Source organism: Psychrobacillus sp. NPDC058041 (assembly GCF_042885655.1).
GTDB lineage: Bacteria > Bacillota > Bacilli > Bacillales_A > Planococcaceae > Psychrobacillus.
This window is the reverse complement of sequence record NZ_JBHVRO010000018.1, coordinates 1-47,027: the sequence shown is the minus strand read 5'-3', so window position 1 is coordinate 47,027 and position 47,027 is coordinate 1. Positions and strand designations below refer to the sequence as shown.

Sequence of the window (47,027 nt, the reverse complement as noted above, 5' to 3'; positions counted from 1 at the left end):
CTGTTGCTCTAAATAACCATATGCCCTTAATTGGGTGTCTAATATTGGGTAATACTGCATATAACCTATTGGCGTATTTTTATATTCAACTATGTTAATCAAAGCAAAAAAAAGAAAGAAATTAATTGAAAAAGCTATGCTATTTTTATTATCATATTTCTTTTTTATATCGCATGTTATATATGTAAATATTAAATACTCAATAAATAATGTTATAAAAACTATTAAGTTATTGTTACTGAATAAGGAAACAAAGTAAAATAAAAAATTAATTACAAATAGTTCTTTGTAATTTGCTTGTGTTAACGTAAATTCTATACCACCTCTCCTCATATTATCTATTTCATTATAATGATGAAATAGATCCCACGTTGGTGGTGGAACCAATTGTGAACCTAAATAGGCATAACAAAGTCCAAAAGTAATTAATAGAAACATATATTGTCTATTATTAATTTTAATATTAGCAATGAAACCAATTTGATGAAATAAAACAATCAAGAGAATATATAAAATACAAATTAAATTTAATAACATTAGCTCTCCCCACAACCTAAAAATATTTTATTTACGCTTACTAGATACATATAATGCAAAAATATAAAGTTTACTATAATTGTAATTGCTAACTTTATATCCTTATATACACTACGGTTAGTGCTATATATAAAAAGTAGAAAGTGTAAAATATCTTGTGTAAATGAATAAATACAAAAAGCGAAGCGTAAAGAGAATGCCCTAACGAAGATACTCTTGATAGATTTCTGGTTTCGCAATTCAAGAATTATAATCAACGGTTCGCCAACGAATTGCCATATTGACTTTGATTAAGTACTAAAAAAAGAATAAAAGAGAATAAGAAAAGGTCAATATTTATATACACATAAATATTGACATTACCTCAAAATAACTCCTACAAGATTATTCAATCATTTTATATAACTTGTATATCTCTTTCTCATTACTTAAATTTCTCTTTTCAATATTTACTTTAAATTGCTTTAATAATTCAGGTTTATCCAAAATTTTCTTAATTCCATAATAAATACTCACATCATTGTTTTCTACTACAAGTCCGTCTATCCCATTTTTAACCTGCTGTTTTGCAGACTCATATTTGGTTACAATAATAGGTAATCCTAATATTTGTGCTTCAGTTACAGCCATTGGTTTACCTTCATATCTTGAAGGCATTACAAAAATATCGCATTTGATAATATAAGGATACGGGTTTAACCTTTTACCCAACAAGAAAATATTATTTTCTAGACAATTATCATATACTAACTTTTCTATTTTTTTCCTATCAGGACCGTCTCCAATTACATACCATTTAAATTTATAACCTTCATCAACAAGCTTTTTAACAGCTGAAATTATCCTATCAAAACCTTTAGTATTTATTGAAAGTCTACTTACTGTAATAATGTTAATACTATCAATATTAATATCAAAATCAGTTATTGTTTCACTAGATTTATTAATCAATTGAGCTTTTGTAATAATATTTTCCATATATATTATTTTATTCGTTAGTGATGGAAATGATCTTTTACAACTTTTTTGACAATCTTTGGATACACATACAATTTTTGAAGCTTTACTGAATGTCTCCAAATCTATTTCAGGAATAAATTCCGCACCTTCATAATCAGTATGGATCCATGCGATTTTTTTATTAGCATTGACATTATTTAATACATAGTCATTTCCCCAGTACTCAAAATATCCAATAGCTGCATCGTACTCTTTTTCAACCTTGTACGATTCCTTAGCAGATATTTTTGATAAAACCTGAATATTTAACCCGAACTTTTTTTTATATTTTAGTTCATAAAATAATGCTTTTATTAAATATCCTTTTAATAAATACTTAACTATAAATCTAAGCTTCTTTAAAAAATTATTTTTATTATTCTTACAAACCTCATTTAGTATATTAACTTCTTTAGGAATACTTTTTAAATAAACACCATTTTTTCTATATAAAACTAAATCGACATTGTACTTGCTGTAATCAATAGAATTTAGTATAGATATCAAACTTGTTGTGCTGCCTCCCAAAAATAATTCAGGATATGCAAACAATATATTTTTCTTCAAATATAAACTACCTTCCTTATTGTGTTATGAGAGGAAATTGATTATTTTTCTACCTTGTTTAACATAATTCTTTGATTTTGCAAATTCCAGTGCATTCATTCCAATATTAATTCTTTCTTGTTTATTTAATCTTTTTACTCGATGTAGTGTCTCACTAATATTTTGTGGATCATTATTTTCTAATAGTATAATATAATCTTTGTATTCATCCGGGATTCCAGGTAGCATGGTTGTTATTAGTGGAGTTCCAGAAAGCATATATTCAAGTGTCTTGGAGGGAAAAGAATATTTTACATATTCATCTTCAGCAGATCGAGCATTGATTAAAAAATCAGCTTCTCTTTGTATTTTTAAAATGTCTTTATTTGGGATAAACCCCTTATATCTTATATTGTTATTTATAGTACAAACTTTTTCCAACTCTTCTTCATAGTCACCATGACCATATATTTCAAGTATAATGTTATCATCTTTAATAAATTGAAAACCTTCCACTATATTCTTGATTCCATACCTTTTTTCTATGGAACCTGTGTATACTACTTTAATAACATTCAATTCTCCGTTTTGTTCATCTTTTGTATTTAAATTTATGTCTTTTTCGTCTATTATTCCTTCAATGACTAAATAAGGTTTATTAGGAGCGAAATCCTCAGCAAGATATTTTGTAAGGGCTATAACTTTAGAAACTCTTTTCATCAAATGTCTACTGAAAAATCGTTCTACTCCTCTTAATTTTTTTTTCATAAAGCTTTCTCTTCCATTTTGCACAGCAGGGGGATCCGTCCATATAACAATATAGTCAACCTTATAAATCTTTGATATAAAATAACCTATTATCATAAATGGAACATGTACCGAATATACAATTACGCCACTTTTATTTTTTTCTTTATGATATTTTTTTATACTGTAGTAAAGACCTGAAAAAAACCTTGTTACTATTTTAAAAATGCTAGAATTATGAAAGCAAATTTCTAAGATTTCAATTTTTTTGTCAAAAATATCTACTTTCCATTCTTTACTTTTAATTTTTTTTTGAGGAAAAAAAGGATAATCCGAAATTGGTCTTGCTGAAATATACGTGAAATTGAAAGTGTCGTATATTTCCACACCTTTAATTAAGTTCCAATTAAATTTATGGGTCTGGATAGCAGGTAACTTATCTATACTTAGAACTTCCTTCATTTCTTCATCTGGTATCGCAAAACCTAAGAACAGAAAATTCTGTTTCATAATTCCTTGTCCCAAACAATTCTATTAACGTAATCTGTATAAGACAATATAATCCTAAGTACTTTATCCGATACATTCGGCATACTGTAGTCTTCAACAAGTCTTAATGTGTTTTTTTCTTGTGCCTCTAAGACGTTTAATCCCTGTAATATTCTATCCTTTGTTAAACCCACCATCATAACCGATGCCTCTTCCATCGCCTCTGGTCTTTCATGTGCTTGTCTTATATTTAGTGCTCTAATCCCAAGAATTGAAGATTCTTCACTAATCGTCCCACTATCACTTAAAACTGCTTTTGATTTAACTTGAAGTTTTATATAATCATTAAACCCTAAAGGTTTCATTGTTTTAACTAATGAGTTAAACTCTACTCCTTTTGCATTTATCATATTTTGAGTTCTAGGGTGCGTGCTTACAATTACGGGCATATTATACTTCTTTGCAACAGCATTTAATCCACCAACCAAACTCCAAAAATTGGTTTCAGAATTGATGTTTTCTTCTCTGTGAGCAGATACTACAAAATATTTTTCTTCTTCTAGTCCCAATCTTTCTAATACGTCTGATTTTTCAATGTCATCTTTTCTTGAATTCAGAACTTCAAACATCGGACTCCCAGTTTTAATAATTCTGTCTGCTGGCAGACCTTCTCTTAACAAATATTCTCTTGCAATATCACTATAGGTTAAGTTAATGTCTGCAATATGATCGACAATCTTTCTATTCGTTTCTTCAGGTACTCTTTGGTCAAAACATCTATTCCCTGCTTCCATGTGAAAAATAGGAATATGTCTTCTTTTTGCTGCGATGGCACATAGGCAACTATTTGTATCTCCCAAAACTAATAAGGCTTCTGGTTTTATTTGTTCCATAATAGGATCTATTTTCATTAAGATATTTCCAATGGTTTCAACTGCTGTTCCTGTAGCTGAATTAAGAAAAAAATCAGGTTTTTTTAATTTAAAATCTTTAAAAAATACTTCATTTAACTCATAATCATAGTTCTGTCCCGTATGGACAAGTGTATGTTCAATTGCATTAGATTCTTCTAATTTATTTATTACTGCTGACAATCGAATAATCTCTGGTCTAGTACCAACCACTGTCATGACTTTTAATTTTTTCATTGTCATACACTCAAGTAATAAGTATCTGGATTTTCAGGATTAAAACACTCATTTACCCACATGATTGTTACTAGGTCGGCTTCACCAACATTTTCAATGGAATGTGTATAACCTGGAGGTATGTCCACGACTTCAAACTTCTCAGCACTCACTTTGTATTCAATAATTTTTTCAGAATCTATTTTTCTAAATCTAACAAGACCTTCCCCACTTACCACTAGAAACTTTTCATTCTTCGTATGATGCCAATGGTTTCCTTTTGTAATTCCTGGTTTAGACACATTAACTGAAACTTGTCCTCTATCCGCAGTTCGAACAAATTCCGTGAAAGATCCACGATCATCTACATTCATCTTTAGGTCATATGAAAATTTATCTTCTGGTAAAAAGCTTAAATAAGTACTGTAAAGCTTTTTGGTCAAGTAGTCTTCCATATTAGGTACATTTAATGTACCTCGAATCATTTTGAAGCTTTCGATTCGTTCCGCTAATTCACCAAGTTTAATGGAATGTGTTGTTTGTATTACGCAATAGTTATTTTGTTTTGTTGGAGAACCCTCTAGTGCATTCACAAACTCCTCTAAGACATCATCAATATAACAAAGAGTAAGTGCATTTTCTGCATTATTGACCTGAATGTCTATATTTCTAGCGATATTATAACAATACGTTGCTACTACTGAATTATAATTAGGTTTACTCCATTTTCCGAACAAATTCGGAAGCCTATATACATAGACATCTGAGCCAGTTTCTTTCGAGTAATTGAATAATAGGTCTTCCGCTGCTTTTTTACTTTCCCCATAAAGATTAGGTATTTCCGCCTGGATCGATGAAGTAATAAGAATAGGAGATTTATTATTATGCATTTTTAAAAATTCTACTAACTTTAAGGTAAAACCAAAATTACCTTCCATAAATTCTTCTTCATTTCTTGGCCTGTTAATACCTGCTAAATGAAATACAAAATCACATTTTTCGGCGAATGTCATTAGATCTTCTAATGAATTTTCTTTTGTAAACAGAAATAAATCTGTATACCCTCTATTTTTCAATTCTTCTACCAAGTTTTTTCCTACAAATCCAGAAGCCCCTGTTATGAGAATCTTCACTAATTTCATCCTTTCAATTCACTTTGAATATAAGGTAGTTGTAGAAGTTTATCTTTTATTTGTTCAATAGTTAAACGATAAGTATTATGAGAATTATATTCTTCAATAGATGAAAGCACTTTATCCCCAACTTCAAAATATTTATCATAATTTAAATCTCTATTATCTGCTGGGACTCTATAAAACCCCTCTAAATCTTCGGCAACTACAGTTTCTTCTCTAGTTAATAGCGTTTCAAAAAGTTTTTCTCCATGTCTCGTACCAATAATCTTTATTTCATTGTCAGCATGAAATAATTCTTTTATTGCTTGTGCTAAATCAGCAATTGTAGATGCAGGTGATTTTTGTACCATAATATCTCCTGCATTTGCATTTTCAAAAGCAAATATTACTAACTCCACTGCTTCTTCAAGACTCATTAAAAATCGTGTCATTTCTGGATCAGTTAAAGTTAAGGCTTTTCCTACTTTCAATTGTTCTACAAATAGTGGGATAACTGATCCACGAGAAGCCATAACATTACCGTATCTTGTTCCACAGATTAATGTTTTTTCAGGAGCAACAGTTTTTGCTTTAGCAACTACAACTTTCTCCATCATAGCTTTAGATATACCCATTGCATTTATTGGATATGCTGCTTTATCTGTTGAAAGACAAATGACCTTTTTCACTCCGAATTCAATCGATGCATTTAAAACATTTTCTGTACCAATTACATTTGTTTTAACTGCTTCCATCGGATAAAATTCACAAGATGGAACCTGCTTCAAAGCAGCAGCATGAAAAACATAGTCAACTTCATTCATTGCATATTTAACGCTTTCTAAATCTCTTACATCACCTATATAAAACTTTAATTTGTCATTATTATATAATTTACGCATATCATCCTGTTTTTTCTCATCGCGTGAAAATATGCGTATTTCTTTTATGTCAGTATTTAAGAAACGTTCCATTACAGCATTTCCAAATGAGCCTGTACCACCAGTAATAAGTAACGTTTTATCTTTGAACATAAAACTTCACATCTTTTCCCTATATTTTAGTTGCTAAATCAATTCGTAATATTTGTCTATATTAATATCTTTAGTATATTTAGCTTTATATAGCTTTTTAGCGTTACTAGACTCCATTTTAGTTAACGGGAAATCCATAAAATACCTATTAATACCATTCACAAAACCAACTATGTCGCCTTGTAAGATATTTACTCCACATTCATATTCAGCTAAGTCTTTTACGATATCAGTATCATGACGCATAATCGACAGAACAGGTTTTCCAGCTGCTAAGTATCCATACGTTTTGCTTGGTACTCCAAGTCCCTCAATGCCCTTTTCTAAACTTACCAAACATAAGCTGCTTATGGACAAAACATCCGAATAGTCTTGTCCTTTCAGAAATCCAAAAACTTTACAATTTGCTATACTATTTTGTTCTATAAAGTTTTTTACGTATTCAACTTTACTTCCGTGTCCTGAGAAAACAAAAAAAATATCTGGATGATCTTTGAAATTTAAGATACCTTGTAAAATGGTTTCCATATCCTGAACGGCTCCCATATTGCCAGAATATAAAACTATGAACTTATAATTCTCTTTAATTTCAATAAATTCATCATTAACTACTAGAGTTTGCTGAACCATTTTTTCATTTGAAAACCAATTCGGAATTACCTTTAGATTTATTGAACTCTTAGCTATGTTTTGATTCAATACATAATCTTTCATTTCATTTCCTAAAAGAACAATATTCGAAGCATTTGAATAGACACAGTTATTTATAAATTTCATTAGCTTGTGGATTATTCCATTCTCTTTTATACTTTTAATCTTTAAAGCATTATCTGGATAGACATCAAAAGCAACGAATATAAATTCTGTTCCATAGATCTTCTTTAATAAACAAGCGACTAGAGGCAAAATAGGTGGGTTTGAGTAAACAATGATCATGTTGAATTTTCTTAAGTAAAAAAGCTTCATAAGCATAGATAAAAAAAGTGAAAAAAAGTTAAATATACGACCAAATTTTGATTTATTATTGTATGCGGTGTATTTAACCCTTTTTATCGTAATTCCTTCCAAAATCTCATCAACTTGTTTTATTTTAAAATTATTAGAAATGTATTCTTGAGGATATCCGCAAACTACACTAACATCTAAACCCCTCTTTTTTAAACCAAGTGCAAGTTCAGTAATGAGAGTTGCGGAAGATACATGTTCAGGATAAAAGTATTGACACAAGATTCCTACACTTTTCTTTATAATTTCACCTCATTCTTGTCCACTGCTAGATAAATACGTTCAATCGTATCTTCGTTTTATAATATGCTTAGGTATGGTGCATTATTCAACCTAATGTAAATCTGGCCTCGAGAAGTTTAGAATATAAAAATAGCCGCCTTTGGAATTTTAAGTTCTAAAGATGGCTACATTAATGGATTTAATTAGATGATTTATTTAAACTAAAGCATATTAAAGATAGGAAAAGTAATAACCCTAATATTCGATTGATATATCCAAACTGAATTTACTTTTAATCAACTTTATTATATTTATCTTCCATATTACTTTTTGGTAATCTCTTAGATAATCCCCATTCTTTTATCCATAAAAAATTGCGATACATTTTTGCTTTTATCATATTGGTAGAAAATATCATTATTCTAGGGTTTTCAAATTCAAAAGAAGGTAAATCCGTTCGGTAGTTGCGTACTTTCAAATTCCGGGCTATTAGATACTCAGATAAGCTACCTATAGTACCAGAACTTTCTAACAGTCCATGTAAGTAAAATACGATGCTTTTTTTCAATTTCGTTAATTCATCTAGTGTGAACATAATCACTCTTTTGAGATCAACTTTTTTAACTATAAAATCCATATACGAAGCTTCGTTTTTCCCAATAAAATAGATTACGTAGGTAAATCCATTGTTTTTAATTTGAAACGGAAAAAATGCAATAATTCTGTTATGTTCCTTCACCGCATATATTTCTACTTTTTCTTGAAGTCCTATTGATTTCCACCAACTTTTTATAAAAGCGTATTCAATAAATGGATTATCATTTTTGTTTTCTTCCAAAATAGCATTCCATTCTTTCTCGAATACTTCTAAATGCTTAAGTGTTTTAATCTGAATGAGCTCCAAATAATCATCCTTTTGACTAGTTTCATTGCAATGCAGTTGCTTTTTCTTTTGAAAGAACACTTCCTTATATCACTTTTAATTATTCTTAAATATTCCCTTGATATTCATCAATTATTTAATCGCCTTCCGAATGGAAAATAACTTTTATGCACTGGTAAGATCGCTTCTGTAAAGGAATATCTGTTCTTTACTTTTCTTGAAATGTACAATCAAATTCAAAACCCGTACTATTATCCACAAAAAATTGCGATACATTTTTTTTATTCTATTGTTTTTGAAGGGTGTAATAATGAACGGTTTCTTTCAATCCTTCTACGAATCTATAAGAGGGGGTCCATTCAAGCGATGCAATTGCTTTTTCATTGGAAAGAATACTTCGTTGAATCTCTCCTTCTCTCAAAGATTCATATACTGGTTCTGTCATCATACCTGTTAAATTAGCTATCTCATCATATAGTCTTTGAATAGAAATTTCTTCACCAGAACTAATATTATAAATACCAGTGTGTTCAGACATTATTGCTTGTAAACAAGCCGTTGCTATATCTTTTACATAGATAAAATCTCTTGTTTGATTGCCATCATAAATAACTGGATTTTCTCCTTCTATTAACCTATGAATAAAACTTGTTATGACTCCATTTGGTTGTTTAGGTCCAAAAACGTTTGAAAAGCGCAATATAGTGCTTTTTACATCAAATAATTTTTCATAAAGCTGTGCATACTTTTCTGCTGAAAGTTTAGAGAGTGCATAAAAAGATAGTGGAGAAAGTTTGCTGTTTTCTAATACTGGAAATATATTTGGATTACCATAGACAGCTGCTGTCGAAGCTATCACACATTTTTTCACATCAAATTGTCTTGCGTATCGTAAAATATTTAAAGTACCAAATAAGTTTGCTTGGCAATCTTCTACAGGATTACTCATGGATTCGATAACTGATGATTGCGCTGCCAAATGAATGACAAAGTCAGGTTGTTCTAATTGAAAAATAGCCTCTAGATCCTCTTGCGTAATATCTATTTCATAGAAAAGAACGTTTTCTGGTAGATTACTTAACTTTCCAGTTGATAAATTATCTACTGCTATAACGGAAATTTGTTGTTTTAATAATGCTTCAACGACGTATGAACCGATAAAACCTGCTGCTCCTGTCACTAATACCTTCAAAGCGTATCCTCCGATTTAATAATAATCTGATACATAATAATTATTTTCACTGTAAAATCATTTGGGGGAGTTTCATTTCTTCCGTAAATAATCTTCTTTAAGTGATGTAACGACTCGTACATGTAACTTCTCTCAATTTCATTCATTTTGTATCGTTAACTGTACAATTTTCATCCACGATCTTTCATTAATCTTATGGAGATGAATCAAAATCTAAAAAATATAAACATTACTATTTATAAAATCATTTAACTCTTCTCTCTTCCTTACTAACTTAAATTCACTCCCTAATTTAGCTATCACTGGTGGCCTCTCTTTAATGAAGGGAGGATTAAGAACAATTGTGTAAGCTCCTACATTGTTAAAAACTAAAAAATCTCCAACTTTAGGTATTTCATCAACATGATCAATCATTAAATAATCTTTTTCCATACATGTATAGCCAACAACATTGTACTTTTTTAATTGATAATCATCACAATTTACTTTCAAAAGCTCCATTGAAGTATTCTTCTTACTAATGCTAGGTTTAATATTATGAACACTTCCATTAACTAGAACAAAATATTCATCACGATTCTTCTTTACATCAATTACTTGGCAGTAAAATTTAAAAGTATCTACTACTAAAGCTAAACCTGGTTCTACGATTAAAAATGGTTCGTTTTTAAAGTATATTTTTTCTTTATTTATAATAGAACAGATAGTTTCTGCATAATCATCGAATGATGGAACATTTTCAATATTCATTATTTTAGGTACATCACCAAAAAAGCCTCCACCGATATCAAGATATTCAAGTGTATTTTGAATGTATTTTTTCGAAATATTGCATAATTCTTGGGTAATTTTCTCAAATATTTTTAAGCTTCTAATTTGAGTAGAAAAATGTCCATGAAGTCCTACAACATCTATGTTACCTATTTGATTTAATTCATTTATTGCTTCCTCCAAATTTCCATTTTCTACACAAAAACCAAATCTACTTTGTTTAACTCCGCTTTGAAGCGGACTAATTCCATCAGTAGTCATATCAAAATTTACTCTTAGTCCAACTTTGTAATGTTTGCTAGCATTCTTTTGAATATATTCTTTTACTATCTCAATCTCATAAAACGAATCAAGGTTAATAATACTTCCATTTTCTAAAGCTAAAGCTATATCTTCGTACGATTTAAGAGGACCATTAAAAATAATCTTTCTTGGATTTATTCCTATCTTTAGAGCTAGCTCGTATTCCATTCTAGAAACAACTTCTGCGTAGGCTCCTAAATTAGACATTTCATTTAGTAATGAAGGTAAATAATTTGTTTTATATGAATAACCAATGATAAAGTTTTTATATCTACTACTAAATGCAGTAAGCATATTTTTATAATTCATTCTTAGTTTTTCCACATCGAATAAATAAAATGATTCACCGAATTCTTTTTTTAACTTAATAATATTTTCTAAGTTATCCACTTGGTCATACTTCTCAATCTCTTGAGTGTTTTGCACTGACAAATTAACCCCTTTTTTTAATAATCTCTCTTATATGTCCAACCTCAAAGCCTTTAACTTATCATTTGAATGTCAATATACTGACCTATATTTTTCATTTTAGATTTTAGCTCTTCAATGGAATAAAATTTTAGGAAGATAATTCCTATTGTTTTATCTAAGCCGTCAAATGCACTTAAATCATCGCCATGTTTTTTATTCATTACCATCTGAATAATATGTTCTTGAATTTCATCTGAATAGACGATGTCTTTTAATTTTCCATTTTCAAATGTATGCAAATAATACGTAGAATAAAATTGTTTTGATTGATTTTCTTTTACCTCAATTTTGTTATTCATTGCCGCTTCGACAGTCGCTTTTACAAAATCTATTCCTGTTCCTATCTCTAATAATTGAGAAATCATATTTCCCCCATTTCTTGCAGCCATCTCTATAATGTAAGGTTTTCCATTATTATCGAACAACACTTCTATATTTAAGACACCCATGTTTATGTTCAAAAGATCAATTACTTTTTGTAATTCCTTACGTGCAATCATTAGTTTTTCTTCTTCCATAATTACGGGATAACTATTACCAGTTGGGATAAACGAATTTTGTTCTATATTTCTATAACCATTTATAAAACCGTAATACTCAATATTTCCATTTTCTACTATTATATCTCCGCCGATCATACACTCATGTGCCATCTCAATATATTCTTCAATTATGACCATTTTTTGTTTTGATTTTGAAAGAGAATAATCAAATGCTTTATCAAATTCCTCTAAAGATTGAATCCGAGATACTCCTTTACTCCCAGCTGAGTCAGTCGGTTTTACCATTATTGGAAATTGTAATTCGCTAACATAAATCATTGCTTCATTTTTCGATTTAAAACTCCTCGCTTTTGGACAATTAATTCCATTATTCATTAAGAAATCTCTAAATAAATTTTTATTAGATAATATTAAAACAGATTCATATGGATTTGATGGTAAATTTAACTTGTTACCCACATACGCCGCTGTAACTGCAGCGGGTTCAGATGAATAAGCAACAATTCCATCTATATTCTTTTGTTTTGCAAGTTCCAATACAGCTTCCTTATCGGTTGTGCTCACACAATGATATTCATCACAATAATATTGACCAGGGTTATCTTCTAAGTAATCACATAAAATGGTATAATACCCCTGTTCTTTTGCGTATTTAATTGCGGTAACCTGCTGAGCAGATCCTCCGAGTAAAATAATCTTTTTCATTAATACACCTCTAGAATAATAAATTTTTATTAGACTTTTAGTTTGGAATAGGAACCTGTGATGTTGTCCAACTCATATTTTCTAAATACCATTGAATTGTATTTACAATTCCTTCATCAAAAGAATAGAAAGGGGACCATTGCAATTCTTTACTTATTTTAGAATTATTAATAGCGTATCTTCTATCATGTCCAAGACGATCTTGTACATATTCGATTAAATCCTCATTTTTGTTTAAATAACATAAAATTGTTCGGACGATCTCTATATTTTCTTTCTCATTGTTTCCACCTATGTTATATACCTCTCCTATCCTTCCTTTATGGAGAACAGTGTCTATTGCAGAGCAATGGTCTTCCACGTATAACCAATCCCTAACCTGTTTACCATCTCCGTATACCGGCAGTGGAATCTCATTACTTGCATGATGGATCATAAGTGGTATGAACTTTTCAGGATTTTGATATGTTCCAAAGTTATTGGAGCATCTTGTAGTAATAACAGGTAGTTTGTATGTTTCAAAATAAGCTCTCACTATCATGTCTGCCGAGGCTTTAGATGCAGCATAAGGACTATTTGGAGAAAGATTTGTCTCTTCAGTAAAATATCCTTCTTTTCCTAAAGTACCGTATACTTCATCTGTAGAAATTTGAATAAACTTAACGTTTTCCTTGTAATCTGTGCAGTACTTGTCTGATTTATTGACCTTCCAAAATTGCTTTGCTGTATCCAACAAAGCTTGCGTGCCTAACACATTCGTATTTAAAAAGATTTCGGGATTATCAATGCTCCGATCTACATGTGATTCAGCTGCAAAATTGATTACTGCTTGTATTTCAAATTGCTGAAAAACCTTATTAAGAAGCTCTCTATCACGTATGTCACCGCGTACAAAATGATATCTCTCTATATGTTCAACGTCTTTTAAATTGTGAAGATTTCCTGCATATGTTAATAAATCTAGATTTATTATTGTGTAATCATATTTTGATAGCATATATTTGATAAAATTAGAGCCTATGAATCCAGCTCCTCCTGTAACTAAAATATTCATCTTAGTCTCCTTTATGCTTTATCCTTATTAATCAACTTGAATTTTAATATATTGATTCATATTCTTCATTTTAAAATTTAACTCTTCTAAACTGCTAAATTGCAGAAAAATGATCCCAATAGCCTTGTTTGCGTTATCAAAAATATCAATTTCATCATTTGTCTTTTTAAAGATAATTTTGTTAGAAATGCACTTCTGTATTTCTTCTTCTAAAATAATATTTTTAAGTCTTCCTTTTTTAGATGAATGTAAGATATAAGTAGAGAAAAAGGAGTTTTGGGGATAGGAATAAACAATATTAATATTTTCTTTATTTCCCAAGGCTGCTTCAACTGTTGCTTTTACTAAATTCACACCGGTTATTGTCTCAAGTAATTGTGGAATCAAATTCCCTCCATTCCTCGGACCCATTTCTATAATATAAAGATCCCCATCTTTACTAAACATAACTTCAATATTCAATGCGCCAAACTCTATTTGTAGTAGGTTTATTATTTTTTGCAACTCTTCACGAACTAAATTTATCTTTTCATCTTCCATCATTAACGGAAAGCTTTTCCCAATAGGTATGAAACGATTAAATTCCAAATCTCTATGACAGTTTAGTAATCCGAAAAACTCAATTTTTCCATTAATAACAAAGATGTCTCCACCAATCATATATTCATGTGCCATTTCTATGAACTCTTCGATAATCACTGTTTTATCAATTGAATTTGAAATAGCAATATTAAATGCTGTATTAAGTTCTTCTTCCTTATTAATACGAGAAACGCCCTTACTACCGGATGAATCGGTAGGTTTAACCATTAAGGGAAATCTAAATTTATTTATATTTATCCTGGCATCTTCAATATTTTTAAAGCTTTTTGCTCTCGGACAATTAAAACCATTATTTACCAAAAAATTTCTGAAAAGGTCCTTTTTAGTTAAAACTAATACTGATTCATATGAATTGGATGGTAAGTTCAATTTATTACCTACAAATGCTGCAGTTGGAGCAGCAGGATCAGTAGCATACGCTACGATTCCGTCAATTTTTTTGTTTATTGCAATTTCAAGAATAGAATCTTTATCTGTTGTACTTACACAATAAAATTCATCTGCATAATATTGTCCAGGATTATCATCTAAGTAATCACATAATATTGTGTAATAGCCTTGTTCTTTTGCAAATTTAATTGCTACAATTTGTTGATTAGATCCTCCAAGGAACATAATTTTCTTCACGCATTACACCCCAGTTTTAAATTAAATTGTAGTAATAATGTATTTTTTGTAAGGAAAACCTTTTATTAGTTTGTAAAATTTTATTCTTTATGATCTTACGTAGTTAGAAACATCCACCAAATATTTTCCGTAGTTTGTCTTCATTAACGGTTCGGCCAATTGTAATAACTGTTGCTTCGATATATAATTTCTTCTAAAGGCTATTTCCTCAATACATGCAACATATAATCCTTGTCTATTTTGAATTGCTTCAACAAAATTAGAAGCTTCCAAAAGTGACTCATGTGTACCAGTATCTAACCATGCTAATCCTCTACCCATAATTTTCACTTTTAGCTCACCTTTTCGAAGATACTCATTGATAATAGAAGTGATTTCTACTTCCCCCCGTTCAGATGGCTTTACTTTTTTTGCAATTTTCGTTACTTTATTATCAAAAAAATATAACCCTGGTACTGCATAGGTTGACTTTGGATATTCTGGTTTTTCTTCAACGGAAATTGCATTGTTACTATCATCAACCTCTACCACGCCATATGCTCTTGGATCTTTCACATTACACCCAAATATCATTGCACCTTTTGATAAATTCGCTGCCTCATGCACAGTGTTACCAAAATCTGAACCATAGAAGATATTGTCTCCTAACACTAAAGCAACCGAAGATTCAGCTATAAATTTCTCTCCGATTAGAAAAGCTTCAGCCAAACCCCCAGGACTTTCCTGAATCGCATATTGCAATTTCATGCCAAGCTTACTACCATCTCCTAATAATTCTTCAAAACTTTCAATATCTCTATTAGTTGAAATGACTAATATTTCTCTAATTCCTGCGAGCATCAATACTGATAGTGGATAATAAATCATCGGTTTATCATAAACTGGTAGCATTTGCTTAGACATTGCTTTTGTGAGTGGATATAGCCTTGTACCTAATCCTCCTGCCAAAATAATTCCTTTCATATAAAGTCACGTATCACTTTACATATTTTCTCCACAGACTCTAGTTGTAATTCTCCATAGAACGGCATGGCTAATACTTGTTTAACTGCCTTTTGTGCAAACGGAAGATTTTCTTTTCTGGCAGATTCCAAATGCTTATACCATTGAAAATCGCTACAAAGAGGATAGAAATATTTACGTGTAAATACATTAAACTCTTTTAGTTTTTCAAACACCATATCCCTTGATTTTCCATACAACTCTTCTTCAATTTGGATTACGAAATACTGATAACTACTGTTCTCACCTTCTAATTTTGTCAGTACACTAATCCCAGGGATTTCTGCTAAGTTTCGTTCGTATACTCTCTTAATTTCGTGTCTCTTATGCCGTTCATCTTCAATCATTTTTAACACTTCAATTCCTATAACTGACTGAATTTCGTTTAATTTTGCATTTAAACCGGATATTTTCACCTCATCAGAATTTGCTATTCCAAAGTTTTTTAGTTGGTTTAATGTTTCTGATAAATTTGCATCATGGTAAACGAGTCCTCCCCCCTCAACCGTATTGAAAAGTTTAGTTGCATGGAAGCTGAACATAGTCATATCGCCAAATTTACTTATCGGATGACCTCCAACTTTTGCTCCAAAGACATGTGCACCGTCATAAATTACTTTCAATTTATATTTATTTGCGATAGCTTGAATCTGTTCTACGTCGCATGGATTTCCAAATGTGTGAACAGCTAATATTGCAGAAGTTTTATCAGTAATGAGAGATTCTATTTTTGCGGCATCTAGTGTAAGTGTAGTAGGTTCAATATCACAAAATACTGGGGTTAAATTATTCCAATCCAGAGCTTGAACCGTGGCAGGAAATGTGAATGGTGTTGTAATGACCTCTCCAGTAATATCTAAGGCTTTTAAACCTAAGAGTAGCGCTAATGTTCCATTATTAAATAAAGATAAATTTTCTGCTTGTAAATACTTTTTTAATTCTTCCTCCAACTTATGTTGTTGAGGACCATTATTCGTAAGCCATTTACTTTCCCATACTTGATCTAGCCTACTACATACTTCATGAAGTTTGGGAAGAAGTGGTCTTGTAACATAGATAGGTTCCTTAAACATAATTTCGATGATCAATAACCTCCTCTAGAAAATATTTTGACTAGTGACCAATTTTTTGCCTTTAAAACTAACGGATTAATTATTTTATATAAATCAATTAATTCACGAACTCTAAAAAGTTTACAAAAAAATATATATACAAAAATGCCTATTGTAATTTGACATAGCAACTTAAGTATATAATTGTCAGGTAATATTGAACTTGCTGAAAGTACTACGGCTCCCATTAGAATGGAGTTAAAAAACATAGGAGCTAATTCTTTCAACTGATTTTTAGTCGAATAATCCATTAATCTAGCAGAATGGTACGTATTTATAAATAAAGATATGAACGAACTAATAATGGCTGTCCAAATTAATCCAATGATACCTAAACCAAAAATTAATGACAAAGAAATTAATATGGTTATAACTACTTTCTTAATGATTTCTAAAAATAAAAAAAGGTCAGATCTCCCTTTTACTTGGAGAATATTGAGATTTAAAGCATGAATAGGGTATAACATTCCTGCAATGCATAAAAGTTGAAAATAAAATACTGAAGGTAGCCACTTTTGACCAAAGATTATTTGAAAAAGTGGAGTTGCAATTGCTGCAGCACCAATCATAAAAGGAAAATTAACAAAACTAGTTAGTGTAATCATCTTCCTAAATAAGGACTTAAGTCTTTCATCATCATCTTGCGAATTACTTAGTACTGGGTATGTTACTCGTTGCACTGTTAGAAATATAGATTGAGCGGCCATATCATTTAATTTTACTGCGTTTGTATAATAACCAAGTTGAGTAGCAGTGTAATACTTACCAATGATTAAAAAGTATAAATTATTATAAATTGAATCAATAATTCCTGAAAGAAGTAGCTTATATCCAAATTTAAAAAATTTTTTAAATGATATTATGTTAAATGTTAACGAAGGAATCCACCGAACAAAGTACCATAATAATAAAGTTTGTATGAATTGAATCAAAATCATATTAGTAACTAAACTCCAGATACCAAAGCCTAAGAAGGCCATAGAAATTGAGATACCTCCAGATATAAAAACTGCGAATATATTTATTTTCGTCAATGTTTTAAAGTCGAGGATTTTGGTAAGTTTTACTCTTTGAATTATTGCTAAAGAACTTATTATTAGTACTAAAGAAAGTACACGAATAATTTCTGTCAAGTGGAGAGAGTTAAAAAAAATACTTATAGAAGGAGCACTCAAAAACAAAATAATATAAATAAAGATGGAGATGAAAAAATTAAAATGAAATATTGTAGAATAGTCATCTTGACTGGTATTCTGATCCCTTATTAATGCTTGTGAAAAACCACAGTCAATTAATGAGGTTGAAATTGAAACTAATATCAAAACCATACCAATAATCCCAAAATTCTCGGGTAATAAGAGCCTAGTCAAGACAATTTGAATTAAAAATTGAGTTCCATTTTTCGCTAAAAAATCTGCAGTACTCCATAGCAAACCTATCATAGTTTTTCTTTTTATAAACTTCTGATCCTCCATATACTTTCTCCAATCAATAAATCAAAACATTAATAGGTACTTTCTAAAACGAAGTAGAAGAATATAGTTATTTGGAAAATATAATCTGATATAGTATTTCAATTTATCTTTTATGCTTAAATTAGCAACATAGTTAGAGTATCTTGCTTTTTTTAATTCTTTTTTATTTCGTTCAAGTAAATGTATTTGAACTTCAAAGGGTATTTTTGATAAATCTAACTCATTATAATATTTATAGTCCGAAAATTTATTTATATTTTCAAATAGCTCAATAAAACCCTTATTTTTATTTATTTGCTTATTTACATCCAAACTTTCTTTTCTCCAATTGTCTGTAACAGATCCTTTTACACCAACTCTATAGACACTCATCACTTCATCTAAATAGTGTGCATAACCTTTACTCGATGCAATTAATTTCATTGCATTATCCCCCACTATTGCATATTCGTACCATTTCGGAGGGGATTCCATAATATGCTTAGGATAGATATAAGAAGCGGTTGGGATAAAACCTAATAATGCTAATTCACCTGTATTATAATTACTATTTGCGCCTCTATAATTGGGATTAGCTTTATTAATCAGAGTATTCTTTAAATACACGGAATTATCTTTCCTTACATTTTGGATGTATGCATTGTGAAAACATAAGGTACATTCTGAATTTCCCTCTAAATAATCCACTTGTTTTTGCAGTTTGTATGGATCAATCCAATAGTCGTCACCTTCACAATCAGCAATATATTTACCTTTACTAGCATTAAAAACTCTTTTCGAATTCACTTTAGCCCCTACATTATTCTCTGAAGTAATGATTCGAATTTTTTCAGGATACTTTTGTACATACTCTTCAACTATTAGTCTTGTATTATCTGTGCTGCAATCCTCACCAATAAGTATTTCATAATCAAAATTAGTTTTTTGCATTAGAAAGCCTTCAATTGCATCTGCAATATATTTTTCATGATTGTAGGTAATACAATTAATGCTTACTAGAATATTCATAGTTCACCTGTTTTCATTTTTTATAATTGTTAAATAAAAATTCATTACCAAAATTAGTTTTCAAGCAGTTTTCAATTTCTATTTTTTCACTTGGTTATCCGTAGTACTGGTAATAATAATGATCCTTTTCAAGTTTATAATTGTTAAGAATCGTACCAATTATATTTGCTTTTGAGGCTTCTAGTATTTCTTTTGCTTTCACAATACTTTTTTTCTCTGTTAAGCCCGAGCTGATTACAAGAATAGTACCATCACATTTATTAGATAGAATTTGTGCATCCGAAACTGAAAGGGCTGGAGGAGAATCGAAAATAATCATGTCATAAATCTCTCTTATTTCTTTTATAAAATTATCCATAGAACTTGATCCAAGAAGTTCGGCAGGATTGGAGGGAATTGGACCACAAGTAATTAGGTGTAATCCAATAATTCCAGATTCCTTTATTACTTCATTAATATTCCAATGGCCCGTCAGCAAGTTGGTTATACCAGGTGAATTGGACTTTTCAAAAGTGTAATGCATTGTAGGTTTTCTCAAATCAGCATCTACGAGGAGCACTTTTTTTCCTTCTTGAGCAAAGGTAATTGCAACGTTTGCAGCTGAAGTAGATTTTCCTTCTCCAATAGATGAAGAAGTAAATAAAAGTGTTCTCAAATCCTTATTTGGAAGTGAAAAGTTAATGTTTGTCCGAACCGTTCGGAACTGCTCCGAAATGATGGATCTAGGACTAACATTTGTCACAAGTTTCCTTGCAGCAAACTGCTTCAATTTCTTTTTCTTATTAAACACTTTTTGAACCTCTTTTCTTTTGGCGGATAGTTAATTCTTTTGTTCTTTTTAAATTTTTTTTTGAAATCGGGCTAATTAGTCCTAGTATTGGTAACCCCAGCAGTTCTTCAATGTCCTGCTCGTTTTTTATCGTTGTATCTAAGTACTCTAGGAGAAAAGTTATTCCCACTCCGAGCATTAATCCGATTACTGCTGCTATTGCCATGTTAAAGATTGGATTAGGTTTAACAGGAGAAATATTGTTTGTGTCTTCAGCTAGTGAGAGAATGTTTACATTATCCACATTCATCAATGTCTTAATTTCTACTCGGAAAACTTCAGCTGTCATATTGGCAATATCAATAGCTTTTTGCAACTCTGGATCTTCTACTCTAATGTTGACAACTTGAGAGTTTTGTTTATTAAAAACGGTTATTTTTGGATTTAGTAATCCTGGTGTCATATTTAAATTTAAATTTTCAATTACTTTTGATAGAATAATTGGACTTTTTATGATCTCATTGTATGTGTCGATTAATTGGAGGTTCGTTTGAATGTCTTGAGTGTTTAGTTGTCCTCGCTGGGATTCCTTTTGATTTATGAGAATTTGTGTTGATGCTTGGTAAATTGGTGTCAGAAAGTAATAGCTGAATACACCAGTAATTGATACTACTATAACTAGAATAGTAATAATGAGCATAAGCCGTTTCTTTATTGTTTTAAAAAGTTCAAGTAGATTAATTGTTTCATCCATAAAAGTGATGCCCCCCTTTGTTCTCCAATACGAATAGCATCAAGTGTTAATTCATATATGACGATTTTTTTTTGAAACTAATTGGTGGTAACGGTAGAAATTCTGTACCAAAAATGATATGGTTGGCATTTTCACAATAGTAAGTAACATGGCTTTGGGAAAATTTCTTTTTAACATATTGATAAGCCTTTTTTAACAAAAATGGCCTTTTTAAATAATGATGTGCATCTGAAGATATAAAGTGTACTAAATTGTGTTTGATTAATACTTTCGTGAACTTTTTTAAACTTCTACCATTAATCCCTATTAAACTCGAAGCTGTGATTTGAATAAGTGCCCCTTTACTTACGAACTCGTATAGCAATTGTTTGTTTCTTCTTAGTACAGCATTTCTTTCTGGATGTGCAATAATTGGAATGTATCCTTTTAGTTGGATTTTATAAAAAATTTCTAACGTACAAGAAGGGATATGGTTACTAGGTAGTTCAATTAATAAATACTTTCCGCTATTTGCGAGAGTTAATAGATTATCCTCCAGTTCATCGAGAATATAATTAACAGATAGATAAATTTCTTGGCCAGGTAAAATTTTTAATGGGATATTTTTTAGAGTAAGTTCTCTGTAAAAACGGGCAACTGCTTCTTTTACTATTAAAGAAGAATTAGTGTATTTGCCATTTAGATGATGTGGAGTAGCAATTATATGTGTTATCCCATTTGCTACTGCATTTGCAGCAAGTAATATCGCTTCCTCCATGGATTGTGCCCCATCATCTAGTCCAGGTAAAATGTGATTATGGATATCTACTAACACCTGTTTACTGCCCCTTTAGTAGAAATGGTAATAATTGATTGAATTACTTGTCCCTATAACCTATGAAACACAAATACTTTTAAAATGCACCTTTTCCCGTAATCACAATAACAATCGTTCGTATTACAATTTTTAAATCCAGTAAAAATGAACAATTTTGCACATAGTACAAATCACGCAGAATTTTTTCTCCGTGTGTAATATTTGATCTCCCATGAACTTGCGCATAACCAGTAATTCCAGGCTTAACGAGTAGTCGTTTCTTTTGTTCAGTAGAATAATGATTTGTAATTTCTATCATTTCTGGTCTCGGTCCCACAAAGCTCATATCTCCTTTTAGTACATTCCATAATTGTGGGATTTCATCTATACTGAACTTCCTATATATTTTTCCTAAGGCTGTAACATTTAAATGTTCTGGTTTAGCAAATGAAAAGTCTTTAGGTACTTCATGTTGCCATTCATATTGATGACTACTAGATTCCTCTGACTCAATTTGCATTGTTCGAAATTTCCAAATCATAAATGGAACATTATTCAACCCTGATCGAAATTGTTTAAAAAATACTGGCCTTCCGGTAAAAAGAAGGAGAATAATAGAAAATAAAAATATTAAAGGAATAAAAAATACTATAAGTAAAACGCTACCTACAATGTCTGCAATCCGCTTACCATATCGTTGATATAGGAAACGATTGTTTTGCTGCAATGTTATATCTTTCAAGCTTTCCAAAACGCAGCCTCCTTTAATATTTAAAAAACCTGAGCTACTAAGAAAGTATATTCACCTTCCCTACTAAAAAAGAACTAACTAAATGATTTGCAGGACAAGTTAATTGAAACAAAAATAAGCTGTCGCTAGGTTTATTTCCCTAGGACAGCTCATAAATATTATTTTGCAGTATTATAAAAACTAAATTTTCAGACTAATATAAAATATTTTTTGCAATTGTGATTAGATCTCTACTATCCACAATTTTACCCTCCATTTTTGCTGTGAACCTTACAGATACGAGCAACTTCTTTGAGTTATTTTCTACTACAAAAAAGAGTTGCTGAAAAAATGGATCGTATAAGTATTCTATCCCTAACTCTGTGATCTTGGTATACGAAGCTACATTTTCTGTAGTAGATAGCCCTTCTTGTGCAGATTGTAGTTTAATTTCAATACCACCAAAGCTTCCTTTACTTTCATTATACATAAGCGATACTTCGCTTATATCGTCTGTCAGCCAACCCTCCCTTATAGTATATTCCACATTATTCTCCTTCGCTTCCTTATACATTTCTTCAGACAATGCTTCGAACTCACCAACTCCGAGATTTGGCGTCTTATAATATATCTTACCTTCTGTAAGTACATATTTATTTAATGATTCGTTGTCGAAGAACAGTGACCCTTTAACCTCTTCTGGAATTTGTATGTCATCATTTAAGAGGAGGCTGCCTTTAAATTCTAAAGGAATTTGGGAAACACTCGCAATTTCCTCTCCTTTAAATATCATAGCTAAGGCAGTTAATCCGAGCTCTTCATAACCATCAACTGCTAAAAAGTATTTTATTTTTCCTTTAGGCATTGTCTCCTGAAGATTATTCGTTATCCATCTATATTTTTTCATGACTTCATCATATTTTCTATGTGGCGCTGCTTCTTCCTGAGTCATTGTTTTCATCTCGAAAACTTGTTTCCCCTCCGAATTAAACAATCTCCACCCCGTATATTGCATGGCTGTAGCTATAGATGCAGTAAAAAAAATAGATAGAAAAATGGCGATAAACGAAGCTCTTAAATAAATAGGTCTAGATATCTTTTTTCGTTCCATTATTTTATTCTTAAGAGAATTGCTATGCTCTACTTCTGGGATGGATTGGCTTTTCAAACGTGCTTCAAATTCTTCATACGTTTTAATTTTATTGTCCATTTTCGGATCTCCTTTCAATTATTTTTTGGATTTTCGCTTTTATTCGCTCAAACCTCTTTCTAGAAGTTGGGATACTAATATCTAAAATAGACGCTATTTCTTTAAAGTCTTTATCTTCTATTATTCTTAATACGATCAATGCTCTTTCTTTTGGTTTCAATTGGGACAATATGTAACTTAATTCAAAGTCACTATAATCATTTGTATCTTCTTTTGGAAACAGACCTTTTTCAGTAAATGGAATAAATTCAACAAGCTTTTTTCTCTTAATTTTATTTAGACAATGGTTGTAGGCAATTCTATATAGCCAAGCACTGCTATTATTTATTTCCACAAGTTTTCTATTTTGAAATGCTTTGATAAATACTTCCTGTGTAGCATCTTCTGCATCGTGCGCATTCCTCAAGATGTTAAAGCAATACCTATAGATTTTCTTATGGTACTCCTTTAGTAATTCCTCCACCTTTGTCTCATGCGACTCTTCGATTACATATTCCGTTACATTTGTATACACTGTCTATGCACCTCCTTTTTCTTCTCTCTATATGTAAGACAAACAACTACATCATAATGTGACATTAAAAAAACACCGGATATTATAAACCGGTGTTATTCCTTTTATAAATTGTAGGTTTCTTCGATATCCCATCTGCTATCATATTAAAACAATAGATTAAGAGCATGAAAACTAATAAAGGTGGAATAATCATCCAAAATTGCTTTGTTACAAAGACATCTTTCGATATTGCTATCATCCCGGAAATCTCATATATATCAGGCTTTAATCGATGTGGTGTGTCTGGGTAAAATGCCGCTCCCCCAACAAAAATCGAAAGTATCCCTAAATGTACTAACATTTGAAGCACTTGTACAATATGCTGTGTCCAAAACAAAACTAGCTTTGACCATAACTGTGGATTAATATGTTTCCATATGACCCAGGTTAATGACCCACCCATAATAACGGAATTTTGAACATACTCTTTTTTTAAGGTTTCATTCATTTCATTTCCAATTGAACTCATTGTGACTGGTAAGACTATGATTGACATGATTAGAACTTGTAACACTAATCGCTCCGTTAATGTAGTATTCCAACCTCCTGTGGAATTAATAAGTACTGGATATAACAAGATATATACAAGCAAAGTTAAAGGTAGAAAATGCATGCCATCTGCAACCGCATTTATTAGTTTTCGGCTTTTATTATTCATATAAAATACATACACAATCGCTAATACATATCCAGCAATTACTCGAATCGTTGCAATAATTAAAGTAAGCAGTATAGTGTATTTCACACCCACTAATAACTGTTGAAAAATAGAATAACCATACGGATCTGTTCCAAAGAATACATGTTTAGATGGAGGATGCGGTGCTCTGCTTAGTAACTTTCCATCTTCATTATAGATATAATTAATTTGATCGATTTGATCATGAAATATAATGGTGTATAAAAAACTAATAGATAGCAGCACAAGCACGATTAAAAGTGGGAAGATTATGTCCCAGCGCTTGAATTGAATTCTAAAAGTTGATAAGCTGATTCTTTTATTGCTAATTTTAAATAGGGGATGTAATTGTTGCTTATGTAAAAATGGCAAATTATATTTCTCAAAAACGACATTTCTCTCAACGTTCCCTTTATACACAAGATTCTCTACGTACGAATAAAAGATAAAAAATGGTGTAAAGACAGAGAAAAGAATAAATGTTATACCTGTGGGGCTAAAATCCGCTCTTAAATAATAAAGAATTCCCTCCATCCCAAATAGATATTCAATAATAACTAAAGAGGATAATGTTAGCCAAATAATTGACTTAGACTGAAAAAATGCACTTTTCAAGACGTTGGAACTACAATGCTTTATTAATATTTCTACCTTATTCAAACCCTTAGATTTTGCCAATTCCACATATGGCTGGTTCAACTCCTCGTTATATAGTAAAAGGAAAAGTTTGGAAAATAATAGTGTCGGAATAACTGATAAGCATACGATAGGGGCAACATATACCAAATTACCACCTAAACTATAAAAAGATAAAATCCGGTACCCAGTTGCTAAATATACTTGAACTACAACCATTTGAATCAGAAAGACGTATGAAAAATCGGGAAATGACTCTAGAATTTTGGTTATTTGTAAAACGATTTTTTTTATTTTTCTATTCGATAACATTGTTATTAACGCCAATAAGAGTGCAGTAATAAAAGACAACAATATAGATAAAATTAGAACAGACATAGAGTATAAATAAGGCCCTTTAAAATATTCGAGGAAAGATACTTCTCCTCTACCCTGTGTGAAAGAAATATAATAGCTAAGATGCCATTTAGATGGATCCGCTAAATCCTTTAATAACCCAACAAAAGTCTTGAAATACACGTGAAAATCAAAAGCATCATTTATTGTAAATAGCGCAGGTGTGCAGCTAATTAACATAATCCCAAGTAAGCCGAGCAAAAATTTAAATAAAACGCTTACAAATCTACTCATATTAAACTCTCCTATCTAACTTCCAACATATCAATTGAAAAAATACTCCCTATAAATGAAGAAAGAAACTACAAGTGTAAGTAGAAAATAAATAAGAGATCCTATAAAAACGAAAGATACACTGTTTACTCGATGAGTAAAGTCCATTTTTATACCTGTTTGACCTTGTATTTGCACATCCATTTGCCGACTCTTTGTCCCACTTTTATTTGTGAAGATATAAATTATAAATATCGCCACAATTCCAAAAGGAATCGCAATATCAATAAAACTAGCATTAAATAAGAATGTAATAATCCAATTTACAATTCCTAAACTTACTACAGTAATTAGTAAAGTAATCATTTTTCTCATAATATCCCTCCGTTTAATCAAACTAGATTTCTTTATTTTCTAAAATTTCTCCCTGTTAAAAGGTTCATTTAGTGTAAATAGCGCGGTTGTGCTACTAATAAACATATTACCTAAGAAGCCGAGCAAAAATTTAAATAAAACGCTTACAAATCTACTCATATTCAACTCTCCTATCTAACTTCCAACATATCAATTGAAAAAATACTCCCTATATATGAAGAAAGTAGCTACAATCATCAATAGAAAATAAATAACAGATCCTAAAAAAACAAAAGACATACTGTTTATTCTATTAATGAAATCCATTCTTTGTTCAATTAGCCCATGTACTTCCAAATTCATTTGTCGATTCAACCTCCCAGTTTCCATTGTGAACATATAAACAATAAATATGGCCACAATTCCAAAAGGAACCGCAAAATCTATATAACTAGCATTTAATAAGAATGTAATAATCCAATGTGCAATTCCTAAACTTACTATAGTAATTAATAAAGTAATTATTTTTCTCATAATATCCCCCGTTTAAATCAAACTAGGTTTCTTTATTTTCTAAATTTTCTCCCTTAAATTCATTTACGTTTATATATTGAATAAGTTTCAAAAAAATTTCCAACATCAGTAAAAAGACAGAAAACCACAAGCGCAGAGTATCTTGTCTTCATTATTTCCTGAGTGCTTTCCAGAGTGCTTTACACGAAACATTTGCTAATGTGGTTACTCGTCGCAAAAAGAATTTTGGCTACACTTTCTACGGTAATCTTGTGGATGTTTGTCCGTCACTATATTGGAATTTATTAGTACACGAAACATTTGGAGAATCATCTTCAACTTTTACTCGTCCTACTTTATATCCAATAATAAAATACATTTTTGTATTCAGAATAAATCGTTGACTTTTTGTCAATATTTTTTTAAATTGACAAGCACTATTTGTCAACACCCTCAATATAATGTAAAAAAATAAGGGGTGTTTTCATTGGTTTTGTTAGTTATTTTAGCTTTTGCAGTTTCATCAAGTATAGATAATTTAGCAGTAGGAATATCTTATGGGATTCGTGAAATTCATATTGGGGTAGTTAAAAATTTTTTGATTGCGATTATTTGTTTTCTCATGAGTATGGCCGGAATTTCATTTGGAATTTGGCTATCATCCTTTCTTCCTGGAGTATTACCTGTAATTGTTGGAGCATTTCTCCTCTTTGTTATTGGTATTCGAATTATTCTCTTAGCAAGATCTTCTAACAGCGGAGCAATAAAAACGGATACTAAAAGTAATAACCTAGGGATTATTGGATGGGGAGAATCCATTTTTCTTGGCATAGCATTGTCTGCGAACGCTCTTACCAATGGCTTAAGTGCAGGTTTACTTGGCTTTTCCCCATTGGCTATCTCAGCAACTGCGGCAATCGGGAGTTATATTAGCATTTGGATTGGTGTTAAATTAGGTGTAAAACTATCATCAGTTCGAATTGGGAAGTTTACAGTTGGTCAATTTGGATCTGTTTTAAGCGGAGCTATCATTATTGTAATCGCTGTTACTTCATTCTTTTAGTGCTGCCTTTGAGTGGTTTTATCGTTGACAAAATGTCAACGCAGATATACACTTCATACAGCGATTTGTTTTTTATTCGGAACAAGTAACAACAAATGTAGAAAGGAGAAGTGAATATGCCTGAGGGAAACACGAATAACAATTTCGGCTTATTATTAAAGGAAATTTTGAAAAAACGTTCGTTGTCCATGCGAAGATTAAGTGAAATTACCGAAATAGATACAGCTACAATCTCTCGTATTATTAACGGGAAACGAAAAGTAAACCTACAACACTTACAAAGATTTTCTGAATGCCTTGAAATTCCAATGGCAGAGCTTTTTGAAGCCGCCGGTTATCCTATTGAACATGCGCAAGAAAATTCTGATTCGGATATTTATACAGCAGTTGAAGAGATCCAAGATATTATTACGAAGGCAAATCTAGTAGATGATAAGTTTTCAATTGCACGTGTCGAACAACATTTATCTAATTACGGACATTACTCACAAACAGAAGAAGGTAATAAAACTATTCTTACAAGCTTTGAGGAAAAGCTTCAGAAAGTGGGTAGTATAGGTCCATTTATTAATGAATTGAAAGAACTATTCGAGAAGTTTCGTCACAGAAAGGGCACTGCACATGAACTTGTGTTAATTGGAGGAGCACTCTTGTATTTTATAATACCCGTTGATGTTATTCCGGATTATATATTTCCAATTGGCTATTTAGATGATGCGATTGCTGTACAATTTGTGCTAAATTCTTTCATGAAAAAATAACTAACAATATAAACGGTAGGCGGTACTAGTTATGGAGAAAAGAACAAAGAAAAAAAGAAAGTGTAAATGGCTAAGAAATACACAATTAATAGCTCTTTTATTAATCGTTCCTACAATCATATATTCAGTTTATCAATATAATAGTGGGCTAACAGAAGCTAGCGATGGTTTATATAAAGATGATGGAAAGACATTTGATTCATTTGAAGGTCCAGAACCCCAATTTGGAGAAATTAATATTTTGTTAATGGGTAGCGATGCTAGGCCAAATCGGGGAGGTCTTTCTGATACGCTAATGATTGCGCATTACAATCAAAAAACGCATAACTTAAAACTTGCTTCGATTATGCGAGACACATATGTGGAAGTTCCTGGTCATGGAAAACAAAAAATAAACGCTGCTTTTGCTTTTGGTGGCCCTGAACTTGTTCGAAAAACGATTTTGCAAAACTTTGATTTAGATATTAATTACTATGCTGTAGTTGACTTTCAAGGTTTTCCGAAAATTATTGATATTGTAGCTCCTAACGGAATTGATGTGGATATTCCTAATGAGATGAAGTATGGGATTGGTATGACTTTACATTCAGGCAAACAAACCTTACATGGGGATGAATTATTAGGATATGTGCGTTTTCGTCATGATTCTAAAAGCGATTTTGGCCGAGTAGAACGACAACAAGAAGTGTTATCAAAAGCTAAGGAACAAGCTATTTCTGTTCATAGCTTAGTTAGCCTTCCGAAGCTTCTTGGCATTGCAGACCCATACATTGATACGAATATAGATAAGAGAACGATACTTACAATTGGAAAAGGTTTACTTATTGGAAAAGGACAGCAAATGGAAACATTACGTATACCCGTTAAAGATTCCTTTAAAGATGAACGTGTAAACGTTGGTTCTGTCCTAAGTATTGATTTTGACAAAAACAAACAAGCATTGCATGAATTCCTTTCAGGGGATGGAGAAAGTGCAACAGAGACAGATCTTGTTTTCCCTAAGGAGTGAGAGATATGCATCTAGATTTTCAACTTTTTGAATTAATTAATCAGTTTGCTGGAAAAAATAATTTACTAGATCAAACAGTCATTTTATTTTCAAAATATGGTCTAATCTTACTTGGTTTAGCGTTATTATGGTTATGGTTTACAAAAACAGGAGATAAACAGGAAAACAGAAAAATTGTTTTGTTAGCATTTACGATTGCCGTTATAGCGCTTGGGATAGACAAATTAATTGAAATAACCTATTTTCGTCCTCGTCCATTTGTAAATCATGCAGTTACATTACTTGTTCAGAAATCTAATTTAGATCCTTCATTTCCGAGTAATCATTCTGCAGGATCTTTTGCTTTGGCATTCGCAATCTTTTGGAAACGAAAAAAAATGGGAACCATGCTCTTAACTTTTGCCTTCTTCATGGCTATTTCAAGAATTTATCTCGGTGTACATTACCCACTTGATGTGATGGCCGGTGCAATAATAGCGTTAGCTGTTACCTATATGGTCTTATGGCAACAAAGACTTCTTGAACCAATCTATAAATTTCTATCCTCATAGCGATAGCTGGGTTAAATCTTCTTGTTAGTACTACTCACTTAATGGATTGTAGTGAAAGGTGGCGACTCCAGTCGGAGGCCAACAGGATGTTGGTCACGAAGGCGTTGCCACACGATGTTGCGCTCTTAGCCTTTGTTCCTCTGTGAGACAGATGAGCCATTACAACGAACGCGTAGCGGCGGTAATTGCTCATCGCTCCCCCTGCAGAAAGTGTCCACCTAAACCGAAATCCGCGGTATTATTTTTTTAAAGTACTATGAACACTGGTTTAGCAGGACGATAATGCTTATACATTCTGATATTTTAAAAAATACTCAAATCCCATGACTCAGCTATCTTTTTTAATAACATAACACCTGCCACACTACTTCCATATTCATCTATAGCCGGTCCATAAATGCCTATGCCGCATCCTTCTTGTAAAGGAAAGACCTCACTTTTCACACGTGGTGGAACAGCAGCCATGATGCCGCCAGAAACTCCTGTCTTTGCAGGTACACCAATAAAAGCTGCAAATTTACCCGAAGCATTATAAACCCCACAAGTCAGCATTAAACTTTTGGCTAATCTAGCTACATCTTTAGGAAGGATTTGTTCCTTTCGAATTGGATGATAGCCATCATGTGCCAAAACTAATCCTATTAAAGCAATGTCTTCCGTTGTTACTTCTAGAGAACATTGTTTCAAATATACCTCTAAAGCTTCCTCAACCTCTATTTCTAAAAACCCTGTTTCTTTCAAATAATAAGCTAAAGCTCTATTTCTATTTGCCGTTTGCCATTCAGAGAGGAACACTTCCTCATTTAATACTGGTCGTTTCCCCACCATTTTCTCCATTAAATCGATTATAGATTCTAATTTCTTTTGTGGGGTATCTCCAGGAAGAATAGAGGATACTGTAATTGCCCCAGCATTAATCATCGGATTAAACGGCTTTCCTGGCTTATGCATTTCTAATCGAATGATCGAGTTAAATGGATCTCCAGTCGGTTCTAAATCTACTCTATCTAATACATAAGGAATACCATGGTGCATACAAGCAGCGATAAAGCTGATTACTTTGGAAATGCTTTGCAAAGTAAAAGGAACGTCACAATTTCCAGCTTTTATAATGGTTCCATTTGGCCCGATAATAGAGATGCCTAAATGTGATGAGTCTGCCATTTCTAAAGCTGGAATGTATGATGCATTTTTTCCTTCTGAAGTAAATGCACGATAATAGGTTACCCATTCATCTATTCTATCCATTAGTTGATTATTTAGTTCAACATTTGAACTATCCATTGTTTGTTCCATACTCTCCATCCCTCTACTATAAAATTACTACTTTAAAATTATTTATTGATTCTATTTGCTTAATATAGAATAGAACAAGATTGAAATAAATACTACACATATTATTTGTATGACCCTCTTAACCTATACTGTTAATTTTCATAATACACGGAAGCTTTCTATCCTAGCGATCCGCGATACCTGCGTACACTTTTCCCGCTCGAGTTGCAGCCTCTCATACAATCAATAAGAGGTACAATTACCGATTCTAATCGGTAATTGTACCTCTCAGACTGTAGACAAACTATTTTTGGAGAGTTCAGATGCTAAAAAATAGTTTGTCTCTCGCTTTATGCTAAATTTATCCAACAACATTTATACGTAGTGCTTCTATGCTACAATTTACTATAAGTGAGGAAGGAAGGTGTCTTATGAAAATATCCGTTTATGTTGCAAGTGCATTTAGCAAGGATCATAAAGGCGGAAATAAAGCAGGAGTGGTATTTATTGAGAATACATTGACCACTACTCAAAAAATGGCAATAGCCAAACAACTGGGCTATGCGGAAACCGCATTTATATCAGAATCTGAAATTGCTGATTATAAATTTGAGTATTTTACACCAAAAGAAGAAGTTGATTTATGTGGTCATGCCACAATTGGCTCTTTCGCGATACTGATGCATTTAAATAAACTTTTCAGGAATCGCTATACGATTGAAACGAACAGCGGTGTTCTTACTATTACCATAAAAGATGACATCATATTCATGGAACAAAACAAACCGATATTCTATGATGTTGTATCTCCAAACGAGTTCATCGACTGTTTTGACATTAAAGCTATAGACAATAAATACCCAATTCAAATTGTCTCCACGGGCCTAAAAGATATTTTAATTCCTATAAAAAGCGAAACACGATTACATGCACTGCAACCTAATTTTGAAAAAATTAAAGAAATCAGCAAATATTATAATGTTGTCGGGATGCATCTATATACTTTTAATGACAATCGAATTATATGCAGAAATTTTGCTCCACTATACGACATCAATGAAGAAGCAGCGACTGGAACTTCAAACGGTGCATTAGCTTGCTACCTTTATGAACAGCACAACTTGCAAAAAGAAGTCTATGTATTTGAACAAGGTTATTCTTTAAACTCGCCTTCCGAAATATTAGTTAAATTAGCAACCAATAGCAAGAATAAAATAGAAAAAGTTTATGTTGGCGGCAAAGGCTATTACTGTGAAACTAAGTGTTTAAATGTAGAAAATTTTGAGTGAAAATAAAAAAATACCGAATAAAAAGGTTGAGAAAATAATTTCTCAACCTCAGAGACTGTAGACAAAGTATCTGATTATTCGATACTTTGTCTTTTTTTCTTGGTAAAATGGAGCTGATTTAGATGTTGAAAAAACAAGATATGAGTAAACGAGATCAAATTGGTTTTTATTCTTTAGATGATCTAGTTCCACAGGAACATTTGTTAAGAGATATTGATAAGTATGTTGATTTCAATTTTATTTATGAATTAGTAGAAGATAAATATGATGAAAGTAATGGTAGACCTAGCTTAGATCCAGTTTTATTAATCAAGTTACCATTAATTCAATATTTATATGGTATTAAGAGTATGAGGCAAACAATTAAAGACATAGAGGTTAATGTGGATTTCCGTTGGTTTTTAGGATTGGATATAAAAGATTCAGTTCCTCATTTTTCAATCTTTGGTAAAAATTATTCAAGAAGATTTGAACAATGTGTTTGTCTTCAATCTGAGAGCTACAATTACCGCTTCTAATCGGTAATTGTAGCTCTTTTACAAAATGCTCTCTTGTATTTATCTTTATAAACGATATTTCTAATGTAGAGATAATTTAACGAGATGTTCTAGGTACTAAACAATCTGGACAACTTCTTTGATTGCTTCCTTTAAATTTAGTGAAAGTTTTTTCAAAATTATTTCCGCAAGAACATTTAAAGAGTAGTTTTTGCGAATAACCAATATATTCGTTCGAGAGTAATTCACTGTCTGAATTCTTCTTGACATACTCACGGATATTTTCAATGGTCCATTTTTTATTCATATTAACACCTCCGTTAGTGTTTCCGAATTCTTACTATATGACGTTTCGGATACCTTCATTTCAATTAGGTTCATAACTTCCTAAACCAATAAACAATCTATTATACCATTATTTCAATTTAATTTTATACCTTTTCCAGGTGTCCGCCACACATTTAGATCTATTCAAATGTGAATTAATCTTCTACCGGCAACCAACCTTTTACATTCATTAGACGTTGCCATAATGGGTCAGGGATTACTAATTTCTGTTGGTCTTTTTTAGATAGAGTTGTACGTATTTGGTCTTCCCTACCAGCTTCCACTTTTTCAATCCATTTCGGTTCCATGAGCATTTCTCGGCCTAATGCTATTAAAGGGACTCCAGTTTCTAATGCTTCTACTACTTCATCTGGTGTATGAAGTGAACCCACTCCTACCGTAGGAACACGACTACCAACTTTTTCTTGAATTTTAATAATCCTAGATTCGGATTCACCTTTGTCACGGAAGGAACCATTCCAGAAATGCATAACAGATACATGCAAGTAATCGAGTGCTTGATCTGCTAGTCTATCTACAAATTGAAGCGTATCATCTAACGAAATCCCAGGATTTGTACCTTCTTCAGGGGATATACGATACCCTACAATAAATGGTGATTTAGCATGTTCTGCAACTGACTTTTTTACAGAATCCACTACAGCTAACGGAAACTGCATTCTCTTTTCAAGTGACCCTCCCCAACGATCTTCTCTTCGATTGGAATGTGGAGAAAAGAATTGTTGTAACAGGTATGTATTTGCACCGTGAATTTCCACTCCGTCAAATCCTGCTTCAATTGCTCGTCTTGTAGCCTCACCAAATGCTTTAATAGTATTTTGTATTTCTACTTCTGTCATTTCTCTAGGTATTGGTGCCCCTTCCCTTTCTGCAGCGATAGCGCTTGCTGAAATAGGCTGCTCATCTGGTAATAACGATGGTGGTGATTGTCTACCTCCATGATAAATCTGCAAAATAGCTTTCGTTCCATTCGATTGAATCGTTTTAGCAAGTTTTTTTAGTCCAGAAATGAAAAAATCATCATCAATGCTGAATTGTCCAGGAAATCCTTTTCCATCTAAACTGACATAAGCACATGCTGTAATAAAAGCTCCGACACCTCCTGATCGCTCCTTATAATAAGCTAGCTCTTGTTCGGATACTTCACCATTTTCTAGGGAGGAATAATTGGTCATTGGTGCAATCATTATACGATTCTTAACTTCTATCCCTGAAGGAAAAGTAAAAGATTGAAAGATTTTTTCGTGTTTAGTATTCATTGTTGTCCTCCTATATTTTTTATATATGCAATTATTACGATACACTTTTTCAGTCCCTCGTGTCTTGTCGAAAGGTTCAGCCATATTTACTAAAGTAGAGAAATCGCCCACTACCATTTGTCCCTTCCTACATAATCTATTTCATGTATATCATTTATAAAAGGAGGATTAAAAATGACCTTTGGAAATGACAACCTCCCAAAGGAGAATAACCATCAGATCTTTAAAATGTCTGATATGGAATTTAAACCACTCTCACTATGGAATTTGATCAATGAGGTGGATTCCTATTTCAATCAATTCTTTAAGCAAATGAACACTCATCTTGCAGCTAATCCTCACTGGATAGACACGTATGAAACAGATTCAGAAGTGATAATTGAAGCAAAATTACCAGGCTACAATCGTAACCAGATTCAATTAGAGATCATCGGCAACAAGTTAAGAATTGGTATGGAGGACTCTATTCTTGAGGAAATCAATTACGAGACCCACACCGGAAGAAAACAATTTTTTCAACGAAGAGAGCACTTTATCCCGCTTCCATATGTAATTTCCGAAAAAGAAACAAAAGCCTCTTTTAATAATGAAATATTAAAAATCACCTTTCCCAAAAAGGACATCCAGCGAAGATTCCTTGCAATTGACGACAATCATAAGTAACTAGATGATCTACCTTCGCTTTTATATATATAAAAAGCTACAATGACCACTGACTGTGGTTAATGTAGCTTTTTACTTTATATCTAATACAATTTCTACTTGTCCTACTCCCCATCACTATCATCGCCTTCTTTATCTCTTGAAGGTAATATTCCCATTTTCTCTACGAATCTTGGTAAGTTCATAGCAACAAACATTAATATTACTGTAATAATTGCTAAATCATATTCCCCATAACCAATTGTTAAACCTACACAAGCAGTAATCCAAAGATTTGCAGCAGTAGTAAGACCCCGCTTCACATTATCTTTATCAACCCAAATTACACCAGCACCAAGAAATCCAATTCCGCTAATTACTTGAGCTGCTAAACGCATAGGATCCATGCTTGGTCCTTGGTTTAGCGTTGATAAGACCATTGCTAATGTCGATCCTAAACATACTAATATGTGAGTTCTAATGCCTGCTGGCTTGTTTTTTATAGCCCTTTCTAAGCCAATAAAAAAACCTATTAGTGTCGATGCAAATAATCGTATATATAAATCAAAATGTGAATCGAATAATGATGTAATAAAATTCATTTTGCACTTACTCCCCTATAGTGTCTTTTATTAAAGTGTACCCACAATTTAATACAAAGAAACCATAGTGAGAGTTATGCATTCCTTCAAAACAAATATTTATTATTCTACTTGGCTATGACCATTTTTCTGAATTAGTGAGATCTGACCAGCATGAATACCCGTATGGTACATTAGTCTTCCAACCGCCTCTAGAGGTGTTGATGCTCCAATAGGAGATTCCATATTTTTATGCCAATCTTCTTCGGATAGTTCGCTCATTGCTTCTAAGAGATGTTCATTTGAAGCTGAAAGTAGTTCAACTAGCTCTGCAAGATTTGTGAAAGATGGCTCTGCTATCTCTAGTACTAGTTCATTATTTCGACAAAGAATATTTTCTTTCTTATTTGCACTATTGATTGGAGCGGGAGGCGGCTTATTCATAAAAAAAAGCGTTGATCCCTTCTGGGACAACGCATACGAAAGCTTAAAAAGTATAAATTGCGACAAAAAGTGCAAATGACGCTACAAGGATAGAAATTATCCCACTTGTTTTCCGTTTTGCTTGTAGTTCCAAAATCCCCGTAACCAACATAAATACACCTAAGAACAACAGCATATATGACTGGAACTCAAAGTTTTTAGTAATTAGACCATAACCTGCAATTGCAATACCAATAACTGCCGATATAACTCTTAATATTTTTATGAGTGTTCATCCTTTCTAATATAAGGCAGTAAAGTTCAATCTCACATGCATTATCAAAATAGAATATTATTTAATATACTCTATCAACCAGCAATCTTGATATGTACCTTCGTGAAGTTCGTTTTTGGGTAGAAGTTTAACCTTTTTAAATCCACATTTTTCATAGCAGTGAATCGCTCTTTCGTTTTTCGTTTGTGGATCCATTACTACTCTGTCTGCTTGTTTTTGTTCTACTAAAAACTCCACCATAGCTTTGACTAATAGTGTGCCAATACCTCTGTTCCAAAAATCAACTTCCCCTATAAATTGGTCTGTCCCATAAATAACATCAGGTACATCTGCATAACCATATAACTCTCTCGCATCAGGATCTATTTCATAATATTGTATATATCCAATTGGATGTTTTTCATACTCAACTATACATCTCACTTCACCTTCTTCACGGTTGTAAAACGTCTCCTTTACTTTATCTATGTCAAAAGCATTGTCTCTTCCCTCATAAAATTCTAAAACAACAGGATTAGAAAGCCATTTGGCTAACAAAGAACTATCCTTCTGTTCTAATTGACGAACAACTAACTTCTCATTTTGTAATAACATCTATATCTCTCCTAACCTTTTACTTATCAATTTATTTCGTCATTAAAATACAAAATCCTCTATTAGAGATGTCCAATATTCTGTTGACATCCCTAATAATAAAGCTGATTATTTAATCTAGTAATAACTTTCTACAGCTTTATGCATAATTCTTATTAAACATGAAATATACTTATATTTTTGATTGGAGATTAAAATATGACCATTACTTCAAATGCTCCTCAACCACCGTACTATGCAGTAATCTTTTCTTCACAACGTACTGAAGGTGATAACGGATATGGCAGAATGGCACAAAAAATGGAGGAGTTAGCTTATAAGGAACCAGGTTTTTTAGGTATTGAGAGCGCTAGAGATAGTGAACTCGGGATTACTGTTTCTTATTGGGAATCCTTAGACGCAATAAAGACATGGAAAGAAAATTCTGCTCACAAAGTAGCTCAAAATAAAGGAAAAGAAGAATGGTATAAGAACTACTCAGTAAAAATTTGCAAAGTAGAGAGAGCCTACTCTTTCGAGATGTAATAATGCTTGTACTAAAATGTGCGTTTCTAAAATAGATAGAAACGCACATGAAATAACTCTCCCACTCCCTAACCATCAGCTCACCTACTAGATTCATTCCCAATAACAAATTTGCAGTTTGTTTCCATCCAGATCACAAAAGTTAAAAAAAGTATTTAATCCATCCTTTTGTATCTCCGTTACTTTGACTCCATTTTCAGTCAGAACATTGAAAGTGTGCTCAATATTCGAAGAAAAGAATATGGGATACGCTGTGTTTTCATTCGTCTCGGTACTGCCTTTTTCTAGTGTCAGTGGTACCCCACTCGTTCCGACACTTAAAATGACATAATGATTTTCTTTATACTGCTCCTGTAGTCCCAACACTTCTTGATACCATTGGCTTACTTTGTTAACGTCACTCACTTTCAAACAAACTGTATCTATTCTTTCGACTAAGTTCATTTTTTAGTCCCCCTTTACATATGTTCTTACTTTGATTCTAGAAAAAATTTCTAATCCCTTCTTTACATTTCATAACAAATTAAACTCAACAGTTAGCTATTAGTAAGTCTTAGGTCTTAGAAAAATATAATTCTAAGGATCAATGCGGAATATGTTGCCATTTTTTACAATGAAGAGGCAACTTAAACGTTGAAGGAAGGGAGTACATATTCTGGATTAAAATTTTTTGAAGTTGGTAAGCGGTACGTGTTTCATTTTGCATTTATTTTCATTTTTATATCAAACTTTTGAATTTTTAGGAGGAGTGTTATTATGTCGAGTTTTACTAAGTGGGCTTTTGGTAACAAAGCAGCTGTTACTGTATTGACCATTTTAATATTAGTTATAGGTGTGGTCAGTTATTTTAAACTACCAATGGAATTTTTACCCTCAGCGGACAATCCGCAAGTAACAATCATTTCAATGGGTCAAGGTACAGATTCCAAAACGATGGAATCAGAAGTGACCATTCCCATTGAAAGAGCCGTTAGAGGAATGAATGGTAAAACATCCGTCTATTCTACAACCGGTGACGGATTTTCCAAAGTGGATCTATTCTTTGAGTCAGGGTACGATATGAAAAAAGGAAAACAGGATGTACAAGATGCATTAAGCAATCTGACTTTGCCTGTATATATTTCCAAACCAATAATTTCACAGCTCAATACTTCTATGATTCCAATTGCTAACATTGCCGTCACCTTTGAAGATGGTTTGACCACAGAAAATATGGATTTTGCTCGTGAAGAGCTTCTGTCTCGTTATCAAGAAATCAAAGGGATATCTAATGTCGATGTATATGGGATCACTGATTCGATTATTTCCATTAAGATTGATGATGAAAAATTAGCTGAAAAGCAGATTCCTCTTCAAGCAGTTATGGGTATTCTTCATGGTCAAAACACCGCTGTTTCAGTTGGTGAAAAGATAATAGATGGAAAAACAAGTAATATTAAAGTAATCGGTGATGTAACAAGCATGGCAAAACTGAAAGGATTAACTGTTGCACCAAATGTAAAGCTTGAAGATATTGCAACCATTAAAGAAACAAAAGATGCGAATTTCATAAACCGATTCAATGGAAAGGATAGCTTAGAAATTAGCATCACGAAGGATAGTCACTCAAATGCAGTAACGATTAGCAAAGATGTGGAAAAAGTGACAAATGCTATCAATAAAAAGTATAAACAGCAGGAATCTGTACTTTACATTTCTTCTGCTGATCTTGTCAAAAATTCTGTTCAAACGATGATAAAGGAAGTACTTATTGGGGCATTATTTGCAACAATTGTCATTATGATTTTCCTACGAAATATTCGTACTACATTTATAACTATTGTATCGATTCCTTTATCACTTTGCTTCACCCTAATACTACTATCATGGTCTGGTGTGACTTTAAATATATTAACACTTGGCGGTGTGGCTGTTGCAGTTGGTCGTCTAGTTGATGATAGTATCGTCGTAATCGAAAATATTTTCCGGAAAATGCAAACGGAGAAATTTTCAGCTCAAATGATTATTGAAGCCACGAAGCAGGTTGGAGTAGCTATTACTGCCTCTACATTAACGACAGTAGCCGTTTTCTTACCAATGAGTTTATTAAATGGCGGACTTCAAGAATTTCTTTTACCATTCGCTTTAACCGTTACGTATTCTTTACTTGCCTCTTTGATTGTCGCGTTAACTGTCGTTCCGATCATGAGTGCAGGCTTATTAAAGAATACTAAGCTTCCTGAACATAAACCAGTTGTTAGGTTTCCAAAAATAGTTACATGGTCATTAAATCACAAATGGATTATCTTCTCGATTTCCATCTTCCTGTTTATCGGATCCATCGGTGCCTACTTTATCGTTCCAAAAGGGGCCGTTGACAGCTCTTCGGCTGACTTTGTGATGGCTACTTTGAATTACCCGAATGATACACCAATAGAAGAAGTGAAGGAAAAGACAACTGAACTTGAAACATCTATTCTAGCAATGGATAAAGTTAAATATGTATTTTATCAAGTTGGTTCTCCATCAGAAGCAGCGCAATATGGTGAGGTTGGATCACCGACAGAAGCAAGCTTCCATATTTTATTGGACGATAAAAAAGATACAGACTTGATTGTAAAAGAACTAGAAAAGAAAAAGGATCAATATCCTGATGCACTTTTAGAAGTAAGTACTGCTTCCTTTATGATGGGAGGAGCAAGTACAAATATTACCATTGATGTAGTCGGTGAAAATGTAGCGGACCTCGAAAAAGTGGCAACAACTATTAAAGAAAAAGTACAAAATATTGATGGTGTAGAAGAAGTAGAGACCAATCAAGATAAAAAGAAAACCGTATACTCCCTTGTTGTAGATCCAACAAAAGGAAACACGGAGCAAATTGCACAACAGTTAGGTGTGATGTTAAATAAAACACCAATCGGTAGCATTAAACTAAATGACAAACAAAAAATGGTATACCTAGAACCTGTACTGGATACAAAAACACCAAAAGACTTGAAAAACATCCAAGTCATTACTGAAACTGGACTTGTCCCTGTTTCTTCTATTGCAAATTTACAAAGTGAAGAGCGTTCAACCAATCAGTTCCATAAAGATGGGAATGCATATCTTCGTGTTACTGCTTCCGTAGATCCTACGAAGCTATCAGAAATATCGAATAAGGTAAATGTAGAGATTTTCGGCGATAAAAAAGACAAGAAAGCCATGGATATACCTAAAAATGTGGAGGTTCTAATTGGAGGATCAAGTAGCCAACAAGCAGAAGATTTTACCGATCTATTTCTCACTATGCTTGTTTCCATCGGAATTGTATTTTTAATAATGGTCATCACATTTAAGTCGATTAAAGCACCGATAGCTATTCTTTGCTCCCTACCACTAGCTGCAATTGGCGCTATTTTAGGAATTCTTATCAGTGGAATTCCAGTTGATATCACAGCACTTTTAGGAGCATTAATGCTAATCGGTATCGTTGTAACAAATGCGATCGTACTTTTAGACCGAGTAAAACAAAATGAACGAAAAATGATCATTCGCGAGGCACTCATCGAAGCAACAGCAACAAGAATGAGACCAATCTTCATGACCGCAATCGCAACCATCTGTGCGATGCTTCCACTATTACTAAAACAAGCAGAAACAGGAAGCTTAGTATCTCAAAGTCTTGCTATTGTAGTTATCGGTGGTTTAGCTATGGCAACCTTGCTTACGCTAATAGTCATTCCATGTATTTATGAATTACTTTATTTTAGGAAGTCTAAAAAACAGAGAATGAATCAAGCGACTGAGCAAGATGGTTCAGTATAATTAAAAACTTTTAAAATATATAAAGAAACCAGATTTTTATAATCTGGTTTCTTTATATTGTTCTTGAGTCTTTTCACACTTTGCCCATAAAGTGACCTAATCGGATGACATTAGCCCCTACCGATTCCATTTGCCCCTAAAGTAGCGCTATAAGCCCATAAAGTGTGGCTATCCGCACCTAAACGGATGGTATAAGCCCCTACCAATTTCATAAACCCATTTAGTAGTTCCCTGGGACAGAAACAAACATGAAAATTACAATATTCACGTTTGTTTGAACTAACATGAATATTTCTAACACACAATAGCTGTTTAAATCTTTAACACAATCAAAAATGCACTGTCCCATAATTGTTATATTTAAACTAACAATTATAGAGCAGTGTATTTTTATTACGAATTAGTGCTTGATTATTTTATATGCTCCTTCAATCATGAAAGTTTCTGATACAGGAGGTTTCTAACAAATTCTTTCTGTTTTTTTAATTGTTTTAAGCTCAAATCTAAATCCCTCTTATGAAAAGAATCGATCACTTTTGTGTGGAATGTATAAGAAAATGATTGTAGATACAACATAGATGAATGGATGTTTTAGTTAAATTCTAAAGTCACTTAAATAATCGAAAAACAGAATCATCCACCATTCTTTTAAAGGAGTGCTTACATATGTCAATTACCGAGAAAAAAAGTACAACAATTGGTTTAGATCTTCTTTCAATAATTGTTGGTACATTTGTTTCTGCTGTTGCACTTAATATGTTGATCATTCCCTCAGGATTAATATCTGGTGGTTTAACTGGGATTGCTCAATTTATTCATCATTTTTACCCGATTAATGTTGGCGTATTTTATTTTATTTTAAATATCCCATTAATGATCCTTGCCTATAAATTACTAGGTACAAAATTTAGTATTTACACGATGATTGCCATCATTTTAATATCTGTTTTTTTGTATCTCTTGCCCGTTCAACATTTATGGACGAAAAATACTATGCTAGCTGCAATTTTTGGCGGGATACTTAATGGAATAGGATGTGGAATTGTTTTAAGAAGAGGTGGATCGCAAGGAGGGCTAGATATTCTGTCTAGAATTATTACGAAATATAAAAATGTTTCTATAGGAAAAGCCAGTTTAGTTGTAAATGTGCTGATTGTTATCGTTTCCGGTTTTATTTTTGGTAGTGAAGTTGCCTTATTCACAATTATTTCGATGTTTGCAACGATGAAAACTTATGAAATTATTTTAAGTCACGTCAATCGTGTATCTGTCCTTATCATTACTAATAGCGGCGAAGAAGTCAGTCATGAAATCAATTTAAATTTACACCGTGGAACAACTATGTGGGATGCAGCCGGTGGATTTACCCATGATCAAAAAACGGTCTTATTTTGTGTGACGGTAGTAGGGGAATTGACAACCTTGAAAAAAATTGTGAGACAAATCGATTCACATGCCTTCGTTAGCGTCATTTCAACTCAAAACGTTATTGGACGATTTCATCAGATATGGTGAAAATCATGATTAACTTAGGGTTGTAAAGTGAAAACGCCAGTATTCGAAATTAAATATGGATGAGGTAGCCATACCATTTGGAATTGAACTAACTTAATTAAACAAAAGGAGATTTATCCCATTTCGTGAGATGAATCGCCTTTTTGGTTCTGACTAATGTTGATATAAGATTTAAGAATCATGTAAGAGCCGTTACCAACAATGGGCAAATAGTCAGAAAAATTGAAGGCGGCTTCAGCAGCTCTAACTTACCGCTTTAGCTAAACAATTCAACAAAAAGAGCGTTAATTCAATAATGAACTAACGCTGTAACACCAAATTTTCTTATTACTTTACTCCATGCAATTCTTTAAAGGAAGGACTTAGTTCACTCCATACATCAAATAAATTTCCTTCTAAATCATAAAAAACAAAATTGTTTCCCGAATGTCCACGGTCTTCAATTTCACCTACACGGACTCCCTGCTCCTTAAGGAAATTATGGAATTCTATTAAACGATTATATCCATCTACTTCGAAAGTCATTGTAAAATGTTCTTTTCCATTAGAATCTGAAAATTTTGCAACCTCTCCTGGCTTAGCCTTTACAAGGAAGAAACTTTGATTGGCTAAATCTAAAATCGCCTTATCCTCATTTCGAAAATTTTCAACTGCTCCGAGTTTCTCTTGATACCAATTTGATGATTTTTCCGGATCTGTGACAGGTATATATGTAGTCCCTACTCTGTGAATAAACGTACTCATTATTTACACTCTCCCGTTTTAGTTTTTATTAAATCGCTCTTAAAATGTTACGATGCCTAAACCATATCCATCAAATATTTCGTTCCTCACACTCGAAAGGTTCTTCGCACGAGAAAACTTCATGGAAAAATCCCTTATACGGGATATCTTCTTCGAGACATTTTATGCTATATGACAACTCCTCATCGCACTTCAGCTCTTCACCGTTGTTCCGCATGACCTCGAATGCATCTATAATATTTTCCATGAGGGTAATTTGGATAAATAAGGACAAATTATTCAACATCGAATCTTCGAATTTGGTCTCAGATGTATATCCCTCGAGTACTGTTTTGAAATAATCATCCATAAAGTCTTTTCGTTTACCGGCATCTGGTTCGAATTGTATCCAGCCTAATCCGAGCGTCCAGACATTTGCCAAGTCATACATATACCAACAGAAACAAGAGTTATCGAAATCAAATACGGTGACTTGTCCTGTATCAAAGTCAATCATATAATTACCGTCATTGTAATCAAAATGTACCATACCGAAAGACTCAGAGTTCTTGTCCAACCCTTCTAAGGTTTTAAGGAGCTCTACCATCTTCTCCTTAAGCAGTGGTAACGTACCTGGTATCAGATTATCGATATACTCGACATTGTATTTATCAAAGAAACTATACCGGCGATGAACAGGTGCATAGCCTTTCGACAATTGGTGCAGCTTCCCGAGAACTTTACCGCAGTTATAATAGTATTCCGTAATAGGAACTCCTTCGCGATACTGATAATGATTTTCTACAAGCATTTTTCCCCTAGCCTTTTCGAACAGGCAGACAAAAAAGGTGTGATCATTATGAGTGATCTCTTCTAGTAAATTCCCCTTCCGGGAGCTGATCACATTCGAGACACTACCGCCATGCTCGAATAAATATTGGATATATTCAACTTCGCCCAACAGATCCTCTCGGCTCCTGTCATTTAAATAGGCGATTCTGAGTATTTTTGCACTAGCGCCGCCCTGTTTCTCACAGTTATAAACGACATTCCGCCCTCCGGCATGAGCATTAATTAGACTTGTTTCATAGCCTTCCAACTCGTACAACTCTGATACTAGTGGACTTAAATAAGCTTCGTATATTTCAGCAACTTCATTATGATTCATAATATCTCCTCCAACTGACTTCATTTTCACCCAAGGTGGGTGTTTGTCTATATTGCTATATTTCAAGGCTCATGATTAAGAAACTTAACTTATAAACTTACCTTCAGTAATTTCATTTAACCTTTTAACCAATAATTGCTCGGGTACTTTGTTAGTTCCCATTACAGATACGGCCATATTAATCGCCTGAATTACTTGACTTTCCGTAGCAGCAGCTGCTTTTTACCATTAAAACTTCTTTGTCCTCATTAATACAAATTGCTGCGGAACCAAACCATTCTTTCATCTTATCCCTCCAACTTCTTGTTCAACAAACCTTCTTGTTAGTTCAATATAAAAGTGCCTGTCCCAGCAGAAAGTAAGGCACCCTTAGAACACTTTCACTTTTGTTCAAAAGTTTACATGCTTTAACTTATTCTACACATTTCCAAAAAACCTTATTATTCCACTAAACTGCTGCATTAGTTGGAGAAGAAATGTTTCATTTTTTGTGCAATACATATTGAGACTTACTGAACTTAAAGTTATTTTTCTCGTAAAACGAAATTAAATCTTCTCCACAAAATAAGCTAATAGTATCAATATGAGAGAGTTCGTCCAACAATTTTGATACCAGTTTCGTTCCTATACCTGTATTTTGAAATTCATTATGTATAACTACATCTTCAATGTATGCCCTAAATTTCCCGTCTGAAACAGCTCTTGCGAACCCTATAAGATTATCGTCAATCCACGCACCAATTGATATATCTTTTTTTAACATTTTTTCAATATCTTGCTCTTTTCTTTCTTCCCACCAACCTGCATCTTTATAGAGCATCATTAGTTCAGTGCCTTTAAATGGTCTTTCAGAAAAACTTAAAAATTGCATATTCAAGTTGTCATCCCCCTTTGGCTTTTCATTAATTTTTCATTTATAGTATAGAACTGTCTTCTTCGACTAAACTGCTTCTCTAGTTGAACAAGGAGTTGATTTTAATTTAATGGACCATATAAATTTATAAATTCTCCAGTGTATGCGTCCATCTCAATAGTTGGTGCTTGACCATCGTATTTAATTGTAACTTCCCACTTCATTTTATTCGTTATTTGATTCCAATACCCTTGCTTTGAAGTGAGATTCACACTAATATTCTCAGGTGGGATTTCCTCTAAACCATTGAAGGATATTGAGTTTTTCCACTCTTCTGGTGGATTTAGCAAATATTTTTCTGCATTATGAATCGCTTCGCCTGTACTAATAATAGGTGCCTGGTATTTGAATAAAAAAAACATTAACATAATAACAACTAAACTTAATATTATTTTTTTCATATGAGTGTCTCCTTACAAAAATAACTGCTTATCTTTTCATATATATTTATTCTGTGGGGTTGTTCACTAAACTGAACTGTTTTATTCACTCCTGCTTATTGAGTTATTAAAAATGCTTAGCATGAATGTTAAACCTGCAACAATTTCAATCAAATTGGAGGTTAAAACTTTTACTAACCACATACCCCAAAACTCTTCTAATACACTTCGTTTATAGTCATTTAAAATATGAGCATTCAATGGAAGTCCTTGATCAACACGTTCATAAAC

47 protein-coding genes and 2 pseudogenes are annotated in these 47,027 nt (G+C 32.5%); 10 read left to right on the top strand and 39 right to left on the bottom strand.

Features of this window, described 5'->3' with window-relative positions; all coding sequences use genetic code 11:
• From ACFVR1_RS19015 to ACFVR1_RS18890, 26 genes and pseudogenes are all read right to left on the bottom strand, one after another.
• Window positions 1-537: pseudogene (locus ACFVR1_RS19015) on the bottom strand (hypothetical protein); the annotation flags it as partial.
• Between the two features lie 384 nt (window positions 538-921).
• Entirely contained in the window at window positions 922-2,103 is a 1,182-nt protein-coding gene (locus ACFVR1_RS19010; RefSeq protein WP_387586259.1) for a glycosyltransferase, read from the bottom strand.
• Between the two features lie 24 nt (window positions 2,104-2,127).
• Entirely contained in the window at window positions 2,128-3,339 is a 1,212-nt protein-coding gene (locus ACFVR1_RS19005; protein ID WP_387586258.1) for a glycosyltransferase, read from the bottom strand.
• On the bottom strand, window positions 3,336-4,466 hold the full coding sequence (gene wecB, locus ACFVR1_RS19000; RefSeq protein ID WP_387586257.1) for a non-hydrolyzing UDP-N-acetylglucosamine 2-epimerase: 1,131 nt from the start codon (window positions 4,464-4,466) through the stop codon (window positions 3,336-3,338). The genes ACFVR1_RS19005 and wecB overlap by 4 nt, the downstream gene beginning before the upstream one ends.
• A 2-nt stretch (window positions 4,467-4,468) precedes the next feature.
• Window positions 4,469-5,578: a polysaccharide biosynthesis C-terminal domain-containing protein gene (locus tag ACFVR1_RS18995; RefSeq protein WP_387586256.1), complete on the bottom strand. Its 1,110-nt coding sequence runs from the start codon at window positions 5,576-5,578 to the stop codon at window positions 4,469-4,471.
• 5 nt (window positions 5,579-5,583) lie between these two features.
• Window positions 5,584-6,594, bottom strand: coding sequence for a polysaccharide biosynthesis protein (locus ACFVR1_RS18990; RefSeq protein ID WP_387586255.1), 1,011 nt, complete (start codon window positions 6,592-6,594; stop codon window positions 5,584-5,586).
• Between the two features lie 33 nt (window positions 6,595-6,627).
• On the bottom strand, window positions 6,628-7,821 hold the full coding sequence (locus ACFVR1_RS18985) for a glycosyltransferase family 4 protein (RefSeq protein ID WP_387586254.1): 1,194 nt from the start codon (window positions 7,819-7,821) through the stop codon (window positions 6,628-6,630).
• Between the two features lie 292 nt (window positions 7,822-8,113).
• Window positions 8,114-8,785, bottom strand: coding sequence for a GNAT family N-acetyltransferase (locus ACFVR1_RS18980; protein ID WP_387586253.1), 672 nt, complete (start codon window positions 8,783-8,785; stop codon window positions 8,114-8,116).
• A gap of 205 nt (window positions 8,786-8,990) precedes the next feature.
• Window positions 8,991-9,896 (bottom strand): NAD-dependent epimerase/dehydratase family protein, encoded by a 906-nt coding sequence (locus tag ACFVR1_RS18975; RefSeq protein ID WP_387586252.1) that lies wholly within the window; start codon window positions 9,894-9,896, stop codon window positions 8,991-8,993.
• Between the two features lie 213 nt (window positions 9,897-10,109).
• Entirely contained in the window at window positions 10,110-11,396 is a 1,287-nt protein-coding gene (locus ACFVR1_RS18970) for a type III PLP-dependent enzyme domain-containing protein (RefSeq protein WP_387586251.1), read from the bottom strand.
• A 56-nt stretch (window positions 11,397-11,452) separates the two neighbouring features.
• Entirely contained in the window at window positions 11,453-12,649 is a 1,197-nt protein-coding gene (locus tag ACFVR1_RS18965) for an ATP-grasp domain-containing protein (protein WP_387586250.1), read from the bottom strand.
• Window positions 12,650-12,686: 37 nt separating this feature from the next.
• Complete coding sequence (gene rfbB, locus ACFVR1_RS18960) at window positions 12,687-13,703, bottom strand: dTDP-glucose 4,6-dehydratase (RefSeq protein WP_387586249.1); 1,017 nt, start codon at window positions 13,701-13,703, stop codon at window positions 12,687-12,689.
• 27 nt (window positions 13,704-13,730) lie between these two features.
• Window positions 13,731-14,933, bottom strand: a complete 1,203-nt coding sequence (locus ACFVR1_RS18955; RefSeq protein WP_387586248.1) for an ATP-grasp domain-containing protein — start codon at window positions 14,931-14,933, stop codon at window positions 13,731-13,733.
• 87 nt (window positions 14,934-15,020) lie between these two features.
• Window positions 15,021-15,896 (bottom strand): glucose-1-phosphate thymidylyltransferase RfbA, encoded by an 876-nt coding sequence (gene rfbA, locus ACFVR1_RS18950; RefSeq protein ID WP_387586247.1) that lies wholly within the window; start codon window positions 15,894-15,896, stop codon window positions 15,021-15,023.
• Window positions 15,893-17,023 carry a DegT/DnrJ/EryC1/StrS family aminotransferase gene (locus ACFVR1_RS18945; protein ID WP_387586246.1) on the bottom strand — a complete coding sequence of 377 codons (1,131 nt, stop codon included), beginning with the start codon at window positions 17,021-17,023 and terminating at the stop codon, window positions 15,893-15,895. Before ACFVR1_RS18945 ends, rfbA begins: the two co-directional genes overlap by 4 nt.
• Window positions 17,020-18,522: a lipopolysaccharide biosynthesis protein gene (locus tag ACFVR1_RS18940; protein ID WP_387586245.1), complete on the bottom strand. Its 1,503-nt coding sequence runs from the start codon at window positions 18,520-18,522 to the stop codon at window positions 17,020-17,022. Before ACFVR1_RS18940 ends, ACFVR1_RS18945 begins: the two co-directional genes overlap by 4 nt.
• Window positions 18,523-18,543: 21 nt before the next feature.
• Complete coding sequence (locus ACFVR1_RS18935; protein WP_387586244.1) at window positions 18,544-19,452, bottom strand: glycosyltransferase; 909 nt, start codon at window positions 19,450-19,452, stop codon at window positions 18,544-18,546.
• A gap of 172 nt (window positions 19,453-19,624) precedes the next feature.
• The gene (locus ACFVR1_RS18930; protein WP_387586243.1) at window positions 19,625-20,320 is read right to left on the bottom strand and encodes a CpsD/CapB family tyrosine-protein kinase; all 696 of its coding nucleotides are present in this window, start codon (window positions 20,318-20,320) and stop codon (window positions 19,625-19,627) included.
• On the bottom strand, window positions 20,313-21,053 hold the full coding sequence (locus ACFVR1_RS18925; protein WP_387586242.1) for a YveK family protein: 741 nt from the start codon (window positions 21,051-21,053) through the stop codon (window positions 20,313-20,315). The genes ACFVR1_RS18930 and ACFVR1_RS18925 overlap by 8 nt, the downstream gene beginning before the upstream one ends.
• A 46-nt stretch (window positions 21,054-21,099) precedes the next feature.
• The gene (locus tag ACFVR1_RS18920) at window positions 21,100-21,867 is read right to left on the bottom strand and encodes a tyrosine-protein phosphatase (RefSeq protein ID WP_387586241.1); all 768 of its coding nucleotides are present in this window, start codon (window positions 21,865-21,867) and stop codon (window positions 21,100-21,102) included.
• Window positions 21,868-21,946: 79 nt separating this feature from the next.
• The gene (locus tag ACFVR1_RS18915) at window positions 21,947-22,600 is read right to left on the bottom strand and encodes a sugar transferase (protein WP_387586240.1); all 654 of its coding nucleotides are present in this window, start codon (window positions 22,598-22,600) and stop codon (window positions 21,947-21,949) included.
• 193 nt (window positions 22,601-22,793) lie between these two features.
• The gene (locus ACFVR1_RS18910; protein WP_387586239.1) at window positions 22,794-23,789 is read right to left on the bottom strand and encodes a hypothetical protein; all 996 of its coding nucleotides are present in this window, start codon (window positions 23,787-23,789) and stop codon (window positions 22,794-22,796) included.
• Window positions 23,779-24,303, bottom strand: coding sequence for an RNA polymerase sigma factor (locus ACFVR1_RS18905; RefSeq protein WP_387586238.1), 525 nt, complete (start codon window positions 24,301-24,303; stop codon window positions 23,779-23,781). The genes ACFVR1_RS18910 and ACFVR1_RS18905 overlap by 11 nt, the downstream gene beginning before the upstream one ends.
• Before the next feature lie 82 nt (window positions 24,304-24,385).
• Entirely contained in the window at window positions 24,386-26,290 is a 1,905-nt protein-coding gene (locus tag ACFVR1_RS18900; RefSeq protein WP_387586237.1) for an ABC transporter permease subunit, read from the bottom strand.
• 30 nt (window positions 26,291-26,320) lie between these two features.
• Window positions 26,321-26,644 carry a hypothetical protein gene (locus tag ACFVR1_RS18895; protein WP_387586236.1) on the bottom strand — a complete coding sequence of 108 codons (324 nt, stop codon included), beginning with the start codon at window positions 26,642-26,644 and terminating at the stop codon, window positions 26,321-26,323.
• A 189-nt stretch (window positions 26,645-26,833) separates the two neighbouring features.
• Window positions 26,834-27,157, bottom strand: coding sequence for a hypothetical protein (locus ACFVR1_RS18890; protein ID WP_387586235.1), 324 nt, complete (start codon window positions 27,155-27,157; stop codon window positions 26,834-26,836).
• Window positions 27,158-27,623: 466 nt separating this feature from the next.
• On the opposite strand from ACFVR1_RS18890, the gene ACFVR1_RS18885 reads away from it, so the two are divergent.
• The 4 genes from ACFVR1_RS18885 (at window position 27,624) to ACFVR1_RS18870 (ending at window position 30,520) form a co-directional block, all read left to right on the top strand.
• A complete protein-coding gene (locus tag ACFVR1_RS18885) occupies window positions 27,624-28,199 on the top strand; it encodes a manganese efflux pump (RefSeq protein WP_387586234.1) in 576 nt (191 codons plus the stop codon).
• Between the two features lie 116 nt (window positions 28,200-28,315).
• Window positions 28,316-28,960 (top strand): DUF1232 domain-containing protein, encoded by a 645-nt coding sequence (locus tag ACFVR1_RS18880; protein ID WP_387586233.1) that lies wholly within the window; start codon window positions 28,316-28,318, stop codon window positions 28,958-28,960.
• A 31-nt stretch (window positions 28,961-28,991) separates the two neighbouring features.
• Window positions 28,992-29,969, top strand: a complete 978-nt coding sequence (locus tag ACFVR1_RS18875; RefSeq protein ID WP_387586232.1) for an LCP family protein — start codon at window positions 28,992-28,994, stop codon at window positions 29,967-29,969.
• Between the two features lie 5 nt (window positions 29,970-29,974).
• Window positions 29,975-30,520, top strand: a complete 546-nt coding sequence (locus ACFVR1_RS18870) for a phosphatase PAP2 family protein (RefSeq protein WP_387586231.1) — start codon at window positions 29,975-29,977, stop codon at window positions 30,518-30,520.
• Between the two features lie 303 nt (window positions 30,521-30,823).
• Here ACFVR1_RS18870 and ACFVR1_RS18865 read toward each other — a convergent pair whose 3' ends face one another.
• On the bottom strand, window positions 30,824-31,804 hold the full coding sequence (locus ACFVR1_RS18865; protein ID WP_387586261.1) for a glutaminase: 981 nt from the start codon (window positions 31,802-31,804) through the stop codon (window positions 30,824-30,826).
• 422 nt (window positions 31,805-32,226) lie between these two features.
• On the opposite strand from ACFVR1_RS18865, the gene ACFVR1_RS18860 reads away from it, so the two are divergent.
• Both ACFVR1_RS18860 and ACFVR1_RS18855 read left to right on the top strand, forming a co-directional pair.
• On the top strand, window positions 32,227-33,084 hold the full coding sequence (locus ACFVR1_RS18860; protein ID WP_387586230.1) for a PhzF family phenazine biosynthesis protein: 858 nt from the start codon (window positions 32,227-32,229) through the stop codon (window positions 33,082-33,084).
• Window positions 33,085-33,206: 122 nt separating this feature from the next.
• Window positions 33,207-33,557 (top strand): annotated as a pseudogene (locus ACFVR1_RS18855) (transposase); the annotation flags it as partial.
• Between the two features lie 121 nt (window positions 33,558-33,678).
• On the opposite strand, the gene ACFVR1_RS18850 reads toward ACFVR1_RS18855, so the two are convergent.
• Together ACFVR1_RS18850 and ACFVR1_RS18845 are read right to left on the bottom strand one after the other, a co-directional pair.
• Entirely contained in the window at window positions 33,679-33,888 is a 210-nt protein-coding gene (locus ACFVR1_RS18850; protein ID WP_387586229.1) for a hypothetical protein, read from the bottom strand.
• 175 nt (window positions 33,889-34,063) lie between these two features.
• Window positions 34,064-35,188 carry an NADH-dependent flavin oxidoreductase gene (locus tag ACFVR1_RS18845; RefSeq protein WP_387586228.1) on the bottom strand — a complete coding sequence of 375 codons (1,125 nt, stop codon included), beginning with the start codon at window positions 35,186-35,188 and terminating at the stop codon, window positions 34,064-34,066.
• A gap of 174 nt (window positions 35,189-35,362) precedes the next feature.
• Between ACFVR1_RS18845 and ACFVR1_RS18840 the strand changes: the two genes are divergently transcribed.
• Window positions 35,363-35,851, top strand: a complete 489-nt coding sequence (locus tag ACFVR1_RS18840; protein WP_387586227.1) for an Hsp20/alpha crystallin family protein — start codon at window positions 35,363-35,365, stop codon at window positions 35,849-35,851.
• A 104-nt stretch (window positions 35,852-35,955) separates the two neighbouring features.
• Here ACFVR1_RS18840 and ACFVR1_RS18835 read toward each other — a convergent pair whose 3' ends face one another.
• From ACFVR1_RS18835 to ACFVR1_RS18820, 4 genes are all read right to left on the bottom strand, one after another.
• Entirely contained in the window at window positions 35,956-36,432 is a 477-nt protein-coding gene (locus tag ACFVR1_RS18835; protein ID WP_387586226.1) for an MgtC/SapB family protein, read from the bottom strand.
• Between the two features lie 102 nt (window positions 36,433-36,534).
• Window positions 36,535-36,855, bottom strand: a complete 321-nt coding sequence (locus tag ACFVR1_RS18830; protein ID WP_387586225.1) for a DinB family protein — start codon at window positions 36,853-36,855, stop codon at window positions 36,535-36,537.
• A gap of 43 nt (window positions 36,856-36,898) precedes the next feature.
• The gene (locus ACFVR1_RS18825; RefSeq protein ID WP_387586224.1) at window positions 36,899-37,030 is read right to left on the bottom strand and encodes a DUF3953 domain-containing protein; all 132 of its coding nucleotides are present in this window, start codon (window positions 37,028-37,030) and stop codon (window positions 36,899-36,901) included.
• 156 nt (window positions 37,031-37,186) lie between these two features.
• Window positions 37,187-37,723, bottom strand: coding sequence for a GNAT family N-acetyltransferase (locus tag ACFVR1_RS18820; RefSeq protein WP_387586223.1), 537 nt, complete (start codon window positions 37,721-37,723; stop codon window positions 37,187-37,189).
• 198 nt (window positions 37,724-37,921) lie between these two features.
• Here ACFVR1_RS18820 and ACFVR1_RS18815 point away from each other — a divergent pair, with 198 nt between their 5' ends.
• Window positions 37,922-38,248 (top strand): antibiotic biosynthesis monooxygenase family protein, encoded by a 327-nt coding sequence (locus tag ACFVR1_RS18815; protein WP_387586221.1) that lies wholly within the window; start codon window positions 37,922-37,924, stop codon window positions 38,246-38,248.
• A 93-nt stretch (window positions 38,249-38,341) separates the two neighbouring features.
• Here the strand turns inward: ACFVR1_RS18815 and ACFVR1_RS18810 are convergent, their stop codons facing one another.
• On the bottom strand, window positions 38,342-38,692 hold the full coding sequence (locus ACFVR1_RS18810; RefSeq protein ID WP_387586220.1) for a VOC family protein: 351 nt from the start codon (window positions 38,690-38,692) through the stop codon (window positions 38,342-38,344).
• Between the two features lie 312 nt (window positions 38,693-39,004).
• Here ACFVR1_RS18810 and ACFVR1_RS18805 point away from each other — a divergent pair, with 312 nt between their 5' ends.
• Both ACFVR1_RS18805 and ACFVR1_RS18800 read left to right on the top strand, forming a co-directional pair.
• Complete coding sequence (locus ACFVR1_RS18805; RefSeq protein WP_387586218.1) at window positions 39,005-42,037, top strand: efflux RND transporter permease subunit; 3,033 nt, start codon at window positions 39,005-39,007, stop codon at window positions 42,035-42,037.
• Between the two features lie 666 nt (window positions 42,038-42,703).
• The gene (locus ACFVR1_RS18800) at window positions 42,704-43,552 is read left to right on the top strand and encodes a YitT family protein (RefSeq protein WP_387586216.1); all 849 of its coding nucleotides are present in this window, start codon (window positions 42,704-42,706) and stop codon (window positions 43,550-43,552) included.
• 327 nt (window positions 43,553-43,879) lie between these two features.
• On the opposite strand, the gene ACFVR1_RS18795 is transcribed toward ACFVR1_RS18800, so the two are convergent.
• From ACFVR1_RS18795 to ACFVR1_RS18775, 5 genes are all read right to left on the bottom strand, one after another.
• The gene (locus ACFVR1_RS18795) at window positions 43,880-44,296 is read right to left on the bottom strand and encodes a VOC family protein (RefSeq protein WP_387586214.1); all 417 of its coding nucleotides are present in this window, start codon (window positions 44,294-44,296) and stop codon (window positions 43,880-43,882) included.
• Between the two features lie 70 nt (window positions 44,297-44,366).
• Window positions 44,367-45,443, bottom strand: coding sequence for a phosphotransferase enzyme family protein (locus ACFVR1_RS18790; RefSeq protein WP_387586213.1), 1,077 nt, complete (start codon window positions 45,441-45,443; stop codon window positions 44,367-44,369).
• 481 nt (window positions 45,444-45,924) lie between these two features.
• A complete protein-coding gene (locus ACFVR1_RS18785) occupies window positions 45,925-46,314 on the bottom strand; it encodes a GNAT family N-acetyltransferase (protein WP_387586260.1) in 390 nt (129 codons plus the stop codon).
• Between the two features lie 104 nt (window positions 46,315-46,418).
• The gene (locus tag ACFVR1_RS18780) at window positions 46,419-46,757 is read right to left on the bottom strand and encodes a hypothetical protein (protein WP_387586211.1); all 339 of its coding nucleotides are present in this window, start codon (window positions 46,755-46,757) and stop codon (window positions 46,419-46,421) included.
• Between the two features lie 81 nt (window positions 46,758-46,838).
• On the bottom strand, window positions 46,839-47,027 hold a 189-nt coding region (locus tag ACFVR1_RS18775; protein WP_387586209.1), incomplete at its 5' end, for a hypothetical protein.

Bases quoted from the DNA above. Each gene is read 5' to 3' on its own strand.
- ACFVR1_RS18825 (WP_387586224.1), bottom strand. From the start codon at position 37,030: ATGCTGTTGTTCTTAGGTGTATTTATGTTGGTTACGGGGATTTTGGAA.
- ACFVR1_RS18965 (WP_387586250.1), bottom strand. From the start codon at position 12,649: ATGAAAAAGATTATTTTACTCGGAGGATCTGCTCAGCAGGTTACCGCA.
- ACFVR1_RS18880 (WP_387586233.1), top strand. From the start codon at position 28,316: ATGCCTGAGGGAAACACGAATAACAATTTCGGCTTATTATTAAAGGAA.
- ACFVR1_RS18940 (WP_387586245.1), bottom strand. From the start codon at position 18,522: ATGGAGGATCAGAAGTTTATAAAAAGAAAAACTATGATAGGTTTGCTA.
- ACFVR1_RS18870 (WP_387586231.1), top strand. From the start codon at position 29,975: ATGCATCTAGATTTTCAACTTTTTGAATTAATTAATCAGTTTGCTGGA.
- ACFVR1_RS18910 (WP_387586239.1), bottom strand. From the start codon at position 23,789: ATGGACAATAAAATTAAAACGTATGAAGAATTTGAAGCACGTTTGAAA.
- rfbA (WP_387586247.1), bottom strand. From the start codon at position 15,896: ATGAAAGGAATTATTTTGGCAGGAGGATTAGGTACAAGGCTATATCCA.
- ACFVR1_RS19005 (WP_387586258.1), bottom strand. From the start codon at position 3,339: ATGAAACAGAATTTTCTGTTCTTAGGTTTTGCGATACCAGATGAAGAA.
- ACFVR1_RS18850 (WP_387586229.1), bottom strand. From the start codon at position 33,888: ATGAATAAAAAATGGACCATTGAAAATATCCGTGAGTATGTCAAGAAG.
- ACFVR1_RS18805 (WP_387586218.1), top strand. From the start codon at position 39,005: ATGTCGAGTTTTACTAAGTGGGCTTTTGGTAACAAAGCAGCTGTTACT.
- rfbB (WP_387586249.1), bottom strand. From the start codon at position 13,703: ATGAATATTTTAGTTACAGGAGGAGCTGGATTCATAGGCTCTAATTTT.
- ACFVR1_RS18780 (WP_387586211.1), bottom strand. From the start codon at position 46,757: ATGAAAAAAATAATATTAAGTTTAGTTGTTATTATGTTAATGTTTTTT.
- ACFVR1_RS18815 (WP_387586221.1), top strand. From the start codon at position 37,922: ATGACCATTACTTCAAATGCTCCTCAACCACCGTACTATGCAGTAATC.
- ACFVR1_RS18935 (WP_387586244.1), bottom strand. From the start codon at position 19,452: ATGCAAAAAACTAATTTTGATTATGAAATACTTATTGGTGAGGATTGC.
- ACFVR1_RS18990 (WP_387586255.1), bottom strand. From the start codon at position 6,594: ATGTTCAAAGATAAAACGTTACTTATTACTGGTGGTACAGGCTCATTT.
- ACFVR1_RS18795 (WP_387586214.1), bottom strand. From the start codon at position 44,296: ATGAGTACGTTTATTCACAGAGTAGGGACTACATATATACCTGTCACA.
- ACFVR1_RS18840 (WP_387586227.1), top strand. From the start codon at position 35,363: ATGACCTTTGGAAATGACAACCTCCCAAAGGAGAATAACCATCAGATC.
- ACFVR1_RS18800 (WP_387586216.1), top strand. From the start codon at position 42,704: ATGTCAATTACCGAGAAAAAAAGTACAACAATTGGTTTAGATCTTCTT.
- ACFVR1_RS18895 (WP_387586236.1), bottom strand. From the start codon at position 26,644: ATGAGAAAAATGATTACTTTACTAATTACTGTAGTAAGTTTAGGAATT.
- ACFVR1_RS18900 (WP_387586237.1), bottom strand. From the start codon at position 26,290: ATGAGTAGATTTGTAAGCGTTTTATTTAAATTTTTGCTCGGCTTACTT.
- ACFVR1_RS18820 (WP_387586223.1), bottom strand. From the start codon at position 37,723: ATGTTATTACAAAATGAGAAGTTAGTTGTTCGTCAATTAGAACAGAAG.
- ACFVR1_RS18845 (WP_387586228.1), bottom strand. From the start codon at position 35,188: ATGAATACTAAACACGAAAAAATCTTTCAATCTTTTACTTTTCCTTCA.
- ACFVR1_RS18835 (WP_387586226.1), bottom strand. From the start codon at position 36,432: ATGAATTTTATTACATCATTATTCGATTCACATTTTGATTTATATATA.
- ACFVR1_RS18890 (WP_387586235.1), bottom strand. From the start codon at position 27,157: ATGAGAAAAATAATTACTTTATTAATTACTATAGTAAGTTTAGGAATT.
- ACFVR1_RS18925 (WP_387586242.1), bottom strand. From the start codon at position 21,053: ATGGATGAAACAATTAATCTACTTGAACTTTTTAAAACAATAAAGAAA.
- ACFVR1_RS18830 (WP_387586225.1), bottom strand. From the start codon at position 36,855: ATGAATAAGCCGCCTCCCGCTCCAATCAATAGTGCAAATAAGAAAGAA.
- ACFVR1_RS18875 (WP_387586232.1), top strand. From the start codon at position 28,992: ATGGAGAAAAGAACAAAGAAAAAAAGAAAGTGTAAATGGCTAAGAAAT.
- ACFVR1_RS18865 (WP_387586261.1), bottom strand. From the start codon at position 31,804: ATGGATAGTTCAAATGTTGAACTAAATAATCAACTAATGGATAGAATA.
- ACFVR1_RS18860 (WP_387586230.1), top strand. From the start codon at position 32,227: ATGAAAATATCCGTTTATGTTGCAAGTGCATTTAGCAAGGATCATAAA.
- ACFVR1_RS18790 (WP_387586213.1), bottom strand. From the start codon at position 45,443: ATGAATCATAATGAAGTTGCTGAAATATACGAAGCTTATTTAAGTCCA.
- ACFVR1_RS18785 (WP_387586260.1), bottom strand. From the start codon at position 46,314: ATGCAATTTTTAAGTTTTTCTGAAAGACCATTTAAAGGCACTGAACTA.
- ACFVR1_RS18810 (WP_387586220.1), bottom strand. From the start codon at position 38,692: ATGAACTTAGTCGAAAGAATAGATACAGTTTGTTTGAAAGTGAGTGAC.
- wecB (WP_387586257.1), bottom strand. From the start codon at position 4,466: ATGAAAAAATTAAAAGTCATGACAGTGGTTGGTACTAGACCAGAGATT.